Annotated in this window: 54 protein-coding genes, 1 tRNA gene and 3 pseudogenes (2 of these 58 cut by a window edge); 28 read left to right on the top strand and 30 right to left on the bottom strand. The window is 38.3% G+C overall.

What is annotated here, in order from left to right:
- On the top strand, positions 1–130 hold the final stretch of the coding sequence (locus tag DV356_RS08350) for a type I restriction-modification system subunit M (RefSeq protein ID WP_118806818.1). It extends 1,484 nt beyond the left edge of the window; the window shows 130 of its 1,614 coding nt (coding positions 1,485–1,614); its start codon lies beyond the left edge, outside the window; its stop codon occupies positions 128–130.
- Between the two features lie 189 nt (positions 131–319).
- On the opposite strand, the gene rep is transcribed toward DV356_RS08350, so the two are convergent.
- The 4 genes from rep to waaA are packed head-to-tail and all read right to left on the bottom strand — an operon-like array spanning position 320 to position 4,300.
- Complete coding sequence (gene rep / locus DV356_RS08355) at positions 320–2,335, bottom strand: DNA helicase Rep (protein WP_118806819.1); 2,016 nt, start codon at positions 2,333–2,335, stop codon at positions 320–322.
- Positions 2,336–2,340: 5 nt separating this feature from the next.
- Positions 2,341–2,553 (bottom strand): YceK/YidQ family lipoprotein, encoded by a 213-nt coding sequence (locus tag DV356_RS08360; RefSeq protein ID WP_105894873.1) that lies wholly within the window; start codon positions 2,551–2,553, stop codon positions 2,341–2,343.
- Complete coding sequence (gene coaD, locus DV356_RS08365) at positions 2,550–3,020, bottom strand: pantetheine-phosphate adenylyltransferase (RefSeq protein ID WP_042601566.1); 471 nt, start codon at positions 3,018–3,020, stop codon at positions 2,550–2,552. The genes DV356_RS08360 and coaD overlap by 4 nt, the downstream gene beginning before the upstream one ends.
- A complete protein-coding gene (waaA, locus tag DV356_RS08370; protein ID WP_118806820.1) occupies positions 3,017–4,300 on the bottom strand; it encodes a lipid IV(A) 3-deoxy-D-manno-octulosonic acid transferase in 1,284 nt (427 codons plus the stop codon). Before waaA ends, coaD begins: the two co-directional genes overlap by 4 nt.
- Before the next feature lie 62 nt (positions 4,301–4,362).
- On the opposite strand from waaA, the gene DV356_RS08375 reads away from it, so the two are divergent.
- Entirely contained in the window at positions 4,363–5,127 is a 765-nt protein-coding gene (locus DV356_RS08375) for a glycosyltransferase family 2 protein (protein WP_061659695.1), read from the top strand.
- On the opposite strand, the gene DV356_RS08380 is transcribed toward DV356_RS08375, so the two are convergent.
- From DV356_RS08380 to DV356_RS08420, 9 genes are all read right to left on the bottom strand, one after another.
- The gene (locus tag DV356_RS08380; protein WP_061659703.1) at positions 5,124–5,687 is read right to left on the bottom strand and encodes a DNA-3-methyladenine glycosylase I; all 564 of its coding nucleotides are present in this window, start codon (positions 5,685–5,687) and stop codon (positions 5,124–5,126) included. The genes DV356_RS08375 and DV356_RS08380 overlap by 4 nt on opposite strands.
- Positions 5,688–5,796: 109 nt before the next feature.
- Positions 5,797–6,555, bottom strand: coding sequence for a DUF3800 domain-containing protein (locus DV356_RS08385; protein ID WP_118806821.1), 759 nt, complete (start codon positions 6,553–6,555; stop codon positions 5,797–5,799).
- Positions 6,556–6,566: 11 nt separating this feature from the next.
- Positions 6,567–7,373, bottom strand: a complete 807-nt coding sequence (gene aroE, locus DV356_RS08390; RefSeq protein ID WP_118806822.1) for a shikimate dehydrogenase — start codon at positions 7,371–7,373, stop codon at positions 6,567–6,569.
- A gap of 3 nt (positions 7,374–7,376) precedes the next feature.
- The gene (gene tsaC / locus DV356_RS08395; protein ID WP_118806823.1) at positions 7,377–7,928 is read right to left on the bottom strand and encodes an L-threonylcarbamoyladenylate synthase type 1 TsaC; all 552 of its coding nucleotides are present in this window, start codon (positions 7,926–7,928) and stop codon (positions 7,377–7,379) included.
- Between the two features lie 15 nt (positions 7,929–7,943).
- Positions 7,944–8,492 carry a DNA topoisomerase family protein gene (locus DV356_RS08400; protein WP_118806824.1) on the bottom strand — a complete coding sequence of 183 codons (549 nt, stop codon included), beginning with the start codon at positions 8,490–8,492 and terminating at the stop codon, positions 7,944–7,946.
- Between the two features lie 9 nt (positions 8,493–8,501).
- Positions 8,502–10,418 carry an ABC transporter ATP-binding protein gene (locus DV356_RS08405; RefSeq protein ID WP_118806825.1) on the bottom strand — a complete coding sequence of 639 codons (1,917 nt, stop codon included), beginning with the start codon at positions 10,416–10,418 and terminating at the stop codon, positions 8,502–8,504.
- Between the two features lie 183 nt (positions 10,419–10,601).
- Positions 10,602–10,898 carry a type II toxin-antitoxin system antitoxin ToxA gene (toxA, locus tag DV356_RS08410; RefSeq protein ID WP_005650837.1) on the bottom strand — a complete coding sequence of 99 codons (297 nt, stop codon included), beginning with the start codon at positions 10,896–10,898 and terminating at the stop codon, positions 10,602–10,604.
- A complete protein-coding gene (toxT, locus tag DV356_RS08415) occupies positions 10,891–11,250 on the bottom strand; it encodes a type II toxin-antitoxin system toxin ToxT (RefSeq protein ID WP_005694481.1) in 360 nt (119 codons plus the stop codon). The genes toxA and toxT overlap by 8 nt, the downstream gene beginning before the upstream one ends.
- 269 nt (positions 11,251–11,519) lie before the next feature.
- Complete coding sequence (locus tag DV356_RS08420; protein ID WP_118806826.1) at positions 11,520–14,537, bottom strand: TonB-dependent hemoglobin/transferrin/lactoferrin family receptor; 3,018 nt, start codon at positions 14,535–14,537, stop codon at positions 11,520–11,522.
- 308 nt (positions 14,538–14,845) lie between these two features.
- Here DV356_RS08420 and DV356_RS10035 point away from each other — a divergent pair.
- The 3 genes and pseudogenes from DV356_RS10035 to cydC all read left to right on the top strand — a co-directional run.
- Positions 14,846–14,935, top strand: a pseudogene (locus tag DV356_RS10035) (ABC transporter); the annotation flags it as partial.
- 123 nt (positions 14,936–15,058) lie between these two features.
- The gene (locus DV356_RS08435) at positions 15,059–16,804 is read left to right on the top strand and encodes an ABC transporter ATP-binding protein/permease (protein WP_118806828.1); all 1,746 of its coding nucleotides are present in this window, start codon (positions 15,059–15,061) and stop codon (positions 16,802–16,804) included.
- Positions 16,797–18,455, top strand: a complete 1,659-nt coding sequence (gene cydC / locus DV356_RS08440) for a thiol reductant ABC exporter subunit CydC (protein WP_118806829.1) — start codon at positions 16,797–16,799, stop codon at positions 18,453–18,455. The genes DV356_RS08435 and cydC overlap by 8 nt, the downstream gene beginning before the upstream one ends.
- A gap of 54 nt (positions 18,456–18,509) precedes the next feature.
- On the opposite strand, the gene glpX is transcribed toward cydC, so the two are convergent.
- Positions 18,510–19,511 carry a class II fructose-bisphosphatase gene (glpX, locus tag DV356_RS08445; protein ID WP_005650821.1) on the bottom strand — a complete coding sequence of 334 codons (1,002 nt, stop codon included), beginning with the start codon at positions 19,509–19,511 and terminating at the stop codon, positions 18,510–18,512.
- A 161-nt stretch (positions 19,512–19,672) separates the two neighbouring features.
- On the opposite strand from glpX, the gene DV356_RS08450 reads away from it, so the two are divergent.
- From DV356_RS08450 to dtd, 3 genes are all read left to right on the top strand, one after another.
- The gene (locus tag DV356_RS08450) at positions 19,673–19,891 is read left to right on the top strand and encodes a cell division protein ZapB (protein ID WP_005650820.1); all 219 of its coding nucleotides are present in this window, start codon (positions 19,673–19,675) and stop codon (positions 19,889–19,891) included.
- Positions 19,892–19,988: 97 nt separating this feature from the next.
- Positions 19,989–20,429, top strand: coding sequence for an FMN-binding protein MioC (gene mioC / locus DV356_RS08455; RefSeq protein WP_118806830.1), 441 nt, complete (start codon positions 19,989–19,991; stop codon positions 20,427–20,429).
- Positions 20,426–20,860: a D-aminoacyl-tRNA deacylase gene (gene dtd / locus DV356_RS08460; RefSeq protein ID WP_118806831.1), complete on the top strand. Its 435-nt coding sequence runs from the start codon at positions 20,426–20,428 to the stop codon at positions 20,858–20,860. The genes mioC and dtd overlap by 4 nt, the downstream gene beginning before the upstream one ends.
- A gap of 305 nt (positions 20,861–21,165) precedes the next feature.
- On the opposite strand, the gene ispF is transcribed toward dtd, so the two are convergent.
- The 4 genes from ispF to gpt form a co-directional block, all read right to left on the bottom strand.
- Entirely contained in the window at positions 21,166–21,642 is a 477-nt protein-coding gene (ispF, locus tag DV356_RS08465) for a 2-C-methyl-D-erythritol 2,4-cyclodiphosphate synthase (protein WP_005687916.1), read from the bottom strand.
- Positions 21,639–22,316: a 2-C-methyl-D-erythritol 4-phosphate cytidylyltransferase gene (ispD, locus tag DV356_RS08470; protein WP_118806832.1), complete on the bottom strand. Its 678-nt coding sequence runs from the start codon at positions 22,314–22,316 to the stop codon at positions 21,639–21,641. The genes ispF and ispD overlap by 4 nt, the downstream gene beginning before the upstream one ends.
- Entirely contained in the window at positions 22,316–22,594 is a 279-nt protein-coding gene (gene ftsB, locus DV356_RS08475; protein ID WP_005658968.1) for a cell division protein FtsB, read from the bottom strand. The genes ispD and ftsB overlap by 1 nt, the downstream gene beginning before the upstream one ends.
- A gap of 122 nt (positions 22,595–22,716) precedes the next feature.
- Complete coding sequence (gene gpt, locus DV356_RS08480) at positions 22,717–23,184, bottom strand: xanthine phosphoribosyltransferase (protein ID WP_005650775.1); 468 nt, start codon at positions 23,182–23,184, stop codon at positions 22,717–22,719.
- Positions 23,185–23,294: 110 nt separating this feature from the next.
- Here gpt and pepD point away from each other — a divergent pair, with 110 nt between their 5' ends.
- Positions 23,295–24,749: an aminoacyl-histidine dipeptidase gene (gene pepD / locus DV356_RS08485; protein ID WP_077643962.1), complete on the top strand. Its 1,455-nt coding sequence runs from the start codon at positions 23,295–23,297 to the stop codon at positions 24,747–24,749.
- 52 nt (positions 24,750–24,801) lie between these two features.
- Here the strand turns inward: pepD and xerC are convergent, their stop codons facing one another.
- Positions 24,802–25,689 (bottom strand): tyrosine recombinase XerC, encoded by an 888-nt coding sequence (gene xerC / locus DV356_RS08490; RefSeq protein WP_116973036.1) that lies wholly within the window; start codon positions 25,687–25,689, stop codon positions 24,802–24,804.
- Positions 25,683–26,123, bottom strand: coding sequence for a GNAT family N-acetyltransferase (locus DV356_RS08495; protein WP_116973037.1), 441 nt, complete (start codon positions 26,121–26,123; stop codon positions 25,683–25,685). The genes xerC and DV356_RS08495 overlap by 7 nt, the downstream gene beginning before the upstream one ends.
- 165 nt (positions 26,124–26,288) lie before the next feature.
- Here DV356_RS08495 and tpiA point away from each other — a divergent pair, with 165 nt between their 5' ends.
- Positions 26,289–27,080 carry a triose-phosphate isomerase gene (tpiA, locus tag DV356_RS08500; RefSeq protein WP_118806833.1) on the top strand — a complete coding sequence of 264 codons (792 nt, stop codon included), beginning with the start codon at positions 26,289–26,291 and terminating at the stop codon, positions 27,078–27,080.
- 83 nt (positions 27,081–27,163) lie between these two features.
- Here tpiA and glpE read toward each other — a convergent pair whose 3' ends face one another.
- From glpE to ilvY, 3 genes are read right to left on the bottom strand one after another with little or no spacing between them, the layout of a single operon-like run.
- Complete coding sequence (gene glpE, locus DV356_RS08505; RefSeq protein WP_118806834.1) at positions 27,164–27,481, bottom strand: thiosulfate sulfurtransferase GlpE; 318 nt, start codon at positions 27,479–27,481, stop codon at positions 27,164–27,166.
- Positions 27,482–28,360, bottom strand: coding sequence for an EamA family transporter RarD (gene rarD / locus DV356_RS08510; protein ID WP_005655039.1), 879 nt, complete (start codon positions 28,358–28,360; stop codon positions 27,482–27,484). It abuts the gene before it with no gap.
- Positions 28,361–28,391: 31 nt separating this feature from the next.
- Complete coding sequence (gene ilvY, locus DV356_RS08515; RefSeq protein ID WP_112119249.1) at positions 28,392–29,270, bottom strand: HTH-type transcriptional activator IlvY; 879 nt, start codon at positions 29,268–29,270, stop codon at positions 28,392–28,394.
- 652 nt (positions 29,271–29,922) lie between these two features.
- On the opposite strand from ilvY, the gene ilvC reads away from it, so the two are divergent.
- From ilvC to DV356_RS08535, 4 genes and pseudogenes are all read left to right on the top strand, one after another.
- Positions 29,923–31,401 carry a ketol-acid reductoisomerase gene (gene ilvC, locus DV356_RS08520; protein ID WP_005654301.1) on the top strand — a complete coding sequence of 493 codons (1,479 nt, stop codon included), beginning with the start codon at positions 29,923–29,925 and terminating at the stop codon, positions 31,399–31,401.
- A 233-nt stretch (positions 31,402–31,634) separates the two neighbouring features.
- Positions 31,635–31,847 (top strand): annotated as a pseudogene (locus DV356_RS08525) (glycerophosphodiester phosphodiesterase family protein); the annotation flags it as partial.
- A gap of 125 nt (positions 31,848–31,972) precedes the next feature.
- The gene (hel, locus tag DV356_RS08530; RefSeq protein WP_015701804.1) at positions 31,973–32,797 is read left to right on the top strand and encodes a lipoprotein e(P4); all 825 of its coding nucleotides are present in this window, start codon (positions 31,973–31,975) and stop codon (positions 32,795–32,797) included.
- 167 nt (positions 32,798–32,964) lie between these two features.
- Positions 32,965–33,648, top strand: a complete 684-nt coding sequence (locus DV356_RS08535) for an rRNA large subunit pseudouridine synthase E (protein ID WP_162790535.1) — start codon at positions 32,965–32,967, stop codon at positions 33,646–33,648.
- Positions 33,649–33,692: 44 nt separating this feature from the next.
- Here DV356_RS08535 and ppx read toward each other — a convergent pair.
- From ppx to rraB, 5 genes and pseudogenes are all read right to left on the bottom strand, one after another.
- Positions 33,693–34,745, bottom strand: a pseudogene (gene ppx / locus DV356_RS08540) (exopolyphosphatase); the annotation flags it as partial.
- A 7-nt stretch (positions 34,746–34,752) separates the two neighbouring features.
- Positions 34,753–38,649, bottom strand: coding sequence for an autotransporter assembly complex protein TamB (gene tamB / locus DV356_RS08545; RefSeq protein ID WP_118806835.1), 3,897 nt, complete (start codon positions 38,647–38,649; stop codon positions 34,753–34,755).
- A gap of 9 nt (positions 38,650–38,658) precedes the next feature.
- On the bottom strand, positions 38,659–40,395 hold the full coding sequence (gene tamA / locus DV356_RS08550; RefSeq protein WP_116973039.1) for an autotransporter assembly complex protein TamA: 1,737 nt from the start codon (positions 40,393–40,395) through the stop codon (positions 38,659–38,661).
- 150 nt (positions 40,396–40,545) lie between these two features.
- Positions 40,546–41,118: a peptidylprolyl isomerase gene (gene slyD, locus DV356_RS08555; protein WP_011272175.1), complete on the bottom strand. Its 573-nt coding sequence runs from the start codon at positions 41,116–41,118 to the stop codon at positions 40,546–40,548.
- An 80-nt stretch (positions 41,119–41,198) separates the two neighbouring features.
- Positions 41,199–41,621 carry a ribonuclease E inhibitor RraB gene (gene rraB / locus DV356_RS08560; protein WP_077643965.1) on the bottom strand — a complete coding sequence of 141 codons (423 nt, stop codon included), beginning with the start codon at positions 41,619–41,621 and terminating at the stop codon, positions 41,199–41,201.
- Between the two features lie 108 nt (positions 41,622–41,729).
- On the opposite strand from rraB, the gene truD reads away from it, so the two are divergent.
- The 9 genes from truD to mutS all read left to right on the top strand — a co-directional run bounded on the left by truD (position 41,730) and on the right by mutS (position 51,355).
- Complete coding sequence (gene truD / locus DV356_RS08565) at positions 41,730–42,749, top strand: tRNA pseudouridine(13) synthase TruD (protein ID WP_118806836.1); 1,020 nt, start codon at positions 41,730–41,732, stop codon at positions 42,747–42,749.
- Between the two features lie 9 nt (positions 42,750–42,758).
- On the top strand, positions 42,759–43,508 hold the full coding sequence (gene surE, locus DV356_RS08570; RefSeq protein WP_118806837.1) for a 5'/3'-nucleotidase SurE: 750 nt from the start codon (positions 42,759–42,761) through the stop codon (positions 43,506–43,508).
- An 8-nt stretch (positions 43,509–43,516) separates the two neighbouring features.
- Positions 43,517–44,095 carry a YqaA family protein gene (locus DV356_RS08575; RefSeq protein ID WP_118806838.1) on the top strand — a complete coding sequence of 193 codons (579 nt, stop codon included), beginning with the start codon at positions 43,517–43,519 and terminating at the stop codon, positions 44,093–44,095.
- Positions 44,096–44,103: 8 nt separating this feature from the next.
- Positions 44,104–44,289, top strand: coding sequence for a hypothetical protein (locus DV356_RS08580; protein ID WP_005654318.1), 186 nt, complete (start codon positions 44,104–44,106; stop codon positions 44,287–44,289).
- Positions 44,290–44,312: 23 nt separating this feature from the next.
- Entirely contained in the window at positions 44,313–45,530 is a 1,218-nt protein-coding gene (gene nlpD / locus DV356_RS08585) for a murein hydrolase activator NlpD (protein ID WP_005664805.1), read from the top strand.
- 199 nt (positions 45,531–45,729) lie between these two features.
- Complete coding sequence (gene tnaC, locus DV356_RS10040; RefSeq protein ID WP_074031114.1) at positions 45,730–45,810, top strand: tryptophanase leader peptide; 81 nt, start codon at positions 45,730–45,732, stop codon at positions 45,808–45,810.
- Positions 45,811–45,897: 87 nt separating this feature from the next.
- On the top strand, positions 45,898–47,316 hold the full coding sequence (gene tnaA, locus DV356_RS08595; RefSeq protein ID WP_005658448.1) for a tryptophanase: 1,419 nt from the start codon (positions 45,898–45,900) through the stop codon (positions 47,314–47,316).
- A gap of 83 nt (positions 47,317–47,399) precedes the next feature.
- On the top strand, positions 47,400–48,635 hold the full coding sequence (locus tag DV356_RS08600; protein ID WP_038439561.1) for an aromatic amino acid transporter: 1,236 nt from the start codon (positions 47,400–47,402) through the stop codon (positions 48,633–48,635).
- A gap of 134 nt (positions 48,636–48,769) precedes the next feature.
- A complete protein-coding gene (gene mutS, locus DV356_RS08605; protein ID WP_118802684.1) occupies positions 48,770–51,355 on the top strand; it encodes a DNA mismatch repair protein MutS in 2,586 nt (861 codons plus the stop codon).
- Between the two features lie 40 nt (positions 51,356–51,395).
- Here mutS and DV356_RS08610 read toward each other — a convergent pair.
- Positions 51,396–51,490: transfer RNA gene (locus DV356_RS08610), tRNA-Sec, on the bottom strand.
- A 70-nt stretch (positions 51,491–51,560) separates the two neighbouring features.
- On the opposite strand from DV356_RS08610, the gene selA reads away from it, so the two are divergent.
- From selA to DV356_RS08635, 5 genes are all read left to right on the top strand, one after another.
- Entirely contained in the window at positions 51,561–52,946 is a 1,386-nt protein-coding gene (selA, locus tag DV356_RS08615) for an L-seryl-tRNA(Sec) selenium transferase (RefSeq protein WP_118806839.1), read from the top strand.
- Entirely contained in the window at positions 52,943–54,802 is a 1,860-nt protein-coding gene (gene selB / locus DV356_RS08620; protein WP_118806840.1) for a selenocysteine-specific translation elongation factor, read from the top strand. Before selA ends, selB begins: the two co-directional genes overlap by 4 nt.
- 18 nt (positions 54,803–54,820) lie before the next feature.
- Positions 54,821–55,675, top strand: coding sequence for a DUF3298 domain-containing protein (locus DV356_RS08625; protein ID WP_118806841.1), 855 nt, complete (start codon positions 54,821–54,823; stop codon positions 55,673–55,675).
- 119 nt (positions 55,676–55,794) lie between these two features.
- Positions 55,795–56,091 (top strand): type II toxin-antitoxin system RelB/DinJ family antitoxin, encoded by a 297-nt coding sequence (locus DV356_RS08630; RefSeq protein WP_005692346.1) that lies wholly within the window; start codon positions 55,795–55,797, stop codon positions 56,089–56,091.
- Positions 56,091–56,399, top strand: a complete 309-nt coding sequence (locus tag DV356_RS08635) for a YafQ family addiction module toxin (RefSeq protein ID WP_050948779.1) — start codon at positions 56,091–56,093, stop codon at positions 56,397–56,399. Before DV356_RS08630 ends, DV356_RS08635 begins: the two co-directional genes overlap by 1 nt.
- A 56-nt stretch (positions 56,400–56,455) precedes the next feature.
- On the opposite strand, the gene DV356_RS08640 is transcribed toward DV356_RS08635, so the two are convergent.
- Positions 56,456–57,671: the 3' portion of a TonB-dependent receptor domain-containing protein gene (locus tag DV356_RS08640; RefSeq protein ID WP_239994855.1), read on the bottom strand. Its footprint extends 1,781 nt past the window's final position; the window shows 1,216 of its 2,997 coding nt (coding positions 1,782–2,997); its start codon lies beyond the right edge, outside the window; its stop codon occupies positions 56,456–56,458.

The following is a 57,671-nucleotide window of genomic DNA, read 5'->3' on the forward strand; positions in this document are numbered from 1 at the left end:
TCCTATTGAGGAAGAAGTTGATTTAGATGCTAACCATAAGGTTTTAGTGGATTTGGATTTAAAAATTAGGGAAGCTACAGAAAAGCACAATGCATTTTTGAAGGAGTTAGGATTACCTCTACTGCCTTGATTGTTATTAAAAAGTCGATTGAAATAAGCATTCCAAAAAATGGAAATCAACCAGTGCTAATAAAATAAAAAGGAGGCGGCTATTTTTCTTTTCATCATCAATGGTATAGTGAACGAAATTATTGATAAAAATACTTTAAAACCTGACCGCACTTTTCCCCTCTTGTCTTTTCATTCCGAGCTAGGTTTTCTAACCTCCTTTCAAAATCGCTCTTAATCGATCAAGTTGGTTTTGTGTTTTTTCTTGTTTTTGCTCGGTAGTTAGTTTTGGTTTATCACGTTCCCACAGTACATCATCATTAGGTAATTCAGCTAAAAATCGGCTCGGTTCTGGGCGAACTAATTCACCATATTGACGGCGCTCATGGCATAAGGAAAAGGTGAGCTCTTTTTGTGCTCTTGTGATACCCACATAAGCCAAGCGGCGTTCTTCTTCCACGTTGTCTTCATCAATGCTAGTTTGGTGAGGCAAGATGCCCTCTTCCATACCAATCAAATAAACATAAGGAAATTCCAATCCTTTAGATGCGTGCAATGTCATCAGTTGAACTTGATCGCTGTTGTCATCGTCTTCGCCTCGCTCTAACATATCCCGTAATGTCAGGCGGGTTACCACTTGATTAAGGTTCATCGGCTCATTGGTTTCATCGCCTTTTAACATATCCGCAACCCAGTCAAATAACGTGGCGACATTCTTACTTTGCATTTCTGCCGCTTTAGGGCTTGTTGCGTATTCGTACAAATATTCTTCATAATGAATCACAGATAACATTGAACGTACCGCACGTTCAGGTTCAGAACGTTGAATTTCATCATTAAGTTCTACAATCCAACGGCCAAATTTTTGCAATGAATCATAGGCTTTTGGTGTGATGCGTTGAATAAGTTCAAACTCAAAAATAGCATCGAACAAACTGATGTGTTTTTCTTGAGCCAACTCGCCAAGTTTTTGTAAGGTTGCGGTGCCAATTTCACGCTTCGGTGTATTTACAATACGCAGGAATGCGGCATCATCATCTTGATTCACCACCAAGCGCAAGTACGCCATCATATCTTTGATTTCTGCACGGGAGAAAAAAGAAGTACCACCCGAAATTTTGTAAGGAATACGGTTTTGCATCAGTACTTTTTCGAGTAATCGAGATTGATGATTGCCTCGATACAAAATCGCATAATCTTTATATTTGGTTTTACGGCTAAAACGATGGGCGATCAACTCAGCGACAATCCGCTCTGCTTCGTGTTCTTCATTTTTTGCTTCGATAATAAGTAATTTTTCCCCTTCGCCAATGGTTGAAAAGAGTTTCTTATCAAACACGTGGTCATTGTTATCAATCAAAATATTGGCACAATGCAGAATGCGTTGGGTTGAACGATAATTTTGCTCTAGCTTAATCACGTTCAAACGAGGGAAATCATCGCATAAACGCACCATATTTTCTGGTCGTGCGCCACGCCACGAATAAATAGATTGGTCATCATCGCCCACCACAGTAAAACAAGCACGATCCCCCACTAAAAGTTTAATCAGTTCATATTGGCTGGTGTTGGTATCTTGATATTCATCCACCAACAAATAACGAATTTTTGCCTGCCATTTTGCCCGCACTTCTTCATTTTGCTTGAACAACAATGTCGGCAGCATAATTAAATCATCAAAATCAAGAGCATTGTAAGCTCGAATTTGTGTGGCGTAACGCTCATAACATTTTGCAAAAGTTTGATATTTAGCATCACGCGCCAACGCAAATGCCTGTTTTGGCGAAATCAAATCATTCTTCCAGTTAGAAATCACTGAAATTAACTCACGCAATAAATCCTTATCTTCTTTTAACACATCGGCGGTTAGCTCTTTTAACAACGCAAATTGATCGTGCTCATCAAACAAGGTCATATTTGATTTAAAGCCCAACGCTTTATATTCACGCTTAATAATGTCAAAACCGAGGGTATGAAAAGTGGAAACGAGCAAGCCTTTAGATTGTTCTTTGCCAATGGAATGTGCTACACGCTCTTTCATCTCACGTGCGGCTTTGTTGGTGAAAGTAACAGCAGCAATTTGTTTCGGAGAATAACCACACTTTCCAATTAAATGGGCAATTTTATTAATGATTACGCGAGTTTTGCCAGAGCCTGCGCCAGCAAGCACAAGACAAGGGCCTGTTACATATTCAACGGCTTGTTGTTGTTGAGGATTGAGTTTCATAAGAATTATTGAGCCCACGCATAGGGCAGTAACACGGTGTCTAATAAAAATGAGAGGGGCAAATCTAAGATTGGAAATCCCCATTGTTGAGCCATTTCAAGATCATAAGCAACCCCTGCATAGGCAGTATATTTTTCCGTTGGATCGATAAGTTTGACCACGGAACCACAACCAGATAAAGCGATAAGTGCGGTTAAAAAAATAAAGGTTTTTATCATCGTGCTTTTAACGCATTGAACACAGACACAGGAACTAGCTCAGCGACATCTCCGCCATGCAAATAAATTTCACGCACAATGGTGGAAGAAACAAACACCCATTTTTCTGCTGGTGGGAAAAACAAGCTCTCTACGCCTTTTGTGAGTAAACGATTAAGAGCAGCTAATTGAAGTTCATATTCAAAATCGGTTGTCGTGCGTACTCCGCGAATAATGGCAGAAATATTGTGCTGTTTAATCACATTGGCTAACAAATCAGAAAAGCCAAAAACCTCCACATGGGATAAATGCGCAACAGATTGACGAACAAGTTCTACGCGTTCCTCCAAAGAAAATAGTGTTTTTTTGCTTGGGCTATTTGCCACCGCCACTAAAACACGAGGAAAAATCACTGCACTTCTTTCAATTATATCTAAATGACCGTTCGTGATCGGGTCAAAAGTGCCAGGATAAATCACGCTCGTCATACATTACGCTCCAAATAAGGTTTTAATAAATCTAACAAACGCTGTAATGCCCCTCGGTTTTCCATCAGCACTTCATAGCCTGCATTGCCTAAACGTTCGCTAGCCTCTTTTGAATTTAATAAGGCTTCTACCGCGCGTTCTAAGGAATCTGCGGTTGAATTAACTTCCAACACACCTTGCACTTCCACCAGCATTCGAAATATCTCGGGGAAATTGAAAGTATGCTTGCCAGTAATCACTGGCATTTTAAATGCAAGAGGTTCTAAAGGATTATGCCCCCCATGTTTCACAAGGCTTCCCCCCACAAAAGCAATATCGGAAATGCCATACATCAACATCAGTTCGCCCATGCTATCACCCAAAATCACTTGGGTATTCTCATTTGGTAACTCATTTGTAGAACGACGAATAAATTGAAATTTTTCCTTTTTAAGTAAATCAGCCACCACATTAAAACGCTCTGGATGGCGTGGAACGAGCAATAACAATAAATTTGGGTATTTTGCTAACAAAGTGCGGTGAGATTTTAAAATGATTTCATCTTCTCCGTTATGCGTACTGGCTGCAATCCAAATCGGACGATTTTTTACCCAAAGAGATCGTAAATCATCAATCTTTTCACGTAATTCATCAGTGATCGAGAGATCATATTTAATATTGCCCGTGATATTCAATTTTTCCTTTGGGTACCCCAAAGTGGCATAGCGTTTTCCGCTAATATGATCCTGTGCTGCAATCAAACTAATTTGCGACCACATTGTTTGTAAGCGCGCTTTTATTTTTCCGTAACGATGTGCAGAACGTGCGGATAAACGAGCATTAGCGATGACAAATGGGATATTGCGTAAAAATAATTGATGAATAAGATTAGGCCAAAGTTCTGTTTCCATCACGATACATAATTTAGGTTGTACAAAATTAATAAAACGATGGATCGAAAAAGGTAAATCAAAGGGTAAATAATAATGAAAAACACTGTTTCCAAAAGTGGCTTTTACGCGTTCTGAACCTGTGGGGGTAAAAGTTGTAAAAGTAATGGATAAATGCGGATAATCTTGTTGCAATTGACGAACCAGCGGTGTCGCAGCAATCACTTCTCCAACGGAGGCTGCGTGGATAAAGATCCCTTGTGGTGGTGGGCAAGACGCATTGCCATAAAAACCATAACGTTCAGCCAAACGCTGACGATAACGTGGAGATTTAACACTGAGCAAGCCAATAAAACACAATATCAACGGCTGGCAAATTAAAAGCAAGCTGGTATAAAAAAAACGCCACATAAATGAAATTCGGTTATACTTGAAAAAATTTCGGCTAGTATAGCAAAAAAAGGATTGAAAATATGCCTACAATTAGCGTTGCAATGATTGTAAAAAATGAAGCACAAGATCTAGCGAATTGCTTAGACACTGTGAAAGATTGGGTGGATGAAATTATCATTCTAGACTCTGGTAGCACAGATAACACTAAAGAAATTGCGCTCAGTTATGGGGCGAAATTCTATGAAAATAGAGACTGGCAAGGGTTTGGAAAACAACGCCAATTAGCCCAACAATATGTAACCAGTGATTATGTACTCTGGTTAGATGCAGACGAACGCGTTACCCCCAAGCTGAAACAGGCTATTTTAAGTGCGGTCAAAAATAATCGAGAAAATACCGTTTATGAAATTCCACGAGTCAGTGAAGTATTTGGACGTGAAATTCGCCATTCAGGCTGGTATCCCGATTATGTGGTTCGCCTCTATCGCACAAACTATGCACAATATAACGACTCACTTGTACATGAAAAAGTGGAATTTCCAGCTGGCACAAAAGTAGAAAAATTAACAGGGGATTTAGAGCATTTCACTTATAAAAGCATCCATCATTATCTAGTGAAATCCGCGGGTTATGCAAAAGCATGGGCAGACCAACGCCAAGCTAAAGGAAAAAAAGCCACACTGTGGCAAGGAATTTCTCACGCCATCGGTTGTTTTGTGAAGATGTATTTATTAAAAGCGGGTTTTTTAGATGGCAAACAAGGATTTTTATTAGCGGTGTTATCGGCACATTCAACCTTTGTAAAATACGCCGATTTATGGGAGCGAGATCAACATAAACACTAGCGAGTTTTGCAAGGACAATCATTTAAATGATCGTCCACCAGCCCCATAGACTGCATAAACGCATAGCACGTGGTTTCGCCAACAAAGACGAAACCACGTTTTTTTAAGGCTTTAGAAAGAGCTTTAGATATTTCTGTTTTAGCTGGCACAGATCGCAAATCAGGCACATCATTGACGATCGGTTTATGATTCACAAATGACCAAATAAAATCACTGAAATTTTCACCGCACTTTTCCATCTCTAAATAAGCTTTCGCATTTTTGACAATGGCTTCTAACTTGGCTCGATGGCGAATTAATCCTGCATTTTTCATACAATCATCAATATCAAGTGCGGTCATTGTTGCGATTTTTTTCGGATCAAATTGATGAAAAGCTACACGGTAAGATTCACGTTTTTTCAAAACCGTAATCCACGAAAGCCCTGCTTGCTGCCCTTCCAAACAAATTTTTTCAAATAGCTTTTGGCTGTCGAATTCAGGCTTTCCCCATTCCTTATCATGATAATCAATATAAATAGGTTGTTCGCCAACCCAAGGGCATCTGGTTATTTGTTGCATATTTAAAACTTGACAAAATAAAACGTTTTGATATATTCCGAGCCAAGTGGATCGAGGGTGCTTGGTCGGCGTCATAGCTTCAGTGAGTTTCATTGAGGCTTTTCGCTTTTTAGGAGTAAGGAAAATGTTTCAGTCCTTTTTGATCAAAATTTTCCCCCAGTATTTTTCTTCCACCTTCACAATAAAATTTCTTTTTAAGGATCTCAAAGGCTCGATTTGGTTGATTACTATCTAAAATATGTCTCCCGATAGGTCTTGCCACTAAATCCGCAACCTGCAACCCCACAGAATTAATCTGTTTTGGCACAATCTTTACTTGAAAAGGCAAGGACTTTTTAAATTTATTTTGTCCGTCACAAATACGTAAAAACTCCAGCTCTAACTCTCTATCCTCATTACGTCCACGGCTTTCCACAGCAACAAAAGTGATTTTATCTTCTTGATGCTTTTCACAAACAAATTCGTATAGGGTTTCTAAACAATGTTTGAGTGAAAAATGATAAGGGTGTGTTGTTTCATTTTGTGGTATTTTTCGCTTATCAATCACACAGGCAGCAAGAATAAAATTAGTATTTTCAATAATAGATGAAATACGTTCCATAAAACCTTCACGCTGTTCACGAGAAGTGAAAATATTAAAATCGCCTTTTTCTTTGCGGATTTCATGCTCATGCAATATCACCATATCATGACCAAAATAATCAAATTTTAGCTTCTGTATCTGCGGAACAATATTATTTCGATAATGGTCTTTATAAAAAATACAGAATGCAAGCACAAACACAGGGTAGTTTTTGTCAATTGACTGTAAACTATGATCTCCACTTTCATCAACATATACCATAAAGTCGCTGTATTTACTTTTCATTGTCAATTACCTTATTTTAATTGTTCATAAACCGCGACAAAATCTGGCATTACGCCTCGCCATAAATGGAAAGAATGTGCAGCTTGTGCGACCAGCATTCCAAAGCCATCGCTAACATTGGTTAAACCTAAACTTTTGCATAATGCAATAAATGGCGTGTCTGTGCCTTTCGCATATTGCATATCGTAAAAAGCTGAACCTAATTTTAAAATTTCAGCATCAACTGGTGCAGTTCCACCACTTAATCCAGCTGAAGTCGCATTAATTACCAAATCATAAGTTTGTAGCGGAATAGAATCCATTGAGGCTGCTTGAATATTGCCGTAAGGCTGAAATCTTTCAGCTAATTCTTTGGCTTTGGAAAAAGTGCGGTTGGCAAGCACAATATTTTGTTGAGCTTGCAAAAGTGGCAATAATACGCCTTTTGTTGCTCCGCCTGCTCCTAGAATTAATATGCGTTGATTTGGATGAAGCCAATTTAAACGTTGTAAATCCGTCGCTAAGCCAATCCCATCAGTGTTATCCGCATAAAGTTTTCCATCATCGAGTTTTTTGAGCGTATTGCAGGCTTCCGCCAATTTGGCTCGTTGGCTATATTCGTCTGCCAGCTGATAAGCTCGTTCTTTAAAAGGCGAAGTAATATTGCAACCTTTCGCACCCTCCTCAAAAAATGCCAAAAGCTGTTGTTCAAAAGAATCAAGATTGCCTAATTTTGCGATGTATTCCATAGTTTGATGGGTTTGCGCTGCTAACTTATTTTGAATTAATGGGGATTTACTTTGCGTAATCGGATTGCCCCACACAGCATAAAGATCCATAAATTATCCCTGTCTAAAAAGTTGATTTGTGCGTAAGTCTCGAATTTCAGATGGATTGCGTGCATCTCCCACAATTTCATCCAATACAGGAAAATCTACACCGAATTGTAACCGCACTTCATCGGCGGTGCGACAAGGTGGCTCTCCTGTCAGATTTGCACTAGTCGAAGTTAATGCAAAACCCGTAATTTCACACAAGGCTTTCACAGACGAGTGATCGCACAAACGTATCGCAATGCTATCAAATTTGCCCGTGAGAAAATGTGGGGTGGTGGATTTAGCTGGCACAATCCAAGTCGTTGGACGTTCATATTTACCTTGCAGGCGAGAAAGCTGTTCATCGTTAATCTGTTCAAAATCAACAAAAGGACGGAAAAAATCCAAGCTAGGTGCCACTAAAATCAGCCCTTTTTCCACTGGACGTTGCTTCAAATCAAGTAATTTTTTTACCGCACTTTCACTTTGCGGATTACAGCCCAAGCCAAATACAGCTTCAGTGGGATAAGCAACCACTTGATTTTGTCGAAGTGCTTCGGCGATTTGTTCTCTATTCATTTCACTCTTTTACGTTTATTGCTCAAAAATATGACGACAAGTTTTATTTGCACACTGGAAAATTTGTTTTTCCCCATTTCTTTCTACATTGTCGCTTTTTAACAAAGAAAGTGGGAAATGGCAGGTTGGGCAAGACACGGTATAAGGCTTGGCAGGCAAAGAAAATTTACATTTAGGGAAATTATCACAGCCGTAAAAAATTTTTCCTTGGCGACCTCGACGAGAAATCAAATGCCCCGTTTTACATTCAGGACAAGCAATTTTTTCCTCAGATTCAGATTCTTCTCGCACCACAAAATCGCATTCAGGATAATGGCTACAACCAATAAACATCCCAAAACTGCCTTGTTTCAACTGCAATAAATTACCGCACTTCGGGCAAATTTCATTAAGTGTTTTTAATACTTTATGTTCCACTCGTTGCAAAGGACGCAAATAATCACATTCAGGATAAGCAGAGCAACCTAAAAACAGCCCTTTTTTGCCTTGTTTAATTTGCAAAGGCGCACCACATTGAGGGCAATATTCCTGTTGTTTGCTATGATGAAAAAGGCTTTGATTCATAATCTATCCTTATGCTTGAAGCATTTCTTCCAATTCTTCCTGTGCGGTCATCCATTCCGTTTCCACATCATCCAATGCTTTCTTCACATCCACTTGTTGAGCCAGAAGTGCGGTCAATTTTTCTTTATTTTCGGCATTATATAATTCGGTATCTGCCAGTTGATTTTCTATGTTCGCAAGCTCAGAAGAAAATTTATTCATTTTTTCTTCTAATTGCGTGATTTTTTTACGTAATGGTGCAGTTTGTTGGCGTAACTCTGCTTCACGGCGTTTTTGTTCCTTACGATTTTGAACCGAATTTTCATTATCGCCCACTTTTTCCGAAACTTTATTTTCAGACGTACTGTTTTGTTCATTCAGCCATTTTTGATAGTCTTCTAAATCGCCTTTGAATTCTTCCACTTTTTTATCGTGAACTAAATAAAATTCTTCCACGGTATTGCGTAATAAATGACGATCGTGCGACACCACCACCAAAGAACCTTCGTAATCCACCAACGCTTCCGTTAATGCCTGACGCATATCCAAATCCAAATGGTTAGTCGGTTCATCAAGTAGTAACAAATTCGGGCGTTGCCAAACAATCAAAGCCAACACCAAACGAGCTTTTTCTCCTCCAGAAAAGGATTTCACTGCTTGATTTACTTTATCGCCGTGAAACGCAAAACTGCCTAAATAATCTCGAACTTGTTGCTCCGTTTGCTCAGGTGCTAGTTTTTGCATATGCCACAGAGCAGATTCATCTGCGCGTAAAGTATCTAATTGATGCTGGGCAAAATAGCCAAGCTGAACACCTTTTGCCAACTGAACTGTGCCTGAAAGTGCGGTCAGTTCTCCAGCTAAAAGTTTAATCAAGGTTGATTTTCCTGCACCATTTTTCCCGAGTAAACCAATGCGCGAACCTGGCACCAAATTCAGTTTAATTTTACTTAAAATTTCTACCGCACTTTCGCCGCTGCCATAACCTGCACTTGCCTGTTCAATCATCACCAACGGATTCGGCAAGGATTGCGGTGGACGAAATTCAAAAGTAAAAGGATTATCCACATAAGCAGGTGCAATCAGCTCCATTCTTTCCAATGCTTTCATACGGCTTTGTGCCTGTTTAGCTTTGGTGGCTTTGGCTTTAAAGCGATCAATATATTTTTGTAAATGGGAAATCTTTTGTTGTTGCTGACGATACATCGCTGTTTGTTGTGCAAGTTTAGTGGCTCGTTGCACCTCAAAGGAAGAATAATCGCCCGTGTATTCGTTGAGCTTCTGATTTTCGATATGGAGGATTTTTGTCACAATTGGGTCGAGAAAATCACGGTCGTGAGAAATTAATACCAAAGTGCCTTGATATTGCACTAACCAACGCTCCAACCAAATAACCGCATCCAAATCCAAATGGTTGGTCGGCTCATCCAGTAATAATAAATCTGACGGACAAAGCAATGCTTGTGCCAAATTCAAACGCATCCGCCAACCGCCCGAAAAAGCCCTCACTGGCTGGGTTGTTTCTTCTTGACTAAATCCTAAACCATTCAATAACGAAGCGGCACGAGATTGAATTGTCCACGCATCCAACATTTCTAATTGCCCGTGAATACGCGCAATGGCGTTACCGTCATTGCGTTCATTTGCTTGTTCAAGCTCTTGTTGCAAACGGCAATATTCACGATCCCCTTGAATCACATAATCAATCGCTGAAATATCCAATGCAGGCGTTTCTTGATTCACCCAAGATACTCGCCAATTTGATGGGTAATTTACCTCGCCCCCCTCTGGCGTTAATTCTTTTTTTAATAAGGCAAAAAGCGAAGATTTTCCACAACCATTTTTCCCCACTAAGCCGACTTTTTGCTTAGGATTAATGGTAGCAGAAGCATTTTCGAGAAGCTCCGTTTGCCCTCGTTTTAAGGACAGATTACTAAATATAATCATTTTTCTACATAGGTCTTAATTTGAGGCTATTTTGCAATATTTTTTCTTTTCTCGGAACAGTCTATTCCGATTTTATCGATTTTCTAGTCAAAAAAGCCACGTATAATAAGGTGCAATAAAAACTATTTATTGAGAAAACTTAATGAAAATATAACAAGTCAATATGAAAATAATGGGTATATCTTAGGCATTTTTTACCCTTAGAGGCACAATTGACAGGGTTTTCCCTAAAGGAGCGAGCAATTTTAACAACGTTTCAAGTTGAGGATTCGTTTGTCCTTTTTCAATGCGTGCAATCATAGGTTGCTTCACACCGCTTAAGGTTTCAAGTTGTTTTTGGGAAATCCCAAGTTGCTGACGAGAAGTAATCAATTCTTTAATTAAGGCTACACGCAAATTACTTTCTCGGATTTCTTCTTCATTGAAAATTTGCTGTTCAAACTCATTCCAATTTGAACCTAATGGGCTGATTTTATTCATTTTTCAATCTCTCTTTTAATTCACTTAAGCGTTGTTGGGCAGTTTGGATTTCTCGTTTTGGCGTTTTTTGTGTTTTCTTCATAAATTGATGTAGTAAGACAAAGCGACCATCCATTAATCTTGCAAACAAGATGCGATCCCTAATTGGACGAAGTTCCCAAATTTCACCGTCTAAATGTTTCACATAGGGTTTGCCAACAGACGTCCCGAGTTCGCTTAATAATTTTACATAATCTCGAATTTTATTCAGTTTAATTCGACTATCTTTGCTTTCATTTTGAGCCAGCGATAGCAGATATTCTTTCACTGGCTCAATGTCATTTTGGTCTCTGTAAAAGAGAATCTCGTACATAATTTATCCTATTTACTTATTTATTTCAATAACTAATAAGTTATTGATTTTTGATGTGTAAGCATAAATAGAAACTAAAAATTTGGCGAGATAGTCATTTCAATCTTTCGATCGAGATCGCAAAAATAGCAAAAAGAGGTTGATTTTCAAGGAGATTTTGCACAAATGCCGATGTTTGAACATTAGCTTTGAAAGAGAGAGTAAAAGGTAGATCCTTTCTTAAGAAAAAGTGCGGTAAAAATTTACCGCACTTTTGATTTTAGACAGGTTTAAAACTCAAACTGCACTGACATCTTATAATTTCTACCTGGTGCGTAGAAACGGTTAATGCCTAGTCCTGTTGATTGATCTATAACATTACTTGTTCCAAATGAACGAATTGAACGAGCAGAATCCCAAGTAATATATTTACGGTTTGTAAGATTATATACGCCAGCTCTTATGGTTAAATTTTTAATTGGTTGCACATATCCAATTAAATCTAGAATAGTATAAGATTTACTGCGCCATTTTATGGTTGTATCACGTTTACCACGTTCTTTCGCATAAATATCATAAGTATCTTCTGGATTTTTAGTGGCTACGTGGGTAGTGTAGAAATTAAATCCAAATTTTTGGCTTGGGTGATCATAGCCTAAGCCATACACCATCGTTTTAGGCTGAATTGCATTCATAGGAATATTGCCATCCATTCTTCCTTTTTGATAGGTATATTTATAGCTTAGGTTAAATCCATCCATAAATTTTGCCATTTTACCAAGGAATACTTTTGAATTAATTTCTATTCCTTTTACTACCGCACTATCTCTATTTATATTTTGATAAAGAGAAAACGGTAATAAGCTACCTCCTCTATCGCCTACGTTAAACTTTTTTTCTCCTTTAAATATTAGGTCGATAAAGTTTTTATAGTTAGTTTTAAACAGACTTGTGGAAATAAATCCCCAATCATCATTATGTAATGTAAAAGCAATTTCTTTTGTTTTTGCTATCTCTGGTTTTAGATTAGTATTTGGCAAAATAGTGAAATCAGGGTGTTTAAAGGTGAAATACATTTCATCTGAAGTTGGTGCTCTAAAACCTTTTGAATATTTTAGTTGTAAACGAAGAAAACTCGTTGGATCAATCGTTGAAACAAAACTGTAAGAATGTGCTTTATATTTTTTGTTCTGTTTGGCGATATAGTCAATATTTTGTTGTACATTTTTCTTAATATCATCATCAGAAGGATTATTTTTTTCTAATGGAATAAATAATCCTTTCACAATATCATCGGGTAATTTGGGTGTGATACCGTGTTTATATTTTGGTTGATAATGGATATTGTCATAACGATAACCCAAATCAAAAGATAAATAATCAGTTATAACAAAATTATCAAAGAGATAGACTGATTTTTCTTTTGTTTTAATGGGTAATAAGTAAGAAAATTCAGGATCAACTCGAGGGCAAAGGTGAGCCTTCCAAGAATCTTCACAGGTTCGTGGAATTTCTTGTGATGGGTCGCGGGAAAAAAAGTCTGTTTTAGTGCCTAGAGTACGTTCAGCCCACCACTGAACATCAGTGGCATCATTACCAGCACGATTAACCATTCGCTTCATCGTTGTATTATATGAGCTACCATATTGTAGATTATGTTCAACACGCCAAGTTTTGAAGTCTTTGGTTAAATCTAAATTTAATTGTTGGGTGTTGGTGTCTAAATCTCGCTCTTGCCAGAGGCGTTCTAAATAACCAGGTGAAGAGGGAAGAATAGATTTTATTGTCCTATCATTCTTATGATTTATTCTAGCGAAAGTTTTGCCATTTATTTCTTTTTTTTCAAGTTCAAATTCTTCCAATTTTCCATCATAGCCATAATATGTTTTACCTTTAAAAGCTTTGATTTTATTTTGACAATCAAATATTGAACAATCATACCAAGTGTCATTGGCGTTTCCTAGGGTTAGTTTATCTTCTATTACTTGATCATTAATATCAATAAATTTCTTGAAGTCATCATATTTTTCGTTATTAGTACTTTTTTGAAATTTAAGTTCTGAACCATCTCGACGTGTTATTTTCCCATCTGTTAATTTTAGTCCCGTGGGATTTGCAGTTCCCTCACAATATCTTACACCGGCATCACAGTATTCGTCAGTTCTTGCTCTCGTTTTTATTTTTTGTTTTGAAAAAGTAATTTTTAACGTATCCCAAAATGGAGTTTGAGAGAAATTTTCATAGCTAAAGGAAATATTACGTCTCTTTGTTTTATCATTGGTGTGTCTAGAATCAACTTCATCGGTTTCATTACCACTACGTTGATATTTTAGTGTATAGGATAAATCTTGCCCACGAGAACGATGTTCATATAAATCTGCTGCAAGGGTAAAACGATGATTTTCAGTAGGATTGAAAGATAATTTTAATAATGTACTATCTTGCTCAATTTTGTATGGGTCTGCTTTTTCTCTTTTTTTACCTTGAGTAAGGCTATCTGCATTTTTGTAATCATAGTTTTCAAGTTCGTGTCCATTTCTGCTTGTTGTAACCACTAGCACATCAAACTTTTTATAACGTCCAGCAAGAGTAAGGGTATTGAATGATTGATTATTTTCCGTAGCGTATCCTTTTTTGTAACTTACATAGTAATCCTTGTTAAGGAGATAATCCCTCGCATCTTTTGTTTTATAAATTACAGATCCACCTAAGGAACCACTACCACTTTTGATTGAATTTGCCCCTTTTGTAATATTTACTTCTTTTAAAGTTTCAATTTCTGCACCATTACGCGTATTATTGAAGTTACCATAACCCTCAAAAAGCTCTTTAAAGCCTTGAGAAGATAATGTTTCAGCTTGACGTAATCCATCAATATTAATCGCTACACGATTTTCATCTACACCACGAATGGCAAAACCGCTTTGCCCAAAACGCCCAGCTTCAACAACAGTAACGCCAGTCTCGTATTTAACGATGTCTTTAATATTGTTTGCTTGTTCTCTTTCCAGCGTTTTAGCCGTTTTTACAGTTTCGGCAATTTTTGGCGGAGCTTTCGTATCAGTATTTTCGGTAGAGCCAGATACATTTATTTGTTCTAGTTGTTCGGAAAGATTACTATTTTGGTTGGTTGGTTGGTTGGTTGGTTGGTTGGTTGGTTGGTTGGTTGGTTGGTTGGTTGGTTGGTTGGTTGGTTGGTTGGTTGGTTGGTTGGTTGGTTGGTTGGTTGGTTGGGCAGCATAAGCAATACCTGCCGTTAGCCCAAGCATAACGGAATAGGCAAGCACGTTTAATCTAAAATTGGCCATATTTAATCCCATAAAAACAAATAATACTAATTCTCAAATATATTATAGGAGAAAGTATTTTCTCACAATACTAAAAGTGTATTTTTGATCAAAATCAAGAAATAAAAACTATTCTCATTATTTTCTGTATTTAAACGAGCTTGTTTCCTATAATGCGAGCCGTTGATTGTTGATATTAGTAATTGTAGGGTGGGCTTCAGCCCACCAACAAACAATCGTAAGATATTTTGGTGGGCTGAAGCCCACCCTACATTAAGTACGCATAATTCTTTCTATGCGTACTTCTTTTTATTTTAGGAGTAATCATTATGATGATAGATAAACGCCTAATTAACACGGTGGCTGACAGCAAAAAATGGATTGGTATCACGGTGTTGTGGAATTGGGTGGCGTTAGTAGTTGTAGGGTGGGCTTTAGCCCTCCAACAAACAATCGTAAGATATTTTGGTGGGCTGAAGCCCACTCTACGTTAAGTACGCATAATTCTATGCATACTTCTTTTTATTTTAGGAGTAATCATTATGATGATAGATAAACGCCTAATTAACACGGTGGCTGACAGCAAAAAATGGATTGGCGTCACGGTGTTGTGGAATTGGGTGGCGTTAGTTGGCGGGATTATTAGTGCCGTTGTGTTTTCTTATATTTTACAGGCGGCTTATTTTCACGAATTGAGCCTGTTAAGTGCGGTCATTTTGGGCATCGTTTTGATTGCAGCATTGGCATTGCGTGCTTTCGCAGGTAAAAAATCGGTGCAGGCGTCTTATTTTGCCAGTACAAAAGTGAAGCATGAATTGCGTAGCCTTATCTATCGTAAATTGGCTTCTATGCCGCTTAACCAAGTGAACCAGCAATCCACCTCAAGCATTATTCAAGTGGCATCAGAAGGTGTGGAACAGCTTGAAATTTACTTTGGGCGTTATTTGCCGCAGCTTTTTTATAGCTTGCTTGCACCGCTTACCCTCTTTGTTTTCTTGATTTTTTTCAGCTTTAAAACAGCCGTAATTTTGTTGATTTGCGTGCCGCTTATCCCAATGTCGATCATTGCAGTGAATAAAATTGCGAAAAAACTTTTGGCAAAATATTGGTCGATTTATGTGGGGTTAGGCAGCAGTTTTTTAGATAACTTGCAGGGTTTAATTACGCTAAAAATCTATCAAGATGATGCTTATAAAGCGAAAGCGATGGATAAAGAGGCTGAGCATTTCCGCAAAATTACCATGAAAGTGCTTACTATGCAGCTTAACTCTGTTTCTCTTATGGATTTACTCGCTTATGGTGGCGCAGCTATCGGGATTTTAACCGCACTATTGCAATTCCAAAATGCACAACTCAGCGTGTTAGGCGTGATTTTATTTATTCTACTTTCCTCCGAGTTCTTTATTCCCCTTCGTTTGCTTGGTTCATTCTTCCATGTGGCGATGAATGGCAAAGCGGCTTCAGATAAGATCTTTACATTACTTGATACGCCAGTGGAAACCCAACAAAGTGCGGTGGATTTTGAAGCAAAAAATAACGTTCAAGTGGAAATTAAAGATCTGCATTTTTCTTATAGTGAAGAAAAACCAGCAATTACAGGTTTAGATTTGAGTATCTTACCAAATCAGCTTACGGTATTTGTGGGTAAAAGTGGTTGCGGTAAATCAACCTTAGTTTCGTTGTTGATGGGCTTTAATCAAGCGCAACAAGGTGAGATTTTGTTTAATGGACAAAACGCCCTCAATATTGACCGCACTTCTTTCTATCAAAAAGTATCATTAGTAAGCCACAGCAGTTATGTGTTTAAAGGCACACTGCGTGAAAATATGACGATGGCGAAAATTGATGCAACAGACGAGCAAATTTATGCTTGTTTAGAACAAGTGAATCTCGCCCAATTTGTACGCGAAAATGGCGGCTTAGATATGCAGCTATTAAGCCGAGGTGCGAATTTATCGGGCGGTCAAATTCAACGTTTAGCCTTAGCGCGTGCTTTATTGCACAATGCGGAGCTTTATATTTTTGATGAAGCGACCAGTAATATTGATGTGGAAAGCGAAGAAATTATTTTGCAGTTCATTCAACAATTTAAACAACAAAAAACCATTGTGATGATTTCCCATCGTTTGGCAAATGCGGTAAATGCGGACTGTATTAACGTACTTGACCAAGGCAAATTGATTGAGCAAGGCACACACGAAAGCTTAATGGCAAAACAAGGTGCGTATGCTGAAATGTTCCAACAACAAAAAGATTTAGAACAAATTAGAGAGGTGGCAAATGCGTAAAAATGGTTTTGTTGTAATGGGGCATTTGTTGAAATTAGTGACTCCACTGGCGCACATTATGGCGTTTACCATTACTATGGGAACGCTCGGTTTCCTTGCTGCCATCTTTATTATGGTGCTGGGTGCGATGGGGTTAGTGAATCTCTTAAACTTTGACACTCATTTAAGTTTCTCTGGCATTTTGACCGCACTTATCGTGTTGGCGGTGGCTCGTGGCGTATTGCGTTATTTAGAGCAAATGTCAGGGCATTATATTGCTTTTAAATTACTCGCATTATTGCGTGACAAAGTGTTTTCTTCTTTGCGTCGTTTGGCTTTTGTGAAGTTGCAAGATAAACAAGCAGGGCAATTAGTGTCATTAGTAACCAATGATATTGAATTGCTTGAAGTATTTTATGCACATACCATTGCACCAATTATGATCGCGTTCTTTACCTCTGCGATTTTATTGTTGGTTTTTGCTCATCTTTCAGGTTGGTTTGTGCTTGTGGCATTGGCGGCGTATTTAACAGTGGGCGTAATCCTACCGATTATTACCACCAAATTGGCACGTGAAGATGGCAGACGTTATCGTGAATTAGTCGGCGAAATGAATGATTTCTTCCTCGACAGCGTGCGTGGTATGAAAGAAATTCAGCTTTTTGGTTATGCAAAACAACGCTTAGATGAAATTCAACAACGCAGCCAAAAAATCGATACGGCGTTTGAGCGTATCAAAGACCAAGAAGCGAAAGTTCGTGTTTATACTGAAGTGGCAGTATCTGTTTTCAACATTATTATGCTGTTTACTGGCTTAATTTTATTTAGCTTAGATAAAATTGATTTCGCTGCCTTTTTAATCGGCGTGATTTTATTGATGTCGAGCTACGGGCCAGTTATCGCCTTAAGTAACCTCTCAAGCAACTTGTTACAAACTTTGGCTTCTGGCGAACGAGTATTAAGTTTATTAGCGGAAGAGCCAGAGTTAAAAGATGTAGAAAGTGCGGTAGATTTAAAAGATGTTTCTCGCATTGATGTCGAGAATGTAAACTTCGCTTACGGCGAAGAACAAATTTTATCGGATGTCAGCTTATCTGTGAAAAAAGGGGAAATATTAGGTATTCACGGCAGAAGTGGTAGCGGTAAAAGTACCTTGTTGAAATTGCTTATGCGTTTTTACGATCCAAAATCAGGTAGCATTAAAATTAACGGCGAAACCTTACCGAATATCAACACTTGCAGTTTGCGTGACAATATGGCGTACATTACTCAGCAAACCTATATTTTCAACGAAACCATTGAGGAAAATATTCGCCTTGCTCGCCGTGATACAACCTTAGAAGAAATTATGGAAGCGGCGAAGAAAGCCTCAATTCACGATTTTATTTTGAGTTTGCCACAAGGCTATCAAACAAAAATGACCGAATTGGGTGGCAATCTTTCTGACGGAGAAAAACAACGTATCGGTATTGCCCGAGCATTCTTGCATAATGCACCGATTATCTTGCTTGATGAGCCAACCAGTAATTTGGATAGCTTAAACGAAGCAATGATTTTGAAATCATTACTCGATGTTAAGGCTGAAAAATTGATTATTCTCGTCAGCCATCGTCAATCTACCATGGCAATTTGCGATCAGGTAATTGGCATAGAAAACGGCAGAATGTCCTAAATTAATATAAGAAAAAATCGCACTGTTAAAGGTGCGATTTTTTTGTTTCTAATACTAAATATTCAAAATTTTATAAAGGTCATCCAAATAATGAATAGATTGAATTTTACGAATTGTGCGGGACTTTCCTCGAATTAAAATGGTTTCAGTACTGGCTAAATTGCCTTTGCGGGAGATACCTTTAAGCAAATCGCCATTGGTAATGCCTGTTGCAGTAAATACAAGATTGTCATCACGCACGAGATCTTCAAGTTTTAACACTTCATTCACTTTTATGCCCAGTGCTGCACAGCGTTGAATCTCATTAGCTGCAATTTTTTTATTTTCTTCGGTGTCGCCTTTTACTTCATTGCGTGGGATTAAACGAGCTTGCATATCGCCACCTAATGCTCGAATGGCTGCAGCAGCTGCCACGCCTTCTGGCGCACCACCAATTCCATAAAGAAGATCGACTTCAGCATCAGGTAAACAACACAATACGGAACCTGCCACATCGCCATCAGGAATTGCCAATACTTTCGCGCCCAAGTTATGTATTTGTTTAATTACGGCATCGTGACGTGGTTTTGCTAATACCATTACGGTAAGGTCAGAAAGGGATTTTCCTAGCTTAGATGCGATGCGGCGAAGATTTTGTTCCAGTGGTAAATTTAAATCAATGATGCCTTTTACATTTGAACCCACCACTAATTTTTCCATATACATATCAGGTGCTTTTAAAAAGGTATTTTTGCCACCTGCAGCCAAGACAGAAATAGCATTAGATTGCCCCATTGCGGTCATACGTGTACCATCAATAGGATCTACTGCGATAGAAACTAATTCCCCTAAGCCAGAACCGACTTTTTCGCCAACATAAAGCATTGGGGCTTCATCAATTTCGCCCTCTCCTATAACGATTTCAGCGTCCATATGAATCAAATTCAGCATATAACGCATCGCTTTTACCGCTGCATCGTCTGCCGCATTTTTATTTCCTCGACCAAGCCACGTGTAAGCTGCTAGAGCGGCGGCTTCTGTTACTCGTGAAAATTCAATGGCTAATGCTCGATTCATTATTATTCTCCTTCTGCTTATTTTTCAAGATTATGGTAAAAATAGCATCATTCTATCACTGAGTAATCGTTTGCATAATAAATTTTTATTCAATGCTTTAAAAAGGTAAATTTACTGGGTAAAATACCCCTAAACTTACCCATATTTAAAAGGAAATCATTATGTCTTTAGAAATTTTAGACCAACTTGAAGAAAAAATTAAACAAGCGGTAGAAACTATCCAATTACTTCAATTAGAAGTTGAAGAATTAAAAGAGAAAAACGCAGAATCTCAAAGAAATATCGAAAACTTACAAACTGAAAATGAACAGCTGAAAAACGAACATCGTAACTGGCAAGAGCATATTCGTTCATTACTTGGTAAGTTTGATAACGTTTAATCGTAATAAAAGGCTTAGATTTTCTAAGCCTTTTTATTTTAATCATTTCAATAATTTTCTTTTCTCTTTGAGAAGAAAATAAATATAGGATAATAAAATGCACATTTGTATTCTTTCAGGCAGCACTTTAGGCGGGGCGGAATATGTTGCCGAGCATTTAAACGATGTTTTAGAAACTCAAGGTTTTTCCACCGCACTTTTTCACGGACCAAATTTATCTGACATTGAAAACGAGAAAATTTGGCTGATTGTCACTTCAACGCACGGTGCAGGCGAATTACCAGACAATTTAAAACCTCTATTTGATGAATTAGCGAATAGCCAAAAGGATTTTTCAGATGTTTGTTTTGGGGTCGTTGGGTTAGGTAATTCTGATTATGATACTTTCTGCTATGCTGCGGAACAAGTGGAGCAAACACTTCAAGCAAAAAGTGCGGTCAAAATTTGTGAGACTTTAAAAATTGACGTGTTAAACGTGGATGATCAAGAAAGTTATGCTGAAGAATGGTTACCGAGTTTTATTGAGGGATTAAAATGATTGCCCTAATTCAGCGTGTGTCTCAAGCAAAAGTGGATGTAAATGGCGAAACAATAGGGCAAATCGGAAAAGGTTTATTGGTTTTACTTGGTGTAGAAAAAGAAGATAACCAAGAAAAAGCGGATAAACTTGCTGAAAAAGTGCTTAATTATCGAATTTTCAGTGATGAAAATGACAAAATGAATTTAAATGTTCAAAAAGTACAAGGGGAATTACTTATCGTTTCGCAATTTACATTAGCGGCGGATACACAAAAAGGTTTACGCCCGAGTTTTTCAAAAGGTGCGTCCCCAGCATTGGCTAATGAATTATATGAATATTTTATCCAAAAGTGCGGTGAGAAATTACCTGTTTCAACAGGGCAATTTGCAGCGGATATGCAAGTGAGCTTAACAAATGATGGGCCTGTGACGTTTTGGTTAAATGTATAACAAGAAAATCTAATTTGGTAATAAGCTCGCTGTTTTACATTTGTTTATTAAATGGTTTAGTGAATGGAATATTCTTGTTAAAACGTATAAATTCCATCAATTAATAATGAACCATATATTCAACAAGGTTGGTAAGCAAAAAGGCGGACTGAAGCCCTCTATTGCTCCCTCACCCATAAATGGGCGTTTCCTTTCACCAATGGTCACTTAATAATAACGAGCAATCGCTTATTATTTCACTAATAAAAATGCGATGAAATTCTTTTCAAATTGCACCGCACTTTTAAGAATATAAGAATAGTAAATTATTGTCGGATTAAAAGAGCAACGGCTTCACAAGCAATCCCCTCTTGTCTTCCTGTAAAGCCTAATTTTTCGGTAGTCGTTGCTTTTACATTAACTTGCTCAATATCGCATTGGAGATCTTCAGCTATTTTGGCACGCATTGCATCAATATGTGGGCGCATTTTAGGTGCTTGAGCGATGATGGTAATATCAACATTACCAATTTTATATCCCTTTTCTTGTACTTGACGAAACGCTTCACGCAGTAAGCCTCGACTATCCGCATTTTTATATTGCATATCGGTATCGGGGAAAAGTTTTCCAATATCGCCTAAAGCCGCAGCCCCTAAGATTGCATCAGTTAATGCGTGTAATGCCACATCGCCATCTGAGTGCGCAATAAAGCCCGTATGATAAGGCACTTCTACACCACCAATAATTAATGGACGATCTTCGCCAAAAGCGTGAACATCAAAGCCGTGTCCAATTCTGATCATAATTTATTCCTTGTTAAATAAAATTCTGCTAATGCTAAATCTTCTGGACGAGTCACTTTTAAATTATCGCTACGTCCAGCCACTAAGTGCGGTCGAAATCCAGCAAGTTCTATCGCTGATGCTTCATCTGTTATATTCGCACCTTGTTGAATTCCTGTGGAAAGCGCATCTCTTAATATATCTACTGGGAAAAACTGCGGTGTCATTGCTTGCCAAAGCTGGCTACGATCTTCTGTTTTTACAATACATTGCTGATTGTCCGCTCGTTTAATCGTATCTGTTACTGGGATTGCCAAAATCGCACCTTGTTTATCTTCAATAGCTAACAATTTATCAATATCAGCATGTTGTAAACAAGGGCGAGCAGCATCATGAACAAGCACCCAGGCATTTTTTTCCGCAATTGCATTTAAACCATTTAAGACAGATTCAGCTCGCGTTGTGCCACCTTCCACTAACTGAATTTTAGGATCGAGCGATAGTGTAGAAATATAAGGATCATCTTTGCTTACAGCCAAAATAATTTTAGATACGGCAGGATAAGAAAGCATCACATCGAGTGTATGTTCAAGCAGTGTTTTGCCAAGCAGCGTTAAATATTGTTTAGGTTTATCCGCTTGCATCCGTGAACCAACACCAGCCGAAGGCAAGACCGCAATAATTGAACGAGCCATTATTTACTCTCTTTTACAATATGATAGAACACTTCATTTTCTTTCACTAAGCCATGTTGCATTCGTGCGCGTTCTTCGATCGCTTCAAAACCTTTTGTTAATCCTTGAATTTCTGCATTAATACGCTGATTACGTTGAGATAGCTTTTCATTTTCTGCTTGATTTTCCTTAATTTTCTCAGCATTTTGACGATAATCTAAAAAACCGTTACTGCCAAACCAAAAATCATATTGAAACAATACTAATACTGAAAGAAGGATTAAAATAAGAAGTCGCATACGGATATTTGTTGTGAGTAAAATTTTAACCAGTTTACCGTGAAAAATTAGGAAAAACGATAAAATGAAAGAAAGTGCGGTTAAAAATTCTTTTATTTTAACCGCACTTTTTTGTGTAAAAATTATTTTCTAGAGAGAGGTGGAACAAAGGTTAAACCTAAATCCCAAGGTTGCTCAATCCAAGTATTTTGTGGAATATCAATTACGTAATCATCCACTAATTCCGCACCTGCAGGTTTTGCAAATACAGTAACAAATTTTGCATTAGGGTACATTTGACGAATGGCACGCGCAGTATTACCCGTATCAACTAAATCATCTACCACGATAAATCCTTCGCCGCCATTTGGCACTTGGGCAGCATGAAGAACTTGTAATTCACCTTGATTGTTATGATCGTGATAACTTGCGATACAAACGGTTTCAATATGACGAAGACCCAATTCTCTAGCCAATACAGCCGCTGGAAACAAACCACCGCGACTCACCGCAATAATACCTTTCCATTGGGAAGCAGGAAGTAAACGTTCTGATAATCTACGGGCATGCATTTGAAACATATCCCAAGTTACCACATATTTTTCGCTCATAATTGCACCTTAGTTTAAATTTATCGAGAAATAAAAAATTGCGTAAGGATAACCCGAAATGGCGTTTTATGCTATTATTTCGTAAATATTTTCAGTAAAAAGGAGCAATTATGTCTGAAATTACAACACTTCAACCTTCACTGTTATGGAAATGGTTCGATCAAATTTGTGCAATCCCTCATCCTTCTCATTATGAAGATACGTTAGCTAACTTTATTGTAAATTGGGCAAAAGAAAAGCATTTTTTTGTTGAACGCGATGAAGTAGGTAATGTCCTCATTCGTAAACCTGCAACAAAAGGAATGGAAAATCACACACCTGTTGTGCTACAAGCGCACTTAGATATGGTGCCACAGGCTAATGAAGGCAACCCACATGATTTTACCAAAGATCCAATTCAACCTTATATCGATGGAGAATGGGTAAAAGCACGAGGTACCACATTAGGAGCTGACAATGGTATCGGTTTAGCCTCTACTTTAGCGGTGTTAGAAAGCAATGATTTAGCCCATCCACCTCTTGAAGTGCTTTTAACAATGACAGAAGAAACAGGCATGGATGGTGCAAAAGGCTTACGTCATAACTGGTTACAATCTGAAATTTTAATCAATACAGATACCGAAGAAATTGGCGAAATTTACATTGGTTGTGCGGGCGGGATTAACGCAAACTTTGAAATTCCCGTTCAATATGAAACCAATACGTTTGAGCACAGCGTACAAATCACCCTTAAAGGTTTACGTGGCGGTCACTCTGGCGGCGATATCCATACAGGGCGCGCAAATGCAATCAAAGTGTTAGCGCGAGTATTAGCAAAACTCTCTCAAAATCAACCGCACTTTGCTCTCTCTGAAATTCGTGGTGGCTCAATTCGTAATGCAATTCCTCGAGAAGCAGCAGCTGTGTTAGCCTTTAATGGCGATGTAAAAACCATAGAAAGTGCGGTAGAAAATCTGGCGGTTGTGCTTAAAGAAGAATTAGCAATTGCAGAACCTAATTTCACACTTTTTGTAGAATCCGCAGAAAAAGCCCCTACCGTATTCACAGCACAAAGCACTCAAACGGTTATTAACGCCCTCAACGTATTGCCAAACGGCGTTATCCGCAATAGTGATGTAGTTAAAAATGTCGTAGAAAGTTCATTAAGCGTTGGCGTATTGAAAACAGAAGGTAATGTTGTAAAAAGCACCATTTTAGTTCGTTCATTAATTGAAAGCGGTAAATATTACGTAACTGAAATGCTTAGCTCACTTGCAATCTTAGCAAATGCAAAAGTCGAGTTTTCTGCACCTTATCCGGGCTGGCAACCGGTAAATGACTCAACTATCTTAGACGTTACTCGTAAACATTATGCTGAAGTGCTAGGCGAGCAACCTGTAGTGAAAGTCATTCATGCAGGATTAGAATGTGGTCTTTTAAAAGAACATTATCCAAACATTGAAATGATTTCTGTTGGGCCAACAATCCGAAATGCTCACTCACCAGATGAAAAAGTGGAAATCGCAACAGTACAAACCTATTGGGATTTATTGACAAGAGTACTTGCCGATATTCCTGCGAAGTAATCTAATATTAATTAAAAGTGCGGTTAAAATTTTTTTTGTTTTAACCGCTCTTTTATTTTTTTCGTTTCGCTCTTGGGTGCGCCTGATCGTACACTTCTGCTAGATGTTGGAAATTTAAGTGAGTATAAATTTGCGTGGTGGAAAGGTTGCTATGCCCAAGCAATTCTTGCACGGCGCGTAAATCAGAACTTGCTTCCAACATATGCGTCGCAAAAGAATGACGTAATTTGTGCGGATTAAGATGGCTATTTAAGCCTTGACGAATACCCCAAGTTTCCAAACGTTTTTGAATGGCTCGATGAGAAATACGATTTCCAAGCTGGCTAACAAATAATGCCTCATCTTTTGGGTTAAATAATGCCCGCACTTTTAACCATTCTTGAATAGCATGCGAAGCATAACGTCCAAACGGCACAACTCGTTCTTTGTTACCTTTCCCGATAACACGCACTTCCCGCACACGGGTATTAATGCTGTTTAAATCTAAACCTTGTAATTCAGATAAACGCAAACCTGAACTATACATTAATTCCAAAATAGCACGATCACGAATATCAATAGGTTCTTTGCTATCGTTTGCAAGCAATTGTTGAATTTGCTCGCCATCCATATTTTTCGGTAAATGCCTGCCTTGTTTCGGTGCAGAAATGCCTGTGGCAGGATTTACTTTTAATTCGCCTTGTTGCACTAAAAAACTGAGAAATCGACGTAATGCGGATAAACGCAAAGCCAAGCTTTTTTCTTTTAAGCCTTGTTTTTTGCTTTCCGCTAAAATAAAGCGCACCACACTCGGTGTTACCTGCGCCCAAGCATAAATATCTTGTTGCGCTAAGATTTTGATGGTGGCATCAAGCTGATGTTGATAATTAGTGATTGTGTGAGGACTCATTTGGCGTTCAATCCGCAAATAATCCCAATAACGATTTAACGCTGTTAGCATGACAAACTCAATTCAAATAAACGTTCTTTCGGGTTTAATTTAAACCCTTCCGATTCCAACAGTGAATATTGATTTTGCGCTAATTCTGCCACTAAACGATTGGATTGCGTAAAATGCACAAAGTCTTTTGCTTTAGAAATCAACGCCGCATAAATTTCTGTTTGTTGAGCATGTTCCAACACAAAAATATCGGTGATTTGCCAATAACGTTGCAATTGTAAAGAAGAAAGGCGAGGGAAAAGCTGCACAAAGCCAATAGCCTTTTCATTTTCATCCACCGCAATAAAAAACAGGCTTTCATTAAAACGCATACGATTGGTTAAAAAAGCCAAGGTACGTTCTGGATTTTCTGCTTGCCCATAGGCTTGGCGATAGGCTTCAAAAAGAGGAAGAAGCACTTCAATATTCCATTGTTCAGCTTTGAAAAGTTTCATAATTGGTTATTTTTTATTGGTTCCATACAGGTAATTGTAGCTTTTTAGCTCAAGATAATCATCTTTCTGTGAGAATTTTTTTAATTTTATGATCTTCTGCAAAGAATAGGAGCGAAATTTTGGTATAGTAAGCAAGTTAATTTTATCAACTATGGAGAAACAAAAATGGCACGTCGTCCTTTAGTTATGGGTAACTGGAAATTAAACGGTAGCAAAGCATTCACGAAAGAATTAATCGAGGGATTAAAAGCGGAATTACATGATGTAACAGGTTGTGATGTAGCAATTGCCCCCCCCGTTATGTATTTAGGTACGGCTGAAGCAGCACTTTCTGGTTGTGGTTGCAGCTGTGGCGGTAAAAGTGTGATTCAATTAGGTGCACAAAACGTAGATATCAATGTGAAAGGTGCATTTACTGGTGATATTTCTAGCGAAATGTTAAAAGATTTTGGTGCAAAATACATCATTATTGGCCACTCTGAACGCCGCACTTATCATAAAGAAAGCGACGAATTTGTGGCGAAAAAATTTGGTGCATTAAAAGAAGCTGGTTTAGTGCCAGTATTATGTATTGGTGAATCTGAAGCAGAAAATGAAGCAGGCAAAACTGAAGAAGTATGTGCGCGTCAAATTGATGCAGTCATCAATGCATTAGGCGTAGAAGCATTCAACGGTGCAGTGATCGCATACGAACCAATCTGGGCAATTGGCACGGGTAAATCTGCAACTCCAGCACAAGCGCAAGCAGTTCACGCATTTATCCGCGGCCACATCGCGGCGAAATCACAAGCCGTGGCAGAGCAAGTAATTATTCAATACGGCGGTTCTGTAAATGATGCAAATGCCGCTGAATTATTTATTCAGCCAGACATCGATGGCGCATTAGTGGGTGGCGCATCATTAAAAGCCCCTGCATTTGCAGTAATTGTTAAAGCAGCAGCTGCAGCGAAAAACTAATTTTCAGTTAATTAGAATAACAACAAAAGTGCGGTAAATTTTTACCGCACTTTTTTATATCTTATATATTTTTGATGAATGGGTTAGTAAGCGGTATCAATCGGCAATTCTGCTCTGCACCATCCATCAAATCCGCCAATCATACTAAATACATTTTTATAGCCTTGTTCCACGAGAAAAGTCGCTACATTTCGACTGCTCACGCCGTGATAACAACTCACAATAATAGGCGAATCAAAATCTGTTAGTTCTTCAAATTGCAAAAAACTTTGGTTTGTTAAATGAAAAGCACCTTTAGGATGCGAGTAGGTAAATCGAGCATCATCGCGAATATCGGCTAACACAGCCCCTTGTTGAACCATTTCCCAAGCTTGTTGTGGCGTAATTTCTTTAAATGACATTTATAAACTTCCTTTTGCGTGTTGTTTGTAAACGCCATCAACCATAACAAGAATCATCGCGATAACTAAACAAATAAAAAGTGGGTAGCTTTCGCTATCAATTTGTTCTCCGATCAAAAATGATACGCATAGCATCATAATAGTTTCAACATAACCAAGCAGACCGAGTAAATTCATAGGAAGCATATTACTGGCTATTACATAGGCAATTAACGCAGTACCGCTGATTAATCCTAGTAAGACAAGCAGCCCCCAAATAAATGGATTGGTTTGCTGTACTGTCGCGAAATCTGTTTGTAAAGCAAAATAAATACTGACAGGCATAAGGCTTAACATTTCTAAACAAAAGGAGGCAAGATCGGTATTTTTTAATGCTTTTCGGATAGAAAAATATGCGGTGTAACCTAAACAGATAACAATGGCTTCCCAAGAAAGACCGCCTTTTAGCACAATATTAGAAATTACGCCTAATGTTGCAATGATAACGGCAATAAATTTGAATGTTGAAATGCGTTCTTTAAAAAACACGCGACCTGCCGCCACCATTACAATTGGTAAAAGTAAATAACCAAAAGATACACTTAATGAACTGCCATTATTCGGTGCCCAAAGAAAAAGCCACATTTGAAAACCCATTAATAATCCGCAAAGTAAATATGACAATGCTAAGTGCGGTCGTTTTTGAATGCGTTTTAAACGTTCAATTAAAGCTGCTTTTTGTTTAAATAATGTGACGGACAACAGGACAAAAGGAAAAGTAAATATCATCCGATAACCGAAAATATCTGTGCCACTCAAAGGTTTTAGTAACGTAGAAAAATAATACATATAGCCAAATAAAAACGAGGCTAATAATGAAACGAGAATACCTTTAAACATAAGAAATCCTTATTTTAAACCATTATTTATTCTATTCTAACATCGCCCAAAATGCACGGACTAGGGGCTGTTCGAGATTTCTTTTTTGGGTGCAAATACCTAATTCAAAAGGCTCAATAGGTTTATCAAGATTAAGTCTGGAAATTTGGTTATTCATTGGGCTGCTGTCAATTACTGCATCAGGCAACATTGCTAATCCAAATCCTAATCCCACCATTGGCACAATTCCTTCGTGTCCCGCAACAGTAGCATAAATTTTCGGGTGTTTAATTTGTTTCTCCCTTAACCATTGTTCAATTCGCTGCCGAGCATGCCCTTCAACAGGGAAAATAAAAGGCATTTGCTGCCAATCAATAGGTTTTTCTTGCAATAATTGTGTCGCCAAACAAGCCACTCGCGGGGCAATTAGGGACAAACTAATATCATCTATTTTATGAAACACTACACTAGAGGGCAGATTATTTGGTTTCCCCGCAAGCGCGAGATCGACTTGTTGCGCTTGAATTAATTCTAGTGCTAACGCTGGATCACCCGTAGTCAGTTGAATTTCCACTTTAGGATAACGCTGGCGAAATTCTTTAAGTACGTGAGGAAGATGGCTATAAGATGCGGTTACAGAACAAAAAAGTTTAATTTCACCGCAAAGTTCATCGGATTCATCTTTCAGTTGTTGTTTAAATTGTTGCCAGTTTTGCCATTCTGTTTTAGCAAATTGTAAAAATTTCTCGCCATATTCAGTAAGTTTGACTTGGCGATTATCACGAATAAAAAGTATCTTTCCTAACTCGTCTTCCAACCGTTGAATTTGACGGGAAAGGGTAGAGGGAGACATGTGGTTTTGGGTGGCGGTTTTGGTGAAGTTTTTTGTATCACTGAGGTGGATGAATATTTGTAGGTCGGTAAATTCCATAATTTCTTCTTTTATTTAATATCGGGTTTCGCCGATGGCGACCTACTTTTTCTTTGCTCGTGCAAAGCAAAAGTAGGCAAAAAGAAAACACGCCCTACTTTGCCTTATTTCCTGAAAAATTGGAAATTTGCTTAACGGAAATTTGCTGAACTCGCTACGCTCAAACAGACGAAAATTTCCTACAAATTTCCAATTTTTCAGGCGGCAAAGAAGGGAACCCATTTTGTTCTTTCTTAAATTTAAAAACGAATGCAAAACTAACCGCACTTTTTAAATAACACTAAGGTAAATTATGCCCCATATAAATCGCCTTTGCGATTTTCAATTTTCAGGCAATTTGCGTCTGTTTGAGCGTAGCGAGTTCAGCAAATTGCCGTTAAGAAAATTGAAACAAAGCAAAGAACAGCGATTTAATTGGGGCGTGTTTTCTTTGCCTACTTTCTTTTACACGAGTAAAAGAAAGTAGGTCGCTCATCGAGCGAAATACGATGCTAATTCACAAAAAAACAAAATAATTGCACAAATCGCAACATTACATTCCTATAATATCACTTTACGCAACAACAAAAAATCCTATAATCAACCCACAACAAAAAAATATGCAAACACAACATCATACAATTATCAACCTTATACAATTAAGGACAACAAAATGGCTAACTATTTCAACACATTAAATTTACGTCAAAAATTAGACCAATTAGGTCGTTGTCGTTTTATGGATCGCGAAGAATTTGCAGATGAAGCAAACTTCTTAAAAGGTAAAAAAATCGTTATCGTAGGCTGTGGTGCGCAAGGTTTAAACCAAGGTTTGAATATGCGTGATTCTGGCTTAGATATTAGCTATGCCTTACGCCCTGAAGCGATTGCAGAAAAACGTGCGTCATTCCAACGTGCAACTGAAAATGGTTTTAAAGTGGGTACTTATGAAGAATTAATCCCAACTGCAGATTTAGTCGTAAACTTAACACCAGACAAACAACACTCTAAAGTAGTTGCCGATGTCATGCCTTTAATGAAAAAAGACTCTGCATTTGGTTATTCACACGGATTCAATATTGTTGAAGTTGGCGAAGAAATCCGTAAAGATATTACGGTTGTGATGGTTGCGCCAAAATGTCCAGGTACTGAAGTACGTGAAGAATACAAACGTGGTTTCGGTGTGCCAACATTAATCGCAGTTCATCCTGAAAATGACCCGAAAGGCGAAGGCATGGCGATCGCAAAAGCATGGGCTGCTGCAACTGGCGGTCATAAAGCGGGTGTTTTAGAATCTTCATTCGTGGCAGAAGTAAAATCTGACTTAATGGGTGAGCAAACTATCCTTTGCGGTATGTTACAAGCAGGTTCTATCGTATGTTATGACAAATTAGTGGCAGATGGTAAAGATCCAGCATACGCAGGTAAATTAATCCAATACGGTTGGGAAACCATTACCGAGGCATTAAAACAAGGCGGCATCACATTAATGATGGATCGCCTATCAAACAGTGCAAAATTACGTGCATTTGAACTAGCTGAACAAATCAAAGAAAGCCTTGGTTTCTTATATTACAAACATATGGATGACATCATTAGCGGTCACTTCTCTGCAACAATGATGGCAGACTGGGCAAATGGCGACAAAGATTTATTCGCATGGCGTGAAGCAACAGGTAAAACAGCCTTTGAAAATGCGCCAAAATATGATGGCAAAATTAGCGAACAAGAATATTTTGATAACGGCGTATTAATGATCGCAATGGTTAAAGCTGGTGTAGAATTAGCCTTTGATGCGATGGTTGCAAGCGGTATTTATGAAGAATCAGCTTACTACGAATCACTTCACGAATTGCCATTAATTGCGAACACTATCGCACGTAAACGCTTATACGAAATGAACGTGGTAATTTCTGATACCGCAGAATATGGTAACTACTTATTCTCTAACGTAGCGACCCCAATTCTTGCAAAAGAAATTATCCCTAACCTTCAAAAAGGCGATTTGGGCGAGCCAACTCCAGCAGTGGAAGTCGATAACATTACCTTACGCGATGTAAACGATGCAATTCGCAACCACCCTGTTGAATTAATCGGTCAAGAATTACGTGGTTATATGACAGATATGAAACGTATCGCAGTCGCAGGTTAATGTTAAATTGAACTGAATTAAAAACCGACTTTGTCAATATAAAGTCGGTTTTTTCATAGATAAAATTAATCATAAAAATGCACGTTAATTACAACATGCATTTTTCTTATTTAAGCATCCATCGACATACACAATAACGTCAATGGATGGATGCAAGTCACGTTAGATGACATATCAATTTGCCATTTACAGGTTTGACATTCAGATATAACGTAATCAAATCCACCCTCGTCAAACCTGATAATATTGTGTACACTCCGTTGGTAAAAGAACTTGCACAATATAATGTGGAAGTGCATCCTTACACCGTGCGTAAAGATGCACTGCCTGCGTTTTTCACAGACGTAAATCAAATGTATTATGCCTTATTGAATAAATCAGGGGCAACAGGTGTATTTACTGATTTCCCAGATACTTGCGTGGAATTCTTAAAAGGAATAAAATAATTTCTATTATAACCGTAGGTAAGTTTATTTACGGTTATTAATGCCATCTATGATGAAAAACACTTTTCAATTGAAAAGTGTTTTTCAGAAAGACTTACTATATCCTTAATGAATAGGAACATAATATGAAAACAACGTTAAAAATGACCGCACTTGCGGCTCTTTCTGCTTTTGTTTTAGCTGGCTGTGGTTCACACCAAATGAAATCAGAAGAACATGCAAATATGCAATTACAACAACAAGCGGTGCTTGGATTAAACTGGATGCAAGATTCTGGCGAATATAAAGCATTAGCTTATCAAGCGTACAATGCGGCAAAAGTTGCATTTGATCACGCAAAAGTGGCAAAAGGTAAGAAAAAAGCGGTTGTGGCTGATTTAGATGAAACTATGTTAGACAACAGCCCTTATGCTGGCTGGCAAGTTCAAAATAACAAACCATTCGATGGTAAAGATTGGACTCGTTGGGTAGACGCACGTCAATCTCGTGCCGTTCCGGGTGCGGTAGAATTTAATAATTATGTAAACAGCCACAAAGGTAAAGTGTTCTACGTAACAAACCGCAAAGACAGCACTGAAAAAGCAGGCACTATCGATGATATGAAACGCTTAGGTTTCAATGGCGTGGAAGAATCTGCATTTTATTTAAAAAAAGACAAATCAGCTAAAGCGGCTCGTTTTGCAGAAATTGAAAAACAAGGCTATGAAATCGTACTTTATGTAGGCGATAACTTAGATGACTTCGGTAATACCGTATATGGCAAATTAAACGCTGACCGCCGTGCATTCGTTGATCAAAACCAAGGCAAATTTGGTAAAACTTTCATCATGTTACCTAACGCAAACTACGGTGGCTGGGAAGGCGGTTTAGCTGAAGGGTATTTCAAAAAAGATACACAAGGCCAAATCAAAGCTCGTTTAGATGCAGTACAAGCTTGGGATGGTAAATAATTTTCCATTAAAAAAACCAATTTAAATATAATTTAGTTTGGGGCTAAGCTCAGTTTTTACTGGCTTAGCCTTTTTAATTTTTCAAGTTCACTCAAGTAATCATCATTACTACAGCCTGAAGTTTTGCTATGATGTTGCAAGTCTTTCAAAATAGAAATCATAAGTTAATGAAGAAAAATTTTTCAGTGGGGAAATTGCCGTCTAAAGGAAAAAGTGCGGTTAATTTTCACCGCACTTTTAAGCCAAAATTAAAACCCAAAACGCTGTCGTTGGATGAAACCAAAGTTGTATTATTCAATAAACCTTTTGATGTGCTCACGCAATTTACCGACGAACAAGGGCGTGCTACCTTAAAAGATTTTATTTCAATTCCAAATGTTTATGCGGCAGGTCGATTAGATAGAGACAGTGAAGGATTACTGATTTTAACCAATCATGGCGAATTACAACATCGTTTGGCAGATCCCAAATTTAAAACAGAAAAAACCTATTGGGTGCAAGTGGAAGGTATCCCTGAAGAAACCGATTTAGCACAACTCAGAAAAGGTGTAGAACTTAAAGATGGCGTGACTAAACCCGCTAAAGTGCGGTTAATTTCAGAGCCAAATTTATGGGAACGCAATCCACCTATCCGAGAACGGAAAAATATTCCCACAAGCTGGTTAGAAATTAAGATTAGTGAAGGGCGCAACCGCCAAGTGCGGAGAATGACTGCGCATATTGGTTTCCCCACTTTACGATTAGTGAGAGTGAGTATGGGCTTATTATCTATTAATGGATTAGAAAATGGCTCATTTAGATTATTATCATTGGATGAAATAAAAGCGTTATTTCAGACCGTCAAATTATAAAAATAGGGCAAGTATTTAGCTTGCCCTAAATTTTTCTCCCATAAATATTGCGCACTGAGTAAATTAGCACTATCCGCAACGCGATGAGCTTGAGCTTGGTCAATATTGAATTGCTCACTTAACCCTCAAGCGGTGCGCGCTCGAATATCTGCAACTTGGAAGTTTTTTTCTAGGCTATAAATGACGCCTTCGCGCAATGCACCGTCAGAATAGTGCATTTGTTGAATATGAAAAACGTCAAACACTGCACTTAAAATCGCTAAACCGGGTACAAAAACATCCACACGGTCTTGGTTTAAACCGTTAATATTTAGCTCGGTAAAATGCTTGGCTTGTAGTGTTTGTTCAATTAGAGCATTTAATCGCTCGGCTGTAATGGTTCCATTTGGATCGAGATTAGTCGTAATGACTTGCGCAACAGTTTTAATCGTCCCCGATGAGCCGAGCACAGATTGCCAACCTAATTTGCGATATTCAAGGCCTAAATCTTCGATTTTATTGACCGCACTTTGGCGCGCACGTTGAAAGTTTTCTGGGGAAATGATGCCATCGGTAAAAAATTGAGTCGCAAAACTCACGCATCCCATATGTCGGCTTTCAGCTATAAGCGGCGTGAAATCATCGCCGATGATCATTTCTGTCGAGCCACCACCAATATCTATAACAAGCTTTCTGCCTTTTTCTGGCTGAGTATGGCATACGCCAGCGTAGATGGTTTTAGCTTCCGTTTGCCCACTAATAATATTAATGGGATAGGGGAAAACTTTGGCTGCTTGACGTAAAAATTCGTCATTATTCACAGCTCTTCGTAACGTATAAGTGCCAACTACATTGACGTTTTCCATAGGAAAACCTTGTAAACGTTCAGCAAATAAGGCTAAGCAATTCACGCCACGTGTGATGGCCTCTTGATTAAGCACCGCATTTTCATCTAAGCCTTCTGCGAGTTTAACTTTTTGTTTTAAGCGAGAAAGCACTTGGATTGAGCCGTTTACAATACGCGCAACAATCATATGAAAGCTGTTTGAGCCAAGATCAATCGCAGCAATTTCACGTACATTGCCACGATGCTTGGGTTCTAAAATAGCGTCATTCATAACATTCCTAAAATTCAAATTTATAAAGTAAATCAAACACTTGGTTTGTGCTAGAAACGGATTGAAAATAAAGCTGTGGCATTAGGCGATAACGTAATGTAACTTCTGCTAACCCATCAAATAAACCTACGCCATATTTTATTTGTAAGCGATTGGTAATATTGCCACTTACTGTAACCTTAGATTTATCGCCCACGCCAGATGTACCAAGGTTTAAGTCTTGAATACCAAAAACTTCGCCAATACTGCCCACTAATTTACCGCTCTTTGAAATGCCTAAACCAATCAATGCTGCACCAACTGATCCCGTTGAACCCACTTCTCCGCTGCTTTCTAACGAACGACCTGTTAATAAATAAGAAAGTGCTTGATCTTGTGGTTTGCTTGGTTCACTGAAAATAGTGACTTCTGGGCTATCAGCTATGCCAATCACTCTCACGCCAGCAGTAATTTTGCTGTCTTCCATTGTTTCAGGATTACGAATAGCCTCAATATTCAATGTAGGTTGTGTCGCTTGCCCAGAAAAGCTAATAAGCCCTTTACGAATGAGTAAATCTTGCCCGAAAGAAGCATAGCGACCTTTGGTTAAATTGATTTGACCGAATAAACCTAAATTGCCTTTGTCTTGTTTTACAGAAAGTAAACCATCAAGATTGGTTTTTAAGCCATAGGCATCAAGGCTAACGTCTTTACCAATATTGATGCGTAAATCAGAGCGAATTTCCATTCCTGATTTTGTTTTTGCGGCAAATTCACGTTTAATCAGTTCTTCTTTGCTCTTGTGCGGGCCATTTAAAATAACTTCATCTTCACTCACTGGCTCAGCAGTATCTGGCAGACTGTCAATTTTAATACGCGCCCAAGGAATATCCACTGTTCCGCTTAAATTCAATTCTTTAGGGTTCGCTTTTATCGTGATATTTGGACTGAAACGTAGCTTCGCCATAGAAGGAATATCCACGTTGAAATTATTTGCTTGCGCATTTAATTCTGTTGTCCAATGTTCAATATTAGCCCAGTTTGCACGTCCAGTTAAGTTTAAGTGACTATCTACTGTTTTGATTTTCCCTTGCAATGTTGAACGGTTATCATTAAAGCGTAGAGCAATATCGCCATCAGTAATATTCACTGGCATAGATTTTAATTTGGTACGAATATTACGGATATTGAAGTCACCATTTAATAATGGTTTCTCTAAATTTCCACCGAAACTCAACTTCGATACTACCTCACCATTCACTGATTCACCGCTAGTAAGTAGCTGATTTGCGATCGACAAGTTTAATCGTTCTATCGCAAGGCTACCGCCAAGTTGGCGATTTTTCGCAAGATCGTTTAAATGAATATCGCCTACAATTCTGCCTTGGTTATGCACATTGATGTCTGTTTTTAAAACCAAATTATTATTTTGAATATCGGCGTTAAGTGTTAATTTTGGAATATCTAATTTAAACGTGCGGTAATCCAATTTTTGAGAGAAAGCTAAATGATTGCCATCTACGTTGGCGGTAAATTGGAATGGTTTATCCGTAAACCAAGCCACATTTCCTTGCACTTGTAAATTGCCTTTGAGGCTGTTTTGTTCGATAAGTTTATTCACTAAATCCAAATTAACACGTTTAAATTGGAAAGGAATATTGCCTTGCTTGCCTGCATTGAATGCTTGTGGGAAACATAATTCTACATCGGTGTTTTGCCAGCAATGTGAGGCAATATTGGCTTGTGTTTGTTTGTTATCGTAAGACACCGCAATCGCTTGGTTGGATTTTACATCGCCAATCGGAGTTTCAAATTTTACCTGTGAAATTGTGCCTTTCCACTGTTCCAAAGTGCGGTCAAAATGGCCGTTAATTTGTAAATTTGCAGCAACAGGCTCGCCTTGAGATTTTAGGATTAGTTTGTGATTTTGTTCATCGCCTGATAAATCAAGATCAAGTAAATGGAGTTTAATATTTTCGCCATAATGAAGTTGTTCTGCTTTAATATTCAATTTTCCACTCGAGAGTGAGGTATTGTTTATATGACCTTTTATACTTGCTTTGGCTAACTGAAAACCCTGTAAATGTAAATTAGATGAAGTTAAATCAAGATCAAGATTAGGTGTCGTAATTTGACCAGAAATCGCTACTCGACCTTTTACTCGCCCTTTTAAATCTGACCATAATCCACGTAAATTTGGCGCATTTATATCTAGCGCAAAATCAGAATGATCATCTAATACGCCACTGGCTTTAAGATAATTTTCGCCATATTTAATCTGTAAATCAGGCACTGTTAGAAGTACATTTTGATTAAGTGTTGCGGAGCCTTTTAAACTGATGGGGTTTGAAGACAATGTTCCGTTTAAATCGGCTACTGGCACTTCCACTTGCCATCCTTGAGAGCCTGCAAAACCACGTGAATGCAATTTACCAGATAGTGTTGCAGGCATTACAGGAACAAAAAAACCAATATTCATTTTTTCTAAATCGGCTTGAATATCCCAGTTTGCACCATTTTTCCAATTCGCATTACCCACAAATTCACTTTTACCGTCTAATGAATCTATCCCCAATTTATTGACGGTGACTTCATAAAGTTTACCGTCGGCATTAAGTTCCACTTGAGATGCGGGAATATAATTCATTCCTGCTACATCGCCCTTAAATTCGGCGTGATAATTTAGTAAATCCCCTGTGAGTTTAAGCGTCACATCATTAATTTTGAGTGGCGTCATTGTGTTTACAAAAGTGTATTGTCCTTTTGCCACGTTTAATGTGAGGTTTAAGGGCATTTTGTCTTGTGCTAATTGCACGTCGCCATTCAGTTCAGCATCTAATACGCCTTTTGTTTTTAAAGAAAGTGCGGTGGATTTTTTCAATGATCCCGAAAGTGCAAGATCCACATCACTCGCAGGTAGAATTTCTTTTCCAGCGGATTTCAACGGTTCCAAATGGGATTTTAAAGTTAAATCTAGCGGCATATCGCCATCGAGTTGTAATTTACCTTGTGAAGAAAGATTACCCAACGAGCTTTCTACCGCTAATTTTTGTAATTGCAGTTGGTTATCGACGGTATCCGCCTGTGCAATTAAACTAGACATTTCAACAGATTGAAGCGTTTCGCCTTTTTCATTCACTGCTTGATACTGCCAGTTTTTGCCTGAAATTTCAGGAATATGTAAATCAAAAGGAAGAATGATTTCTGATACATTGCCTAAAAAAGCAGGCGTTAAAGATTGCTCAATCGCAGCCCAATCTACAGGCTTATTCGGCTGTTCGGCTTTCGGCTCTGATTTAACTTCAGACAATTTTTTTGCAATCACTGAAATATCGTTAATTTCAGTCGGCGCAATAGTTAAGCCTTTTTCATTATTTAAACTTACCGCACTTTTAAAATTTCCAAGCGTAATACTAGTCTGATCAATGTTTACAGATAAATCTTGCACCACCAAATTTTCTGCATTGATACTAATTGGCAAGGAAATACGCTTCATTGAGCCAGACTTTGAATTATCAGGTGCCGATGGAGGCAATAATGCAGTATTAATCGCAATCGTCGGTTTATTTAAGGTGAAATCACGTAAACAAACTTCACGTGAAAGCAAACAAGCGAAATCAATCTGTAAACGTGCTTGTGCAATATGTGTCTCAATCCCAGCGGTTTGATAACGAACATTCTTTAACACCAAGCCATTTTGTAATCCGCCTTCAATTTGCTCAACGGAAAAACTATCAAGCATTTTATCGGCAAGTTGAATTAAACTTTTTTGCCCCGCATCGAAAGAAAGTGCCCCAGCAACACCTAAAACAGGTATAAAAATGACCGCACTTCCGATACAAACAGCCTTGCGTACCCAATGTTTTTTATTAGGTTTCTCAGGTGATTTTGGTGAAGTTTCTGATGGTTGTAGTTGTTCTGTCATAAATTCACCTTAAATTTCTGTACCAAGTCCAATGTAAAATTGAATATTTTTGCTGTTATCTTTATCACGAATGGGTGTGGCAATATCAAATTTAATCGCACCAACTGGCGATGCCCAACGCACACCAACGCCTGTGCCATAACGCAGCTCTTTTGCTGTGTAATTATCGGCAGCTAATCCACTATCTGCAAAAGTTGCTGCCCACCAATTTGGATAGACTTGATATTGATATTCTAAAGAAGTGGTAAGCAATCGCGAACCACCAACTAATTTTCCGTTTTTATTTTTAGGCGCAATTTTTTTATAGCCGTAACCGCGCACACTACGATCGCCACCAGCAAAGAAACGCAGTGTAGGTGGAATTTTTTCAATATCTTTTGTATGTAAATACCCGATTTCAGCACGAGCAACGATACGATGATTTTCTGCATAAGTACGAACCCACGCGCTAGATGCTTGCACTTTTATAAAAGAAGATTCTGATAGCCAAATTCGTTTGCTTAAATCAAAAGTAATTTTTTGCACATCGCCCCAAGTGGCAAAGGAACCACCACGTAATCGAGTACGAGTAAATCCAACAGTTGGATAAAGAAGTAAGGTTTTATCAGTGATATCCGCTTGTGTAAAACTGTCGTATCGCATACGAAGTCCGCCAAAATATTGCCAACCATGCGCATTATTCCAATAACGTAACGCTGACAACGTAAGCACTCTCGTATTGGTATCATTCTCTTTTTCCCCTTCCCAACCGACGGCAAAATCATAGTAATAATTTAATGGATTTTTAAGCAGTGGCATTCGATAAGTTGCCTCTAGAGTTTGTTTTGGTGCAGAGAGATAAAGATTTGAACGCAAACTATGTCCACGGCTATTAATCCAAGGTTTTGTCCAGCCTATTTGTCCGTGAACGCCGCCATCAGTAGCAAAGCCCACACCCAGTTCCATCGCATTTTTTTTACGTGGATAAAGAATAATCTCCACATCCACAGTTTTGCTTTTATGATTAACATTAGGCTGAACTAATACTGAGCTAAACCAATTTGAAGATGAAAAATCGCTGGTTAAATCCGACAAATTATTCATTAAATACGGATCACCAGATTTGATGTTAAGAATATTATTTAAGTAATCATCCCGAATTTGTGAATGGCTAAAAGTAATATTGCCATAATGATAACGGACACCACTATCAAATAACATTCGCCACCATGCTTGATGGGTTTCAGGGCTGATTTCTAAACGTGAAATTTTAAAGTTCCCATCAAAATACCCACGATTTAATGCTAAACGTGAAATCGCTGTTTTGTAATCATCGTAAGTTTGGTGCTCAACCAAAACGCCATCTTTCGGTAAGTTTTTACGCAATGCATTAAAATTTTCATCTTGTGCGGCTTCCCCCTCAATTTGCACATCAGTCCCCGCAATTTTTGTTGGCTCGCCTGGTGTAACATGAGCAATCAATAAATCGCGTTTGCCTTGACGCTGTTTTCGTTCAAAACGCACGGAAGATTCATAATAACCAAACACACGCAAACCACGATCCACGGCTTTGGTTACCAAATGTTGATAGCGTTCGGAGCCATCCATTTCTTCTTTATTAATCAAATTAACATTGAGATCTGTATTACGCACAGCACGGAAACCACGAATGCCTTGAACTTCAATATCAACAGTTTGTTCAGCAAATGCGGGAAAGCAACTTAATGCTAAAAAAAGTGCGGTGAGTTTTAGCGATTTTTTCTTCATTTTAAGGGGTTAAAATTTTCTAAGTAAATTGCACTATAGTCTACCGAGAAGTTCGTTAGGATCCAATATTTTCAGTGCATTTTGTCGGTTTTTTCATAAAAAATACCGCACTTCATTGCCAAAGTGCGGTAAATTTTTGAGCTGTTTTAATTAGTGACCGCCGCAACCACAGCTGCCGTGATTATGTTCGTGATTATGTTCGTGATGATGACCACCACAGCCACAACCGTGACCTTCTTCGTCATCATCGTGGCTGTGCGCACCGTGAACGTGGCCGTGAGCAATTTCTTCTAACGTTGCTTCACGCGCTGCAACAACTTCAACGGTGAAATGTAATTCTTGACCCGCTAACATATGGTTTCCATCAACTACAACTTCATCGCCATCGATTTCAGTAATCACTACTGGAACTGGGCCAATGTCAGTATCCGCTAAGAAACGCATACCGACTTCAAGTTCATCAACACCTTGGAATACATCTTTTGGTACACGTTGAACCATATTTTCGCTGTACGCACCATAACCTTCTTCAGGTTGTACACGTACTTCAAATTTGTCGCCAACTTCTTTACCTTCAAGTGCTTTTTCAAGACCGACTACTAAATTATTGTGACCTTGTAAATATTCTAGTGGTTGATTTGCTGGAGCTTCATCGACCAATACGCCATCTTGTGTGCGAACTTGGTAAGAAATGCTCACCACTACATTTTTTTCTACTTTCATTATGTTTTCCTTATAAAAAAATCCGTTAAAAAAGTCGTACCATTGTAGCGAAAATTATTCCGCGCGCAAGACTTTACGGATTAATGAACACGAGGCTCTTCTTCATCTTCATCATCAAAAAATTCCCCATCGTCACCGTATTCATCTTCATCGGCATTTGGGTCTTCAAAATAGGTGCCCCAACCATCATAAATGCCTTTATGTTTTTCTAACAATGGAAGGATTTCTTTTTGTTGTGCATCGATAATTTCAGCTTTTAATTCTACTTCACTGATGATGTCAAAACAGAAAATTGGTTTACCGTCATCATCTTTAAATTCTTCCGCTTCGGAAACTTCATAGCCCGCTTTAAACGCATCAACCGCAATTTTTTCTAACAAATCAAAATCGTGGTGTGCGATGTGATGCTCAATAATGTAAAGCGCATTTGGATCACTGCCATCATTAAGTAAATCTTCGATAATTTCACGGGTTTCTGCTTGTAATTCAGCCAATTTTGACATAATAAAATCCTTCAACAAGAACAAAAGTGCGGTTATTTTAGTGGATAAATCACCAAAAGTCGCATAGAATTTCGCACAATTATTTTCGATAAAAAAGAGCCCTTAACTATGCTCGAACAACTCCCTTATTTAGCATTAAAAACTCCGCCAAAAACCACCGCACTTTTAAAGGCTGAATGCGCGGATTTTATTGTAAAAGAGCATTTAGGCTATGAAATGTCGGGCGATGGAGAGTTTGTTGCATTGTATGTACGCAAAACAGATTGCAACACCTTATTTGTTGGCGAAAAATTAGCTAAATTTGCTGGTGTTTCTGAACGCAATATGGGATATGCAGGGTTGAAAGATCGTCGAGCGGTGACAGAACAATGGTTTTGCTTGCAAATGCCAGGAATGGAAACGCCCGATTTCAGTCAATTTGAATTAGATGGCGTAGAGATTTTAACGGTTACTCGACATAACCGAAAAATTCGCACGGGTAGCCTTGAAGGAAATTATTTCGATATTTTATTACGTGGTGCAGAAGAATCTGATGAGCTTAAAGTGCGGTTGGATTTTGTGGCAAATTTTGGTTTCCCCAATTATTTTACGGAACAACGTTTTGGTCGGGATGGCCATAACCTCACGCAAGCATTGCGTTGGGCTCAAGGGGAAATCAAGGTAAAAGATCGCAAAAAACGCAGTTTTTATCTTTCCGCCACGCGCAGTGAAATTTTTAATTTAGTTGTGGCTGCGCGTATCGAAAAGAGCGCAACAAATCAAGTGTTGCCAAATGATATTGTGCAATTAGCAGGTTCGCATAGTTGGTTCAAAGCGGATGAAAAAGAAGACTTAACTGCCTTGCAAGTGCGGTTAGAAAATCAAGATATTTTGCTTACTGCCCCTTTAATTGGCGAAGATATTTTGGTGGCGAGTGAGATTGAAAATGAAATCGTAAATCAACATTCAGTTTTCGATTCTTTAATGAAACAAGAAAGAATGAAGGCTGCGCGTCGCCCATTGTTAATGAAAGCAAAAGGGTTTTCTTGGGCATTTGAGCCAGAAGGCTTGCGTTTAAAATTTTATTTGCCAGCAGGCAGTTATGCCACGGCATTAGTTCGTGAGTTAGTAAATTATACAGAAGAATAAGGAAATATAATGCGAATTTTAGTTAGTAATGATGATGGTTTTCACGCGGAAGGCATTCAAGTTTTGGCAATGGAATTAAGAAAAATTGCAGAAGTCATTATTGTTGCACCCGATCGTAATCGAAGTGCAGCATCAAGCTCGCTCACATTGGTTGAGCCATTACGCCCACGCCATTTAGATAATGGCGATTATTGTGTAAATGGCACACCTGCAGATTGCGTACATTTAGCGTTAAATGGATTTTTATCTGGTCAAGTGGATTTAGTGGTATCAGGTATTAATGCAGGTTGTAATATGGGTGATGATACGATTTATTCAGGCACATTAGCTGCAGCCCTTGAAGGTCGTCATTTAGGTTTGCCTGCTATTGCAGTTTCGTTAGATGGTCGTCAGTATTATGAAACAGCGGCACGAGTGGTGTGTGATCTCATTCCTAAATTACATCATCAATTATTAAACCCTCGTGAAATTATTAATATCAATGTGCCTGATTTGCCTTTTGAAGAATTAAAAGGCTACAAGGTTTGTCGCTTGGGTTATCGTTCATCTTCCGTTGAAGTCATTAAACAAAGGGATCCTCGTGATGAAACCATTTATTGGATTGGCCCTTCAGCATTACCCGAAGATGAAAGCGAAGGAACAGATTTTTATGCCGTGAAGAATGGTTATGTGTCTATCACACCAATTCAAGCGGATCTTACCGCATATCATTCATTGCTTTCTTTGCAAAATTGGTTAGAGCAGGAATTTACCAAATAGAGAAAAATATGAAAATTTTCGGCACGATGTACGATAAAACGATGGAATGGTCAAAACATCGTTTTGCTGTTTTTTGGCTCTCTTTTGTAAGTTTTATCGAGGCGATATTTTTTCCTATTCCGCCCGATGTAATGTTGATCCCAATGTCTATGTCAAAGCCAAAAGGTGCGGTGAAATTTGCATTTTATACGGCAATTGCGTCTGTAATCGGCGGAATTATCGGTTATGCTATCGGTTTTTATGCAACGGATTGGGTGGAAAACATTGTGCAACAATGGGGATATGCTGCGCATTGGGCAAAAGCCATAAATTGGTTTGAGCAATGGGGTGTATTAGTTGTGTTTGTGGCAGGGTTTAGCCCAATTCCTTACAAGGTGTTTACGCTCTGTTCTGGCGTTATGCAAATGGCATTTTTCCCTTTTGTCATCACCGCATTTGTTTCACGTTTAGCGCGTTTCTTGCTAGTAGCAAAATTAGCTGCATGGGGCGGTGAAAAATTCGCAGCAAAATTGCGAAAATCTATCGAAATTATTGGCTGGTCAGTGGTTGTACTGGCTATAATCGCTTATTTTATACTGAAAAATTAGGATAGAAAATGAACAAATTAAGTCTTGTTTTAGTAGCTGGATTTCTTTTGGTTGGATGTGCATCTGAACCAGTTAAAGATCCAGACGCATTACCAAATGGCATTATGCAACCAGTAGAAGGCACAGGTGCCGTTGCTGGCGGTAGTTTTATGCCAGAAATTCAAAAAAATACGATACCAACACAAATGAAATAATAAAGGAACAATAAGGAATAACTATGAAAAAATCGTTTCTCTTACTCCCTTTGAGTCTTGTTGTATTATCGGCTTGTACCTCTAATTCTCCTGCACCTATTTCTGATGCAGATGGAAATCTTTCCCCTAGTGTAATACAATCTGTAAATGGCAGTAATGTAGGTGGTGCTTGGCAACCTGAAATTCAAAAAAATTCATTACCTACAATGGGAAATATGGTCACGCCACAACCAAATTTTCAACCGATTAATCAACAACCAACAATGCCAACAGCACCTGCACAACCTGCATTTCAACCCTCTCCGAAAACCGTAGTTAGCGCACCGACAGTACAAACAAAAACAGTTACCAAAACAGTCGCTGATTGTGTAGATGGACAGCATATTAATATCCCACGTAATCCAAATACCAATGCGCCAGATTACAGCAAAATCTCAAAAGGCTCTTACAAAGGCAATACCTATAAAGTAAACAAAGGCGATACAATGTTCTTAATCGCTTACTTGGCGGGGATTGATGTAAAAGAATTGGCGGCGTTGAATAACCTGTCCGAACCTTATAATTTAAGTTTAGGGCAAGTTTTAAAGATTTCTAATTGTGACATAAAAACGGTTACTACAACGGTTTCTGTAAAACAACCTGCAGTCACAGCATCAACAGCAACGCCAGTTAAACCAGCAGTCACTTATACTCCGGGCGCAAACGGTACTCAAATAGGATCTGACGGTACTATTATTGGCCCAATTAAATCAGAGGCTGGCACATCGCCTAGTGTACCTGTGGCAACTTCATCAACACAGGTTACATCATCTGTAAATAATGCGAATAGCACACCAATTAATTCCAATGTTGTTGCGCCAATCGCCTCAAATGTTGTGTGGCAATGGCCGACTTCAGGTAATATTATTCAAGGTTTCTCAAGCACAGATGGCGGTAATAAAGGAATTGATATTAGTGGTTCACGAGGACAAGCTGTAAAAGCGGCTGCAGCAGGGCGAATAGTGTATGCAGGCAATGCTTTACGTGGTTACGGTAATTTAATTATCATCAAACATAATGATGATTTTTTAAGTGCCTATGCGCATAACGACAAAATTCTTGTCGCCGATCAACAAGAAGTCAAAGCAGGTCAAGACATCGCAAAAATGGGTAGCTCTGGTACAAATACCGTGAAACTCCACTTTGAAATTCGCTATAAAGGTAAATCAGTGGATCCAGTACGTTACCTACCAAGACATTAATCTTCCTGTAAAAAGTGCGGTAAAAAATCTCAACAAATTTTTACCGCACTTTTTTATTAAAAATATTCTGTGAGGAATATCACAAAATAAAAAAATAATAGATGACAATATTAAATTTTATATTATTCTGATAATGCTTCGTAGTTAGAAGTCAGTGTTAAGTTTTATTAAGTTTCTCTTCTCTTAAAAGGAGTTTAATATGCTCAACTTGCTTTCTCCTAACCAAACTTGGGTTCTTGTTGATCCAAGATTATCTTTTTATTTTCCCATAATTTATTAATCCTTTCTTATTAACCATCAAAGTGTTTTCATTTTAGAAAATCATTTTTTATTTAAACTAAGCAAATTAATTTTTGGGGATTTTGCTATGGAAAATTTTAAACATTTACCTGAACCTTTCCGCATTCGTGTTATTGAACCAGTAAAAAGAACTACTCGTGAGTATCGTGAGCAAGCGATCTTAAAATCAGGCATGAATCCATTTTTATTGGATAGTGAAGATATTTTCATTGACTTACTTACAGATAGCGGTACTGGTGCCGTTACACAAGATATGCAAGCTGCAATGTTACGTGGCGATGAAGCCTATAGTGGCAGTCGCAGTTATTATGCGTTAGCTAAAGCAGTGAAAGATATTTTTGGTTATGAATATACAATTCCTACTCATCAAGGCCGCGGTGCTGAACAAATTTATATTCCAGTATTGATTGCTAAACGTGAACGTGAGAAAGGTTTAGATCGCAGCAAAATGGTGGTTTTCTCTAACTATTTCTTTGATACCACACAAGGACATAGCCAAATTAATGGGGCAACGGTTCGCAATGTTTATATCAAAGAGGCATTTGATACAACAGCAAAACATCCATTTAAGGGTAATTTCGATTTAGAAAAATTAGAAAAAGGCATTCAAGAGGCGGGAGCACATAATGTACCTTACATTGTATGTACCATTACTTGTAACTCTGCGGGTGGTCAGCCAGTTTCTATTGCAAACTTAAAAGGCATGTATGAAATTGCGCGTAAATACGATATTCCAGTCATCATGGATTCAGCTCGTTTTGCAGAAAACGCCTATTTTGTTCAACAACGTGAAGAAGCTTATAAAGACTGGACTATTGAACAAATTACTTACGAAAGCTATCGCTATGCTGACGGTTTAGCGATGTCCGCCAAAAAAGATGCTATGGTGCCAATGGGGGGTATTTTAGCGTTTAAAGATAAATCAATGGAGGAAGTTTATCACGAATGTAGAACGCTTTGTGTTGTGCAAGAAGGGTTCCCTACTTATGGTGGTTTAGAAGGTGGTGCAATGGAACGCTTGGCTGTTGGCTTACATGATGGTATGCGCCAAGAATGGCTGGCTTATCGTATTGCGCAAATTGAATATTTGGTTGCAGGCTTAGAAAAAATTGGTGTGCTTTGCCAACAACCAGGTGGCCACGCTGCGTTCGTAGATGCGGGTAAATTATTACCACATATTCCAGCCGACCAATTCCCAGCACAAGCACTTTCTTGCGAACTTTATAAAGTTGCAGGTATAAGAGCGGTAGAAATTGGCTCATTTTTATTAGGGCGAGATCCGAAGACGGGTAAACAACTACCATGTCCAGCAGAGCTTTTACGCCTAACTGTACCACGTGCAACTTATACGCAAACTCATATGGATTTCATTATTGAGGCGTTCCAAAAAGTGAAAGAAAATGCGGAGAATATTAAGGGTTTAACCTTTACCTATGAACCAAAAGTTCTCCGCCACTTTACGGCACGTTTAAAAGAAGTTGAATAATATCACGAAAAATGCAGTTCATTTTGAACTGCATTTTTTTATCAACAGCTAACTCAATAATTTGTTATTGATAAGGATGTTCTATGAAAAAACAACCTTCCATTTTTGGTGGTGCCTGTATTATTGCTAGTGTTTGCGTCGGAGCTGGAATGCTTGGTTTACCAACATCTGGTGCTGGAGCTTGGACAATATGGTCAGCATTAGCAATTTGCTTAACGATGATAATCATGACATTATCAGGCTGGTTATTACTTGAGGCCTATTCTACTTATGATTTAAGAGCATCATTTAGTACCGTAACTAAAGATATGCTCGGTTCAACTATCAATTCTATTAATAATCTTGCGGTGTATTTTGTCGGGGGTATTTTACTTTATGCTTATACCACTGCATCTGGAGGTATACTAGAAAACCTTATTAAACCGTGGATTGATTTTGGATCATCTACATTGGCAATTTGCTCTACTGTATTTGTATTAGTCTTTTCCTTCTTTGTTTGGCATTCCACTCGCATTGTAGACAGAATATCTGTTTTATTGATTGTATTCATGGGGTTTACTTTTATTTTTAGTACTTATGGATTAGCAACTAATATTAGTTTAGATACTTTATTAGATATTGGTGGAAAAGATACAAACTATGCAAAATATGCGGTAGGGATGTTTCCTGTTGCATTAACATCTTTTGGTTACCATCATTCTGTTTGTACTATGCGAGCCTATTATGGAGACGAGAAAAAAGCTAAATATGCCATTTCAGGTGGAACAGCCATTGCTCTTACTCTTTATTTACTTTGGATTTTTTCAATTTTCGGAAATTTGCCTCGCAATCAATTTGCACCTGTAATAGCTAGTGATGGCAATCTAGATATATTACTTAACGCTTTAGGTAGAGTAATAGAATCTAACACGGTTAAACAAATGATTAATGCCTTTTCTATCGCCGCAATTTTGTCATCTTTTATTGGCGTAGGATTAGGTGTATTCGATTATCTCGCTGATTTCTTCAAATTTGATAATAGCAAAATTGGACGAACAAAGTCATGGGCTGTGACTTTCCTACCACCACTAATTATGTCAATTTTATTTCCATTGGGTTTCTTAAAAGCCATTGGATATGCCGGCGCAGTAGCGACAATTTGGACTTGCATAATTCCAGCACTTCTTGCTTATAAATCTCGCAAAATAAATGCAGCAGCAACAACATTCCGAGTTTTTGGTGGAAATGGCTTAATAATCTTCATTGTATTATTTGGTGTTTTTGTGGCTATTTTCCATTTTCTAGCAATGTTTGACTATTTGCCTGTCTTTAAAGGATAAATATCAACTGAAAGTGCGGTAAAAAATCTCAACAAATTTTCACCGCACTTTTTTTATCTAGCTTTTTCCCCTTTCGGCACCTAAAATAGCCGCCACAAAACCTATCTTTATTCAGTTTCAAAGCAGGTAATTAGATGATTTCCGAAGAAAACTTCCAACAACATACGCCAATGATGCAACAATATCTAAAACTCAAAGCGGAGAATCCAGATATTTTGTTGTTTTATCGCATGGGGGATTTTTACGAGTTGTTTTATGACGATGCGAAAAAAGCGGCGGCATTGTTGGATATTTCTTTAACGAAACGAGGTCAATCTGCAGGACAGCCCATTCCGATGGCAGGAATGCCTTATCATGCGGTGGAAGGTTATTTAGCAAAATTAGTGCAGTTAGGCGAATCTGTGGCGATTTGCGAACAGATTGGCGATCCTGCCGCAAGCAAAGGACCAGTAGAACGCCAAATTGTTCGAATTGTTACGCCCGGTACGGTCAGTGATGAAGCGCTTTTGCCTGAACGCCAAGACAATCTGATTGCTGCGGTATATCAAGAGAAAGAAAAATTTGGATTAGCCACTTTAGATATGACCTCTGGCCGTTTTCAGCTTTGTGAACCTGCGGACAAAGAAACTTTGCGTGCGGAATTACAACGTATTGCACCTGTGGAATTGCTGTATTGTGAAGAATTTAATGAAATGGCTGCCATAGAACATTGTAAGGGATTACGTCGTCGCCCGATTTGGGAATTTGAACTTAGCACAGCCATTACCTTACTGAATCGCCAATTTGGCACAAAAGATTTACGCGCCTTTGGTGTGGAAAAATCCCCTCTAGGCTTAAGTGCGGCTGGTTGTTTATTGCAATATGCAAAAGAAACCCAACGTACCGCATTACCCCATATTCAAAGCATTAGCTTGATTCAAAATCAAGACTGCATTCAGTTAGATGCCGCCACGCGCAGAAATCTTGAATTAACACAAAATCTTGCAGGTGGCACAGAAAATACGCTATCGTCTGTCTTGGATAAATGCGTTACGCCAATGGGCAGTCGCTTATTGAAACGTTGGATTCACCAACCTATTCGTGATGTGGAAAAATTAAAACAACGCCAACAAGCGATTGCGGAAATTCTGAATTTTGATTTGGTCGATGAACTCCAACCTTATTTGCAATTAGTCGGCGATATGGAACGTATTTTAGCGCGTGTGGCGCTACGTTCAGCGCGTCCTCGCGATCTCACCCGTTTACGCACGGCGTTAGAACAAATTCCAGCATTACGTGCGATTGTGCAACAAAAAACACCGCCATTTTTAACCGCACTTTTCAGCCAAATTGCCGATTTCAGCGAGCAATGCGATTTATTGCAACGTGCATTGATTGAAACGCCTCCACTTTTAATTCGCGATGGTGGCGTGATTGCTGAAGGTTACCATGCAGAGTTAGACGAATGGCGTATGCTGTCTGATGGCGCAACTCAATATTTGGAAAATCTCGAAAAACGTGAGCGTGAAAGCACTGGTATTGATACGTTAAAAATCGGTTTTAATGCAGTGCATGGTTATTACATTCAAATCAGCCAAGGCCAAGCGCATAAAGCGCCCATTCATTATGTTCGCCGTCAAACCTTGAAAAATGCAGAGCGTTACATTATTCCTGAACTCAAAGAATATGAAGACAAAGTGCTGAAATCAAAAGGCGCAGCGTTAGCATTAGAAAAGCAACTTTACGATGAATTATTTGATTTATTATTACCGCACTTAGGCACGTTACAACTGGCTAGCCTCGTACTTTCTGAATTGGATGTATTGGTCAATCTTGCCGAGCGCGCAGACACCCTCAATTACGTGATGCCAACATTCTGTGATGAAGTGAGCGTGAAAATTGAAAATGGCCGCCATCCTGTTGTGGAACAAGTATTGAAAGATCCTTTCATCGCCAACCCAGTGGAGCTCAATCACAACCGTCATTTATTAGTTATCACTGGGCCAAATATGGGCGGTAAAAGTACTTATATGCGCCAAACCGCATTAATTACATTGCTGGCGTATATCGGCAGTTTTGTGCCAGCAGACAGCGCACGAATTGGGCCGATTGATCGTATTTTCACTCGAATTGGTGCGTCTGATGATTTAGCCTCAGGGCGTTCAACCTTTATGGTGGAAATGACGGAAATGGCAAATATTCTTCATCAAGCTACTGCGCAAAGTCTCGTGCTTATTGATGAAATCGGTCGTGGCACATCCACTTATGATGGCTTATCCTTAGCTTGGGCTTGTGCAGAATGGTTAGCCAAAAAAATCCGCTCGCTTACATTATTTGCCACCCATTATTTTGAATTAACCGCATTGCCAGAACAACTAGAAAGCATCGCCAATATTCATTTAGATGCCCTTGAGCATAACAACACCATCGCCTTTATGCACGCCGTACAAGATGGCGCAGCAAGTAAAAGTTATGGTTTGGCAGTCGCGGCTTTGGCAGGCGTGCCACAATCCGTCATTAAACTAGCAAAACAGAAATTGACACAATTAGAAAAAAACTCAAGCTATTCAGCCGAACAGCAAATTCAAGCGTTGCGTGAAGCCAATCACAATCAGGGCGAATTATTGTTTGAACAAGAAACAGATGCACTAAGAGAGGCTATTGAAAAGCTGGATCCCGATGATTTAAGCCCTAAACAAGCCTTGGCGTATTTGTATCAGTTAAAGAAAATGGTGGGGTAAATATTATATCCTAGCGATAAATTCAAAGGTTTATATGGATTGGCGGAGGGGAATGGGAGTTGAACCCACCCAAGAACGCTGGCGTCCTCAACAGGATTTGAAATCCTGCCACCTCACCGGAGATGACGCCCCTCCGTGGTTGAAATTGCAATCACTTTAGCGTAAATTAATCGGCAATTCAACGTTATTTTAAACGGATTCAAAAATGACCGCACTTTTTCAACAACTTCCTTCCGTTGATAAAATTCTCAAAACACCTCAAGGCTTACAACTTATTACCGAATTTGGTCACACTGCAGTCGTGGCAACATGTCGAGAATTATTAACCCAAGCTCGTCAATTTATAAAAAAAAACAATCAACTTCCTGAATATTTTTCTAATTTTGACCGCACTTTTGTAGAAATTCATTCTCGCCTACAAAAACAAAACCAAGTACAAATCAAAGCGGTGCATAATCTGACAGGTACGGTATTGCACACAAATCTTGGGCGGGCACTTTGGTCTGAAGCAGCACAACAGGCAGCACTTTCTGCGATGCAAAAAAATGTTTCGCTTGAATATGATTTAGATGAAGGTAAGCGTAGTCATCGCGATAATTACATCAGTGAATTATTATGCAAACTCACAGGTGCTGAAGCTGCCTGTATAGTGAATAACAACGCCGCTGCGGTATTGTTAATGCTGGCAACCTTTGCTCAAGGTAAAGAAGTAATTATTTCTCGTGGCGAATTAATTGAAATCGGCGGTGCATTTCGTATTCCAGATATTATGGAACAAGCTGGATGTCATTTAGTAGAAGTGGGCACCACTAATCGTACTCACCCGAAAGATTATCGTAATGCTATCACTGAAAATACGGCTTTTTTAATGAAAGTGCATAGCAGTAATTATCAAATTTGTGGTTTTACCTCTTCAGTTTCAGAAGAAGAACTCACCGAACTAGGGCGAGAAATGAATGTACCCGTAGTAACTGATTTAGGCAGCGGTGCATTAGTTGATTTAAGCCAATATGGCTTGCCAAAAGAACCGACCGTGCAAGAAAAAGTCGCACAAGGTGTGGATTTGGTCTCTTTCTCTGGCGATAAATTACTTGGCGGTGTGCAAGCAGGCATTATTGTGGGTAAAAAAGCATGGATCGAACAATTACAAGCCCATCCACTCAAGCGTGTATTACGTTGTGATAAAGTTATTTTATCAGGCTTAGAAGCCACATTACGTTTATATTTAAACCCTGAAAAATTAACTGAAAAATTACCAACTTTGCGATTACTCACGCAACCATTAGAACAACTCAAAATAAATGCTATGCGTCTCAAAGAGCGGTTAGAATCTCGCTTAAATTCACAATTTGAAATTCAAATTGAAGATAGCCAAGCACAAATCGGTAGTGGCTCACAACCAATGGAAAGAATCCCTTCCGTGGCTGTTACTATTGCAGAAAAAACAAACGTAAAACTTTCCGCACTTTCAGCTCGCTTTAAACAACTTTCTCAACCTATTATTGGGCGAATGGAAAACGGAAAAATTTGGCTAGACTTACGTAGCCTTGCGGATATTGAAACATTATTAAATACATTGGACGAACTATGATTATTGTTACTTCAGGTCACGTTGATCACGGCAAAACAGCATTATTAAAAGCATTAACTGGCAAAAGTACCGCCCATTTACCAGAAGAAAAAAAACGCGGTATGACCATTGATTTAGGGTATGCCTATCTGCCGTTAGAAAACAAAGTGCTTGGCTTTATTGATGTGCCGGGACACGAAAAATTCTTGTCAAATATGCAGGCAGGCTTAGGTGGTGTGCATTATGTAATGTTAATTGTCGCTGCCGATGAAGGCGTTGCAACGCAAACAAAAGAACATTTAGCAATCTTACGCCAGCTTCAATTCCACGAAATTATTGTTGTCATCACAAAAGCAGATCGTACAAATCTAGAGCAAATAGAATCGTTAATCCAAGAAATTAAACAAAATTATAGTTTTTTACGTGATGCTAATTACTTCGTTACCTCAGCAGAAACAGGACAAGGCATCAGTGAATTACGTCATTACTTAGCTAATCTACCTGAATTATCTGATACCCAGAAACCTTTCCGTTACGCAATAGACCGAGTATTCAACGTAAAAGGGGCGGGTACCGTCGTGACAGGCACAGCCTTTTCAGGGACAGTGAAAGTAAACGATGAAATTTACCTTTCCACTGGACAGAAAGTTCGTGTAAAAGCGATTCACGCACAAAATACATCAAGCGAACAAGGTATTGCGGGGCAACGTTTAGCGTTAAATTTAAATGCTGATTTAGACCGCACATCAATGAAACGAGGTGATTGGTTATTGCAGAATGAGCCACTTCCACCAACAGATCGCATCAGTGTACAAATTTTGGCTGAAGTACCATTAAATGAAAACCAACCAGTGCATATTTATCACGGCGCAAGTCGCACTACGGGTAAACTCACTTTATTACAGGGAAAAAATGCCGCAAAAAATGACCGCACTTTAGCTGAAATCATATTAGATTCGCCATTATTCTTGGCTTTTGGAGACAAACTTATTTTACGCAGTGGCGATACAAAAACCTTAATTGCCGGCGCACGAGTATTGGAAATTAACTCGCCAAAACGTCATAAACGTACTGAAGTGCGGTTAAATTTCCTAGCGAATTTAGCATTGGCAGAGAACGCTTCGCAACGTATTGCGCTTACCCTTAAACATAATGCGACAACAGCACGCCAATTAATGTGGACGGAACAACTAACAGAAACGCAACTCGACCAAGCTCTTTCCGAACGTGGCGCCGTACGTTATCAAGATTGGTGTTTTAATACTAATTACATACAAGAAAAAACGCAGCAAATTTTAACCGCACTTAATACTTATCACGAGCAACATAATGATCAACTTGGTGTAAGCAAAGCCAGATTATATCGAATGACCGCCTTAAACCAGCCTGAAAACTTGATCAATCATTTTATTGATGAAATGTTAGAAGAGGGAAGATTACAGCAAACTCGAGGTTGGCTTCACTTACCCGAACATAAAATCCAATTTAGCCAAGAAGAACAAAAACGTTGGGGGAATGTGTTGAATGAATTTGAAAAAACAAACGGTCAAGCCATTTGGGTACGTGATATGGCAAATGCTCTCGCTATTGATGAATCAATTATGCGTAATTTTATGTATAAAGCTGGGAAATTGGGTTACCTCACGCCAATCGTGAAAGATAGATTTTTCTTAACTGAAACTATCTATGCTTATGCAAGACTTATTAAACAAATCGCAGAAGAACAAGGAAAAGTTTCCGTAAATGAAGTACGTGATAAATTGAATTTCGGACGTAAACTTACCGTTCAACTGATGGAATATTTCGACCGAATGGGATTTTTACGTCGCAAAGGCAATGACCATATTCTACGCGATAAGAATGTTTTTGATTTATGATTTAAAAAGGAAAAAAGTATGAAAAAAACGCTCGTTGCTGCATTAATTAGTTCTGTCATCTTGCTCACAGGCTGCCAAGATAAAGATACTGAAGCAAAAATAAAACAACTAAATCAAACAGTAGCACAACTCAGTGCTGAAAATACTAAATTAAAAGAGCAAATAGAAAAAACAGTCCCAGCAATTTTTGTGGAAAATGATGAAATATTTAATCAATCTGAAATTATTAAACATCCTAAATCGAAAGAAGATTACCAGCCTGAAGAAACCAAAATTGAGTATTCAATTTCAACAATAAAAACCAATATTGATTGGCTTAATGATCTATTGTGGAAAAAATTGACTGAAAACGAAGAAACGAAAAATATTTCTCGCGAACAATTTATAGCACGTTATCAAACCGCTTTTGAGGAAGACAAAAAAGAGGCAAAAGAAACACCATCTTTTGGAATTTCTCATTCTATATGGACAAATTTTATCGGGCAAAAAGAAAAACTTGCAACCTTTGCGATTAGTTTTTATGACTATGAAGGTGGCGCGCACGGTATTGAAGGTAATCGCTATTTCACAATTGATCTAACTACACGCCATATTTTGACATTAAATGATTTATTTAATGAAAAAGATTTACCGAAAGTAAAAACGCTTTTATGGGAACAATATAATAATAGCAATAAGGAATATGAACCTATTATTGAAGCCGATAGTTTTAATTTATCGAACAATATTTACTTAGATTCAAAAGGTGTACATTTTATTTATGATGTTTATGAAATTGCCCCTTACGCAGCAGGAGAGCAAGATTTAATGCTCCATTTTGGGCAACTAGAAGAATTATTTAAACCAGAATTTAGACAGGGTAATGATATTTAAATCCTTTAACTTTTGAATAGCAATCAAAATCCCTAATTACATTAAAAATGAGAGACTATAGATTTTGCACTTCATCTTTATTATAATAGTCTTTCAATGTAATACTAAGGAGAAAAATTATGGCACTTACGAATTCCTCTATCAGCTTTAGAACAGTTGAGCAAACAAAATCAGAAGCTTATCAAGTTATTGAACAATATGGACTTACCCCATCACAAGTATTCAATATGTTTTTGGCTCAAATTGCCAAGACTCGCTCTATCCCTATTGATTTGAATTATCTTCGCCCAAATAAAGAAACCCTAGCAGCTATTGATGAATTAGATAGTGGTAACGCAGAGAGCTTTTTTATTGAAGCTAGTGAAAATTATTCTGCCGAAGAATTTACAAAACGCATTCTTAATGGTGGTCAATAATGTCAGAAGAGAAGCCATTAAAAGTAAGCTATTCAAAACAATTTGTAAGAGATTTAACTGATTTAGCTAAACGCTCCCCCAATGTGTTAATTGGCTCAAAATACATTACTGCAATATACTGTTTATTAAATCGTTTACCTTTACCCGAAAACTACCAAGATCACGCATTAGTAGGAGAGTGGAAAGGTTATCGAGATTGCCATATTCAAGGCGATTTGGTACTGATTTACCAATACGTTATACGCGATGAATTTGATGAATTGAAATTTTCTCGTTTAAATACACACTCACAAACCGCTTTAAAATAGAAGTAATCTTAAACAATAATCCGCACGTAAAATGTGCGGATTATTTTTACATAGGATTAAAATTCAAACTGAACAGACATTCTGTAATTTCTGCCAGGTGCGTAGAAGCGGTTTAAGCCTTTACCTGTTGCTGTCTGTACTCGGTTAATCGTGCCGATATGACGAATAGAACGAGCAGAGTCCCAAGTGAGATATTTTTTGTTGGTTAAATTATATACACCGGCGGTAAATGTAAGATTTTTAATTGGTTTCCAATAGGCAATCGTATCGATCACTGTATAGCGATTATTACGCCATAATCCGCGAGAATCTTTTACGTCTTTGCCGTTTGCTTTTGATGCTGCTTTATCTGTTGGAGTGTCGGTATATAGCTTTTCTTTTCGTTCGACCATACTCGTCCATTGAGAATTAAAGCTATCTTTTGCTTTTTTGGCTGCAACATTAGTGATATACATATCCACGCCCCATTTTTGGCTTGGTGCATCATAGCCAATATTGTATACCGATGTGGTTGGTTGTAAGGCATTCATTGGTTGAGGTTTACGAGCAATGGCTTCGTATTCTGGATGTTTAGCTTTATTCAATTTCAAAAATTCTTCATATTTTGGATGTAATCCATTGTCTTTGATTCTGCCTTTTTGATAGGTAAATTTATAGCCTAAATGGAATCCTTGTAGTTTTTCAAACAAATCACCTATTTCAAGACGTGAAGCAATTTCGATACCTCTGACTCTTGCTCGATCTCGATTTTGGTTTTGATGGAACGGATATTTTATTGCAGAGCCTTCTTCAATAGGACGTTCGCCCACTTCTACTAAGTCAATAAAATTACGGTAATCGTTTTGAAACGCATTTAACGTAATATAACTACTGTTTTTATAAAAAGTGAACGCGACTTCTTTTGTTTTAGAGGTTTCAGCTTTTAAATCTGTGTTAGGCTGAATGGAAAATTGTGGATGTTTAAATGTCATATAAATTTCATCAGAGGTTGGCGCACGAAAACCATTGGCGTATTTAAGCTGTACACGAAGCCAATCTGTGGGATCAAGATTTAACCCTAAATTGTAAGAATGATGTTTATAGTCAGTTTTGCGTAATAACAGGGCAAGATTGTCTTTAAAATTTTGTTGATAACAAGGTGTGGTGTAAGTGCAATTTTCATATCCTTTAGGCGTCGAATTTTTATTACCATAAACATAGTCGTTTTGGCGAAATTTCTTAAATAGCCCAGCAATTAATCCATTAGGAACGGGGATTTTTTCGTCATAACTA

The sequence above is a fragment of the Haemophilus influenzae genome (assembly GCF_003494325.1).
GTDB classification, from domain to species: domain Bacteria; phylum Pseudomonadota; class Gammaproteobacteria; order Enterobacterales; family Pasteurellaceae; genus Haemophilus; species Haemophilus influenzae_I.

Bases quoted from the DNA above. Each gene is read 5' to 3' on its own strand.
- DV356_RS08420 (WP_118806826.1), bottom strand. From the start codon at position 14,537: ATGGCCAATTTTAGATTAAACGTGCTTGCCTATTCCGTTATGCTTGGG.
- mioC (WP_118806830.1), top strand. From the start codon at position 19,989: ATGCACATTTGTATTCTTTCAGGCAGCACTTTAGGCGGGGCGGAATAT.
- gpt (WP_005650775.1), bottom strand. From the start codon at position 23,184: ATGAGCGAAAAATATGTGGTAACTTGGGATATGTTTCAAATGCATGCC.
- DV356_RS08630 (WP_005692346.1), top strand. From the start codon at position 55,795: ATGGCACTTACGAATTCCTCTATCAGCTTTAGAACAGTTGAGCAAACA.
- tnaC (WP_074031114.1), top strand. From the start codon at position 45,730: ATGCTCAACTTGCTTTCTCCTAACCAAACTTGGGTTCTTGTTGATCCA.
- DV356_RS08450 (WP_005650820.1), top strand. From the start codon at position 19,673: ATGTCTTTAGAAATTTTAGACCAACTTGAAGAAAAAATTAAACAAGCG.
- DV356_RS08360 (WP_105894873.1), bottom strand. From the start codon at position 2,553: ATGATAAAAACCTTTATTTTTTTAACCGCACTTATCGCTTTATCTGGT.
- cydC (WP_118806829.1), top strand. From the start codon at position 16,797: ATGCGTAAAAATGGTTTTGTTGTAATGGGGCATTTGTTGAAATTAGTG.
- tsaC (WP_118806823.1), bottom strand. From the start codon at position 7,928: ATGAATAGAGAACAAATCGCCGAAGCACTTCGACAAAATCAAGTGGTT.
- truD (WP_118806836.1), top strand. From the start codon at position 41,730: ATGCTCGAACAACTCCCTTATTTAGCATTAAAAACTCCGCCAAAAACC.
- DV356_RS08575 (WP_118806838.1), top strand. From the start codon at position 43,517: ATGAAAATTTTCGGCACGATGTACGATAAAACGATGGAATGGTCAAAA.
- hel (WP_015701804.1), top strand. From the start codon at position 31,973: ATGAAAACAACGTTAAAAATGACCGCACTTGCGGCTCTTTCTGCTTTT.
- tamB (WP_118806835.1), bottom strand. From the start codon at position 38,649: ATGACAGAACAACTACAACCATCAGAAACTTCACCAAAATCACCTGAG.
- waaA (WP_118806820.1), bottom strand. From the start codon at position 4,300: ATGTGGCGTTTTTTTTATACCAGCTTGCTTTTAATTTGCCAGCCGTTG.
- rraB (WP_077643965.1), bottom strand. From the start codon at position 41,621: ATGTCAAAATTGGCTGAATTACAAGCAGAAACCCGTGAAATTATCGAA.
- surE (WP_118806837.1), top strand. From the start codon at position 42,759: ATGCGAATTTTAGTTAGTAATGATGATGGTTTTCACGCGGAAGGCATT.
- DV356_RS08400 (WP_118806824.1), bottom strand. From the start codon at position 8,492: ATGAATCAAAGCCTTTTTCATCATAGCAAACAACAGGAATATTGCCCT.
- coaD (WP_042601566.1), bottom strand. From the start codon at position 3,020: ATGACGAGCGTGATTTATCCTGGCACTTTTGACCCGATCACGAACGGT.
- slyD (WP_011272175.1), bottom strand. From the start codon at position 41,118: ATGAAAGTAGAAAAAAATGTAGTGGTGAGCATTTCTTACCAAGTTCGC.
- DV356_RS08625 (WP_118806841.1), top strand. From the start codon at position 54,821: ATGAAAAAAACGCTCGTTGCTGCATTAATTAGTTCTGTCATCTTGCTC.
- glpE (WP_118806834.1), bottom strand. From the start codon at position 27,481: ATGTCATTTAAAGAAATTACGCCACAACAAGCTTGGGAAATGGTTCAA.
- pepD (WP_077643962.1), top strand. From the start codon at position 23,295: ATGTCTGAAATTACAACACTTCAACCTTCACTGTTATGGAAATGGTTC.
- DV356_RS08385 (WP_118806821.1), bottom strand. From the start codon at position 6,555: ATGAAAAGTAAATACAGCGACTTTATGGTATATGTTGATGAAAGTGGA.
- DV356_RS08495 (WP_116973037.1), bottom strand. From the start codon at position 26,123: ATGAAACTTTTCAAAGCTGAACAATGGAATATTGAAGTGCTTCTTCCT.
- ilvC (WP_005654301.1), top strand. From the start codon at position 29,923: ATGGCTAACTATTTCAACACATTAAATTTACGTCAAAAATTAGACCAA.
- DV356_RS08635 (WP_050948779.1), top strand. From the start codon at position 56,091: ATGTCAGAAGAGAAGCCATTAAAAGTAAGCTATTCAAAACAATTTGTA.
- rarD (WP_005655039.1), bottom strand. From the start codon at position 28,360: ATGTTTAAAGGTATTCTCGTTTCATTATTAGCCTCGTTTTTATTTGGC.
- DV356_RS08405 (WP_118806825.1), bottom strand. From the start codon at position 10,418: ATGATTATATTTAGTAATCTGTCCTTAAAACGAGGGCAAACGGAGCTT.
- ispD (WP_118806832.1), bottom strand. From the start codon at position 22,316: ATGGCTCGTTCAATTATTGCGGTCTTGCCTTCGGCTGGTGTTGGTTCA.
- mutS (WP_118802684.1), top strand. From the start codon at position 48,770: ATGATTTCCGAAGAAAACTTCCAACAACATACGCCAATGATGCAACAA.
- DV356_RS08375 (WP_061659695.1), top strand. From the start codon at position 4,363: ATGCCTACAATTAGCGTTGCAATGATTGTAAAAAATGAAGCACAAGAT.
- DV356_RS08380 (WP_061659703.1), bottom strand. From the start codon at position 5,687: ATGCAACAAATAACCAGATGCCCTTGGGTTGGCGAACAACCTATTTAT.
- glpX (WP_005650821.1), bottom strand. From the start codon at position 19,511: ATGAATCGAGCATTAGCCATTGAATTTTCACGAGTAACAGAAGCCGCC.
- tnaA (WP_005658448.1), top strand. From the start codon at position 45,898: ATGGAAAATTTTAAACATTTACCTGAACCTTTCCGCATTCGTGTTATT.
- nlpD (WP_005664805.1), top strand. From the start codon at position 44,313: ATGAAAAAATCGTTTCTCTTACTCCCTTTGAGTCTTGTTGTATTATCG.
- DV356_RS08535 (WP_162790535.1), top strand. From the start codon at position 32,965: ATGAAGAAAAATTTTTCAGTGGGGAAATTGCCGTCTAAAGGAAAAAGT.
- selA (WP_118806839.1), top strand. From the start codon at position 51,561: ATGACCGCACTTTTTCAACAACTTCCTTCCGTTGATAAAATTCTCAAA.
- aroE (WP_118806822.1), bottom strand. From the start codon at position 7,373: ATGGATCTTTATGCTGTGTGGGGCAATCCGATTACGCAAAGTAAATCC.
- toxT (WP_005694481.1), bottom strand. From the start codon at position 11,250: ATGTACGAGATTCTCTTTTACAGAGACCAAAATGACATTGAGCCAGTG.
- tpiA (WP_118806833.1), top strand. From the start codon at position 26,289: ATGGCACGTCGTCCTTTAGTTATGGGTAACTGGAAATTAAACGGTAGC.
- DV356_RS08600 (WP_038439561.1), top strand. From the start codon at position 47,400: ATGAAAAAACAACCTTCCATTTTTGGTGGTGCCTGTATTATTGCTAGT.
- tamA (WP_116973039.1), bottom strand. From the start codon at position 40,395: ATGAAGAAAAAATCGCTAAAACTCACCGCACTTTTTTTAGCATTAAGT.
- DV356_RS08580 (WP_005654318.1), top strand. From the start codon at position 44,104: ATGAACAAATTAAGTCTTGTTTTAGTAGCTGGATTTCTTTTGGTTGGA.
- selB (WP_118806840.1), top strand. From the start codon at position 52,943: ATGATTATTGTTACTTCAGGTCACGTTGATCACGGCAAAACAGCATTA.
- ftsB (WP_005658968.1), bottom strand. From the start codon at position 22,594: ATGCGACTTCTTATTTTAATCCTTCTTTCAGTATTAGTATTGTTTCAA.
- ispF (WP_005687916.1), bottom strand. From the start codon at position 21,642: ATGATCAGAATTGGACACGGCTTTGATGTTCACGCTTTTGGCGAAGAT.
- rep (WP_118806819.1), bottom strand. From the start codon at position 2,335: ATGAAACTCAATCCTCAACAACAACAAGCCGTTGAATATGTAACAGGC.
- DV356_RS08435 (WP_118806828.1), top strand. From the start codon at position 15,059: ATGATGATAGATAAACGCCTAATTAACACGGTGGCTGACAGCAAAAAA.
- toxA (WP_005650837.1), bottom strand. From the start codon at position 10,898: ATGAATAAAATCAGCCCATTAGGTTCAAATTGGAATGAGTTTGAACAG.
- dtd (WP_118806831.1), top strand. From the start codon at position 20,426: ATGATTGCCCTAATTCAGCGTGTGTCTCAAGCAAAAGTGGATGTAAAT.
- ilvY (WP_112119249.1), bottom strand. From the start codon at position 29,270: ATGGAATTTACCGACCTACAAATATTCATCCACCTCAGTGATACAAAA.
- xerC (WP_116973036.1), bottom strand. From the start codon at position 25,689: ATGCTAACAGCGTTAAATCGTTATTGGGATTATTTGCGGATTGAACGC.